The 55,228-nt window shown below is 68.7% G+C and carries 53 protein-coding genes and 1 tRNA gene (2 of these 54 only partly in view); 31 read left to right on the forward strand and 23 right to left on the reverse strand.

What is annotated here, in order from left to right; genetic code table 11:
* The 14 genes from rplF to AVME950_RS19655 all read left to right on the forward strand — a co-directional run.
* Nucleotides 1-48: the 3' portion of a 50S ribosomal protein L6 gene (gene rplF, locus AVME950_RS19590; protein ID WP_284431075.1), read on the forward strand. The gene continues 486 nt to the left of window position 1, outside the view; the window shows 48 of its 534 coding nt (coding positions 487-534); its start codon lies off the left edge, out of view; it ends in the stop codon at nucleotides 46-48.
* A gap of 11 nt (nucleotides 49-59) precedes the next feature.
* On the forward strand, nucleotides 60-425 hold the full coding sequence (rplR, locus tag AVME950_RS19595; RefSeq protein ID WP_272549407.1) for a 50S ribosomal protein L18: 366 nt from the start codon (nucleotides 60-62) through the stop codon (nucleotides 423-425).
* A 17-nt stretch (nucleotides 426-442) separates the two neighbouring features.
* Nucleotides 443-961 (forward strand): 30S ribosomal protein S5, encoded by a 519-nt coding sequence (rpsE, locus tag AVME950_RS19600; RefSeq protein WP_272549406.1) that lies wholly within the window; start codon nucleotides 443-445, stop codon nucleotides 959-961.
* 14 nt (nucleotides 962-975) lie between these two features.
* The gene (gene rpmD, locus AVME950_RS19605) at nucleotides 976-1,158 is read left to right on the forward strand and encodes a 50S ribosomal protein L30 (protein WP_056670941.1); all 183 of its coding nucleotides are present in this window, start codon (nucleotides 976-978) and stop codon (nucleotides 1,156-1,158) included.
* Between the two features lie 10 nt (nucleotides 1,159-1,168).
* Complete coding sequence (gene rplO / locus AVME950_RS19610; RefSeq protein WP_272569571.1) at nucleotides 1,169-1,600, forward strand: 50S ribosomal protein L15; 432 nt, start codon at nucleotides 1,169-1,171, stop codon at nucleotides 1,598-1,600.
* A gap of 23 nt (nucleotides 1,601-1,623) precedes the next feature.
* The gene (gene secY / locus AVME950_RS19615; protein WP_284431076.1) at nucleotides 1,624-2,943 is read left to right on the forward strand and encodes a preprotein translocase subunit SecY; all 1,320 of its coding nucleotides are present in this window, start codon (nucleotides 1,624-1,626) and stop codon (nucleotides 2,941-2,943) included.
* A 149-nt stretch (nucleotides 2,944-3,092) separates the two neighbouring features.
* Entirely contained in the window at nucleotides 3,093-3,206 is a 114-nt protein-coding gene (gene rpmJ, locus AVME950_RS19620) for a 50S ribosomal protein L36 (RefSeq protein ID WP_011793797.1), read from the forward strand.
* Between the two features lie 22 nt (nucleotides 3,207-3,228).
* Complete coding sequence (gene rpsM / locus AVME950_RS19625) at nucleotides 3,229-3,594, forward strand: 30S ribosomal protein S13 (RefSeq protein ID WP_056670935.1); 366 nt, start codon at nucleotides 3,229-3,231, stop codon at nucleotides 3,592-3,594.
* Nucleotides 3,595-3,612: 18 nt separating this feature from the next.
* A complete protein-coding gene (gene rpsK, locus AVME950_RS19630; RefSeq protein WP_011793799.1) occupies nucleotides 3,613-4,017 on the forward strand; it encodes a 30S ribosomal protein S11 in 405 nt (134 codons plus the stop codon).
* A gap of 89 nt (nucleotides 4,018-4,106) precedes the next feature.
* Complete coding sequence (gene rpsD, locus AVME950_RS19635) at nucleotides 4,107-4,730, forward strand: 30S ribosomal protein S4 (protein ID WP_272566916.1); 624 nt, start codon at nucleotides 4,107-4,109, stop codon at nucleotides 4,728-4,730.
* 111 nt (nucleotides 4,731-4,841) lie between these two features.
* Nucleotides 4,842-5,834, forward strand: coding sequence for a DNA-directed RNA polymerase subunit alpha (locus AVME950_RS19640; protein ID WP_272549398.1), 993 nt, complete (start codon nucleotides 4,842-4,844; stop codon nucleotides 5,832-5,834).
* An 89-nt stretch (nucleotides 5,835-5,923) separates the two neighbouring features.
* Nucleotides 5,924-6,322 (forward strand): 50S ribosomal protein L17, encoded by a 399-nt coding sequence (gene rplQ / locus AVME950_RS19645; protein ID WP_284431077.1) that lies wholly within the window; start codon nucleotides 5,924-5,926, stop codon nucleotides 6,320-6,322.
* A 25-nt stretch (nucleotides 6,323-6,347) separates the two neighbouring features.
* Nucleotides 6,348-6,424, forward strand: a tRNA-Met gene (locus AVME950_RS19650).
* A 255-nt stretch (nucleotides 6,425-6,679) separates the two neighbouring features.
* Nucleotides 6,680-7,936 (forward strand): Hsp70 family protein, encoded by a 1,257-nt coding sequence (locus AVME950_RS19655; protein ID WP_284431078.1) that lies wholly within the window; start codon nucleotides 6,680-6,682, stop codon nucleotides 7,934-7,936.
* An 82-nt stretch (nucleotides 7,937-8,018) separates the two neighbouring features.
* On the opposite strand, the gene rsmI is transcribed toward AVME950_RS19655, so the two are convergent.
* Nucleotides 8,019-8,939 carry a 16S rRNA (cytidine(1402)-2'-O)-methyltransferase gene (gene rsmI, locus AVME950_RS19660; protein ID WP_284431079.1) on the reverse strand — a complete coding sequence of 307 codons (921 nt, stop codon included), beginning with the start codon at nucleotides 8,937-8,939 and terminating at the stop codon, nucleotides 8,019-8,021.
* Here rsmI and AVME950_RS19665 point away from each other — a divergent pair.
* From AVME950_RS19665 to AVME950_RS19675, 3 genes are all read left to right on the forward strand, one after another.
* Nucleotides 8,939-9,322: a YraN family protein gene (locus tag AVME950_RS19665; protein ID WP_284431080.1), complete on the forward strand. Its 384-nt coding sequence runs from the start codon at nucleotides 8,939-8,941 to the stop codon at nucleotides 9,320-9,322. The two genes, rsmI and AVME950_RS19665, sit on opposite strands and share 1 nt — an antisense overlap.
* A gap of 103 nt (nucleotides 9,323-9,425) precedes the next feature.
* On the forward strand, nucleotides 9,426-10,022 hold the full coding sequence (locus AVME950_RS19670) for an SIS domain-containing protein (protein ID WP_284431081.1): 597 nt from the start codon (nucleotides 9,426-9,428) through the stop codon (nucleotides 10,020-10,022).
* Complete coding sequence (locus AVME950_RS19675; protein ID WP_372588178.1) at nucleotides 10,019-10,696, forward strand: BON domain-containing protein; 678 nt, start codon at nucleotides 10,019-10,021, stop codon at nucleotides 10,694-10,696. The genes AVME950_RS19670 and AVME950_RS19675 overlap by 4 nt, the downstream gene beginning before the upstream one ends.
* 102 nt (nucleotides 10,697-10,798) lie before the next feature.
* Here AVME950_RS19675 and AVME950_RS19680 read toward each other — a convergent pair whose 3' ends face one another.
* The 4 genes from AVME950_RS19680 to AVME950_RS19695 all read right to left on the reverse strand — a co-directional run bounded on the left by AVME950_RS19680 (nucleotide 10,799) and on the right by AVME950_RS19695 (nucleotide 14,725).
* A complete protein-coding gene (locus AVME950_RS19680) occupies nucleotides 10,799-11,731 on the reverse strand; it encodes an NAD(P)-dependent oxidoreductase (protein ID WP_284431083.1) in 933 nt (310 codons plus the stop codon).
* A 67-nt stretch (nucleotides 11,732-11,798) separates the two neighbouring features.
* Complete coding sequence (locus AVME950_RS19685) at nucleotides 11,799-12,935, reverse strand: PilT/PilU family type 4a pilus ATPase (protein ID WP_272566929.1); 1,137 nt, start codon at nucleotides 12,933-12,935, stop codon at nucleotides 11,799-11,801.
* A gap of 33 nt (nucleotides 12,936-12,968) precedes the next feature.
* Nucleotides 12,969-13,604, reverse strand: coding sequence for a cyclic nucleotide-binding domain-containing protein (locus tag AVME950_RS19690; RefSeq protein ID WP_272566930.1), 636 nt, complete (start codon nucleotides 13,602-13,604; stop codon nucleotides 12,969-12,971).
* A 77-nt stretch (nucleotides 13,605-13,681) separates the two neighbouring features.
* Nucleotides 13,682-14,725: a type IV pilus twitching motility protein PilT gene (locus AVME950_RS19695; protein WP_092744851.1), complete on the reverse strand. Its 1,044-nt coding sequence runs from the start codon at nucleotides 14,723-14,725 to the stop codon at nucleotides 13,682-13,684.
* 39 nt (nucleotides 14,726-14,764) lie between these two features.
* Between AVME950_RS19695 and AVME950_RS19700 the strand changes: the two genes are divergently transcribed.
* Nucleotides 14,765-15,487 carry a YggS family pyridoxal phosphate-dependent enzyme gene (locus tag AVME950_RS19700; RefSeq protein WP_284431084.1) on the forward strand — a complete coding sequence of 241 codons (723 nt, stop codon included), beginning with the start codon at nucleotides 14,765-14,767 and terminating at the stop codon, nucleotides 15,485-15,487.
* A 19-nt stretch (nucleotides 15,488-15,506) separates the two neighbouring features.
* Here AVME950_RS19700 and AVME950_RS19705 read toward each other — a convergent pair whose 3' ends face one another.
* Entirely contained in the window at nucleotides 15,507-17,117 is a 1,611-nt protein-coding gene (locus tag AVME950_RS19705; RefSeq protein WP_284431085.1) for a methyl-accepting chemotaxis protein, read from the reverse strand.
* A gap of 308 nt (nucleotides 17,118-17,425) precedes the next feature.
* Between AVME950_RS19705 and AVME950_RS19710 the strand changes: the two genes are divergently transcribed.
* From AVME950_RS19710 to AVME950_RS19725, 4 genes are read left to right on the forward strand one after another with little or no spacing between them, the layout of a single operon-like run.
* Complete coding sequence (locus AVME950_RS19710; RefSeq protein ID WP_284431086.1) at nucleotides 17,426-18,817, forward strand: TackOD1 domain-containing metal-binding protein; 1,392 nt, start codon at nucleotides 17,426-17,428, stop codon at nucleotides 18,815-18,817.
* Between the two features lie 4 nt (nucleotides 18,818-18,821).
* Nucleotides 18,822-20,147 (forward strand): glycosyltransferase family 2 protein, encoded by a 1,326-nt coding sequence (locus AVME950_RS19715; protein WP_284431087.1) that lies wholly within the window; start codon nucleotides 18,822-18,824, stop codon nucleotides 20,145-20,147.
* Between the two features lies 1 nt (nucleotide 20,148).
* Nucleotides 20,149-22,350: a TolC family protein gene (locus AVME950_RS19720; RefSeq protein WP_284431088.1), complete on the forward strand. Its 2,202-nt coding sequence runs from the start codon at nucleotides 20,149-20,151 to the stop codon at nucleotides 22,348-22,350.
* A complete protein-coding gene (locus AVME950_RS19725) occupies nucleotides 22,347-23,468 on the forward strand; it encodes an HlyD family secretion protein (protein ID WP_284431089.1) in 1,122 nt (373 codons plus the stop codon). Before AVME950_RS19720 ends, AVME950_RS19725 begins: the two co-directional genes overlap by 4 nt.
* Nucleotides 23,469-23,672: 204 nt before the next feature.
* On the opposite strand, the gene ltaE is transcribed toward AVME950_RS19725, so the two are convergent.
* Nucleotides 23,673-24,746, reverse strand: a complete 1,074-nt coding sequence (ltaE, locus tag AVME950_RS19730; RefSeq protein WP_284431090.1) for a low-specificity L-threonine aldolase — start codon at nucleotides 24,744-24,746, stop codon at nucleotides 23,673-23,675.
* A 230-nt stretch (nucleotides 24,747-24,976) separates the two neighbouring features.
* Between ltaE and AVME950_RS19735 the strand changes: the two genes are divergently transcribed.
* Together AVME950_RS19735 and AVME950_RS19740 are read left to right on the forward strand one after the other, a co-directional pair.
* Nucleotides 24,977-26,119, forward strand: coding sequence for an aminotransferase class V-fold PLP-dependent enzyme (locus tag AVME950_RS19735; RefSeq protein WP_284431091.1), 1,143 nt, complete (start codon nucleotides 24,977-24,979; stop codon nucleotides 26,117-26,119).
* A gap of 41 nt (nucleotides 26,120-26,160) precedes the next feature.
* Nucleotides 26,161-27,468 (forward strand): DUF445 domain-containing protein, encoded by a 1,308-nt coding sequence (locus AVME950_RS19740; protein WP_284431092.1) that lies wholly within the window; start codon nucleotides 26,161-26,163, stop codon nucleotides 27,466-27,468.
* 22 nt (nucleotides 27,469-27,490) lie between these two features.
* On the opposite strand, the gene AVME950_RS19745 is transcribed toward AVME950_RS19740, so the two are convergent.
* Together AVME950_RS19745 and AVME950_RS19750 are read right to left on the reverse strand one after the other, a co-directional pair.
* Nucleotides 27,491-27,910: an XRE family transcriptional regulator gene (locus tag AVME950_RS19745; RefSeq protein ID WP_272566942.1), complete on the reverse strand. Its 420-nt coding sequence runs from the start codon at nucleotides 27,908-27,910 to the stop codon at nucleotides 27,491-27,493.
* A gap of 93 nt (nucleotides 27,911-28,003) precedes the next feature.
* Nucleotides 28,004-28,429 (reverse strand): XRE family transcriptional regulator, encoded by a 426-nt coding sequence (locus AVME950_RS19750; RefSeq protein ID WP_284426762.1) that lies wholly within the window; start codon nucleotides 28,427-28,429, stop codon nucleotides 28,004-28,006.
* Nucleotides 28,430-28,570: 141 nt separating this feature from the next.
* On the opposite strand from AVME950_RS19750, the gene AVME950_RS19755 reads away from it, so the two are divergent.
* Entirely contained in the window at nucleotides 28,571-29,245 is a 675-nt protein-coding gene (locus AVME950_RS19755; protein WP_284431093.1) for a hypothetical protein, read from the forward strand.
* The gene (locus AVME950_RS19760; protein WP_284431094.1) at nucleotides 29,242-29,826 is read left to right on the forward strand and encodes a GYF domain-containing protein; all 585 of its coding nucleotides are present in this window, start codon (nucleotides 29,242-29,244) and stop codon (nucleotides 29,824-29,826) included. The genes AVME950_RS19755 and AVME950_RS19760 overlap by 4 nt, the downstream gene beginning before the upstream one ends.
* Before the next feature lie 52 nt (nucleotides 29,827-29,878).
* Here the strand turns inward: AVME950_RS19760 and AVME950_RS19765 are convergent, their stop codons facing one another.
* From AVME950_RS19765 to purU, 8 genes are all read right to left on the reverse strand, one after another.
* Nucleotides 29,879-31,378: an FAD-linked oxidase C-terminal domain-containing protein gene (locus tag AVME950_RS19765; protein ID WP_284431095.1), complete on the reverse strand. Its 1,500-nt coding sequence runs from the start codon at nucleotides 31,376-31,378 to the stop codon at nucleotides 29,879-29,881.
* Nucleotides 31,379-31,426: 48 nt separating this feature from the next.
* A complete protein-coding gene (locus AVME950_RS19770; protein WP_284431096.1) occupies nucleotides 31,427-33,316 on the reverse strand; it encodes a sensor domain-containing phosphodiesterase in 1,890 nt (629 codons plus the stop codon).
* Nucleotides 33,317-33,407: 91 nt separating this feature from the next.
* Complete coding sequence (locus AVME950_RS19775; RefSeq protein ID WP_284431097.1) at nucleotides 33,408-33,803, reverse strand: response regulator; 396 nt, start codon at nucleotides 33,801-33,803, stop codon at nucleotides 33,408-33,410.
* Nucleotides 33,800-34,297, reverse strand: coding sequence for a GAF domain-containing protein (locus tag AVME950_RS19780; protein ID WP_284431098.1), 498 nt, complete (start codon nucleotides 34,295-34,297; stop codon nucleotides 33,800-33,802). The genes AVME950_RS19775 and AVME950_RS19780 overlap by 4 nt, the downstream gene beginning before the upstream one ends.
* A 31-nt stretch (nucleotides 34,298-34,328) precedes the next feature.
* Nucleotides 34,329-35,810, reverse strand: a complete 1,482-nt coding sequence (locus AVME950_RS19785; RefSeq protein ID WP_284431099.1) for a chemotaxis protein CheW — start codon at nucleotides 35,808-35,810, stop codon at nucleotides 34,329-34,331.
* Entirely contained in the window at nucleotides 35,807-37,537 is a 1,731-nt protein-coding gene (locus AVME950_RS19790; protein ID WP_284431100.1) for a methyl-accepting chemotaxis protein, read from the reverse strand. Before AVME950_RS19790 ends, AVME950_RS19785 begins: the two co-directional genes overlap by 4 nt.
* A gap of 270 nt (nucleotides 37,538-37,807) precedes the next feature.
* Nucleotides 37,808-38,725, reverse strand: a complete 918-nt coding sequence (locus tag AVME950_RS19795) for a LysR substrate-binding domain-containing protein (RefSeq protein ID WP_284431130.1) — start codon at nucleotides 38,723-38,725, stop codon at nucleotides 37,808-37,810.
* 73 nt (nucleotides 38,726-38,798) lie between these two features.
* Nucleotides 38,799-39,647, reverse strand: coding sequence for a formyltetrahydrofolate deformylase (gene purU / locus AVME950_RS19800; RefSeq protein ID WP_284431101.1), 849 nt, complete (start codon nucleotides 39,645-39,647; stop codon nucleotides 38,799-38,801).
* A gap of 149 nt (nucleotides 39,648-39,796) precedes the next feature.
* On the opposite strand from purU, the gene AVME950_RS19805 reads away from it, so the two are divergent.
* Entirely contained in the window at nucleotides 39,797-41,776 is a 1,980-nt protein-coding gene (locus AVME950_RS19805) for a putative bifunctional diguanylate cyclase/phosphodiesterase (RefSeq protein WP_284431102.1), read from the forward strand.
* A 124-nt stretch (nucleotides 41,777-41,900) separates the two neighbouring features.
* Here the strand turns inward: AVME950_RS19805 and AVME950_RS19810 are convergent, their stop codons facing one another.
* The 3 genes from AVME950_RS19810 to AVME950_RS19820 all read right to left on the reverse strand — a co-directional run bounded on the left by AVME950_RS19810 (nucleotide 41,901) and on the right by AVME950_RS19820 (nucleotide 45,001).
* On the reverse strand, nucleotides 41,901-42,794 hold the full coding sequence (locus tag AVME950_RS19810; RefSeq protein ID WP_284431103.1) for a ChaN family lipoprotein: 894 nt from the start codon (nucleotides 42,792-42,794) through the stop codon (nucleotides 41,901-41,903).
* Nucleotides 42,795-42,960: 166 nt separating this feature from the next.
* Nucleotides 42,961-44,352, reverse strand: coding sequence for a heavy metal sensor histidine kinase (locus AVME950_RS19815; protein WP_284431104.1), 1,392 nt, complete (start codon nucleotides 44,350-44,352; stop codon nucleotides 42,961-42,963).
* A complete protein-coding gene (locus tag AVME950_RS19820; protein ID WP_284431105.1) occupies nucleotides 44,303-45,001 on the reverse strand; it encodes a heavy metal response regulator transcription factor in 699 nt (232 codons plus the stop codon). Before AVME950_RS19820 ends, AVME950_RS19815 begins: the two co-directional genes overlap by 50 nt.
* Nucleotides 45,002-45,164: 163 nt before the next feature.
* On the opposite strand from AVME950_RS19820, the gene AVME950_RS19825 reads away from it, so the two are divergent.
* The 3 genes from AVME950_RS19825 (at nucleotide 45,165) to AVME950_RS19835 (ending at nucleotide 47,567) form a co-directional block, all read left to right on the forward strand.
* Complete coding sequence (locus AVME950_RS19825) at nucleotides 45,165-45,533, forward strand: aldo-keto reductase family protein (RefSeq protein ID WP_284431106.1); 369 nt, start codon at nucleotides 45,165-45,167, stop codon at nucleotides 45,531-45,533.
* Nucleotides 45,534-45,624: 91 nt separating this feature from the next.
* Nucleotides 45,625-46,815: an aldo/keto reductase gene (locus AVME950_RS19830; RefSeq protein WP_284431107.1), complete on the forward strand. Its 1,191-nt coding sequence runs from the start codon at nucleotides 45,625-45,627 to the stop codon at nucleotides 46,813-46,815.
* Nucleotides 46,816-46,841: 26 nt separating this feature from the next.
* On the forward strand, nucleotides 46,842-47,567 hold the full coding sequence (locus AVME950_RS19835) for a formylglycine-generating enzyme family protein (RefSeq protein ID WP_284431108.1): 726 nt from the start codon (nucleotides 46,842-46,844) through the stop codon (nucleotides 47,565-47,567).
* 347 nt (nucleotides 47,568-47,914) lie between these two features.
* Here AVME950_RS19835 and AVME950_RS19840 read toward each other — a convergent pair whose 3' ends face one another.
* Nucleotides 47,915-48,607, reverse strand: coding sequence for a nitroreductase family protein (locus AVME950_RS19840; RefSeq protein ID WP_284431109.1), 693 nt, complete (start codon nucleotides 48,605-48,607; stop codon nucleotides 47,915-47,917).
* A 332-nt stretch (nucleotides 48,608-48,939) separates the two neighbouring features.
* On the opposite strand from AVME950_RS19840, the gene AVME950_RS19845 reads away from it, so the two are divergent.
* Nucleotides 48,940-52,545, forward strand: a complete 3,606-nt coding sequence (locus AVME950_RS19845) for a ribonucleotide reductase barrel domain-containing protein (protein ID WP_284431110.1) — start codon at nucleotides 48,940-48,942, stop codon at nucleotides 52,543-52,545.
* Nucleotides 52,546-52,597: 52 nt separating this feature from the next.
* Here the strand turns inward: AVME950_RS19845 and AVME950_RS19850 are convergent, their stop codons facing one another.
* Both AVME950_RS19850 and AVME950_RS19855 read right to left on the reverse strand, forming a co-directional pair.
* Nucleotides 52,598-53,974, reverse strand: coding sequence for a sigma-54-dependent transcriptional regulator (locus AVME950_RS19850; protein WP_284431111.1), 1,377 nt, complete (start codon nucleotides 53,972-53,974; stop codon nucleotides 52,598-52,600).
* Nucleotides 53,971-55,228, reverse strand: partial view of a sensor histidine kinase gene (locus AVME950_RS19855; protein ID WP_284431112.1) — the 3' portion only. The gene runs 542 nt beyond the window's last position; the window shows 1,258 of its 1,800 coding nt (coding positions 543-1,800); its start codon lies beyond the right edge, outside the window; it ends in the stop codon at nucleotides 53,971-53,973. Before AVME950_RS19855 ends, AVME950_RS19850 begins: the two co-directional genes overlap by 4 nt.

The raw sequence follows: 55,228 nt of genomic DNA on the forward strand, positions 1-55,228 counted from the left end.
CGTTATTCGGACGAAAAAGTCACGATCAAAGAGACCAAGAAGAAATAAGGAGCTGCAACATGTTGACCAAGAAAGAGCAGCGTCTTCGTCGTTCGCGCCAGACCCGCATTCGCATTGCGCAGCAAGGCGTGGCGCGTTTGACGGTGAACCGCACGAACCTTCACATCTACGCCAGTGTTATCTCCGGCGACGGCAGCAAGGTCCTGGCCAGCGCATCGACGGCAGAAGCCGATGTGCGCAAGTCCCTCGGTGGCTCTGGCAAGGGGGGCAATGCCACCGCTGCCCAGATCATCGGCAAGCGCATCGCTGAAAAGGCGAAGGCGGCCGGCATCGAGAAGGTTGCATTCGATCGTGCAGGTTTTGCCTATCACGGCCGCGTCAAGGCTTTGGCCGACGCTGCACGTGAAGCTGGCCTGCAGTTCTAAGCGGAGCGAAATACAAAATGGCTAAATTTCAACCCAAAGTGCAGAGCGAAGGTCAGGACGACGGTCTGCGCGAAAAAATGATCGCGGTGAACCGCGTGACCAAAGTCGTGAAGGGTGGCCGGATTCTCGGTTTCGCCGCACTGACTGTGGTCGGTGACGGTGATGGCCGCGTCGGCATGGGTAAGGGCAAGTCGAAGGAAGTGCCTGCAGCCGTGCAAAAGGCAATGGAAGAAGCTCGCCGCAATCTGGTGAAGGTGTCGCTCAAGAACGGCACCATTCATCATCAAGTGACGGGCCACCATGGTGCTGCACACGTGATGATGGCTCCCGCCCCCAAGGGTACGGGCATCATTGCGGGCGGCCCGATGCGTGCTGTGTTTGAAGTGTTGGGCATCACCGACATCGTGGCCAAGAGCCACGGTTCGTCGAACCCCTACAACATGGTCCGCGCAACGTTCGATGCGCTGGTGCATTCCACGACCCCGTCGGAAGTGGCAGCCAAGCGCGGCAAGTCGGTCGAAGACATCTTCGCCTGAACGGAGTTGAGCAAATGACTACGCAACAAACCGTCAAGATTCAACTGGTGCGCAGCCCGATTGGCACCAAGGAATCGCACCGTGCCACCGTACGCGGCCTGGGCCTGCGCAAGCTGAACAGCATCAGCGAACTGCAGGACAGCCCTGAAGTGCGCGGCATGATTAACAAGATCAGCTATCTGGTCAAAGTCCTCTGAGAGGTTGATGATGGAACTCAATAGCATCAAGCCTGCAGACGGAGCCAAGCATGCCAAGCGCCGCGTCGGTCGCGGTATCGGTTCTGGTCTGGGCAAGACCGCGGGTCGCGGTCACAAGGGTCAGAAATCGCGTTCTGGCGGTTACCACAAGGTGGGTTTCGAAGGCGGTCAAATGCCTTTGCAGCGTCGCCTGCCCAAGCGCGGCTTCAAGTCCCATCTGCTGAAGTTCAATGCAGAAGTGACCCTGACGGCGCTGGACCAACTGGGTCTTGCTGAAGTTGACCTGCTGGCGCTCAAGAGCGCCGGTTTGGTGGGCCAGCTGATCAAGGTGGTGAAGGTCATCAAGAGTGGCGAACTGAGCAAGTCGGTCAAGTTGACCGGCATCGGTGCAACGGCGGGCGCGAAGGCGGCCATCGAAGCTGCCGGCGGCAGCCTGGCTTGAATACGTTCTGAAGGAACGCATCCGTGGCTACTAGCGCAGCTCAAATTGCGAAAACCGGTAAGTTTGGCGATTTACGTCGCCGGCTGGTTTTTCTGCTGCTGGCGTTGGTCGTGTACCGCATCGGAGCGCACATTCCCGTGCCGGGCATTGATCCGGCGCAGCTGCAACAGCTGTTCAGTGGCCAGCAGGGTGGCATTCTGAACCTGTTCAACATGTTCTCGGGTGGGGCGCTCTCGCGCTTCACGGTTTTCGCTCTGGGGATCATGCCGTATATCTCGGCGTCGATCATCATGCAGCTGATGACCTATGTCGTTCCGACGTTCGAGCAGCTGAAGAAGGAAGGCGAGGCAGGGCGGCGCAAGATCACGCAATACACGCGTTATGGAACGCTGGGTTTGGCCATATTCCAGTCGCTGGGCATCGCTGTGGCACTGGAGAGTTCCGCAGGGCTGGTGCTGAGTCCCGGGTTCGGGTTTCGCATGACGGCCGTGGTGAGCTTGACGGCTGGCACGATGTTCCTCATGTGGTTGGGTGAGCAGATCACAGAGCGTGGCTTGGGCAACGGGATTTCGATCCTGATCTTCGCAGGTATCGCTGCAGGGCTGCCGAGTTCTATCGGTGGATTGCTGGAGCTGGTGCGCACAGGTGCGATGAGCATCCTGGCTGCGATTTTCATCGTGTTGATCGTGGCGGCAGTGACCTATTTCGTCGTGTTTGTCGAAAGAGGCCAGAGAAAGATTCTCGTGAATTACGCGAGGCGCCAGGTGGGCAACAAGGTGTATGGCGGTCAATCGTCGCATCTGCCGTTGAAGCTCAACATGGCTGGGGTGATTCCACCGATCTTTGCTTCGTCGATCATTTTGTTGCCGGCTACGGTGGTGAACTGGTTCAGTGCGGGTGAGTCGATGCGTTGGTTGCGTGACATTTCTGGAGCACTGACCCCAGGTCAGCCGATCTATGTGATGTTCTACGCAGCTGCCATTGTGTTCTTCTGCTTCTTCTACACCGCCTTGGTGTTCAACAGCCGAGAGACTGCAGACAACTTGAAGAAAAGCGGTGCCTTCATTCCTGGGATTCGTCCTGGAGAACAGACGGCTCGCTACATCGACAAGATCCTGGTTCGTTTGACGCTGGCTGGAGCGGTGTACATCACCTTTGTGTGCTTGCTCCCAGAGTTCATGATCTTGAAGTACAACGTGCCGTTCTATTTTGGTGGCACCTCTTTACTGATCATTGTGGTGGTCACCATGGACTTCATGGCCCAGGTGCAGAACTACATGATGTCGCAGCAATACGAGTCCTTGCTTAAGAAGGCCAACTTCAAAGCAACGCCTGGCAGCTGAGTCAGTCACAAGTGGAATCTTGGCAAATGCGCTATAGTGGCGGGTTGGCCTTGGTGGATACGGTTTATTGATGCCTCCGAGTCATCGCGGGCGCAAATTGTGTTCCGCGCAGTGGGCCGGGACGAAAAGACGAGTTTTAGGAGAATGAAATGAGAGTTTCGGCTTCGGTCAAGAAAATCTGCCGCAACTGCAAGATCATCCGCCGCAAAGGTGTGGTGCGCGTGATCTGCACGGACATGCGCCATAAGCAGCGCCAAGGTTGATTGAAAGTATTAGAGGACGCATATGGCACGTATCGCTGGCATTAATATTCCGCCGCATCAGCATGCTGAAATCGGCTTGACCGCCATTTTTGGCATTGGTCGCACCCGCGCTCGCAAGATCTGCGAAGCCTGTGACATCGCTTATTCCAAGAAGATCAAGGATCTGACGGACGGCGATCTCGAAAAAATTCGCGATCAGATCGCGCAGTTCACCATCGAAGGTGATCTGCGTCGCGAAACCACGATGAACATCAAGCGCTTGATGGACATTGGCTGCTACCGCGGCTTCCGCCATCGTCGCGGTCTGCCCATGCGTGGTCAGCGTACGCGCACGAATGCTCGTACCCGTAAGGGTCCGCGCAAGGGTGCTGCAGCGCTGAAGAAGTAAAAAGATTGAAAGATCAACATGGCAAAGTCTCCCGCCAATAACGCTGCACAGCGCGTTCGCAAGAAGGTTCGCAAGAACGTTTCGGACGGTATCGCGCACGTGCATGCTTCGTTCAACAACACCATCATCACGATCACCGATCGCCAAGGCAATGCCTTGTCCTGGGCGTCGTCGGGTGGTCAAGGTTTCAAGGGTTCGCGCAAATCCACGCCATTCGCTGCACAGGTTGCATCCGAAGTCGCGGGTCGTGCTGCCATTGAACAAGGCATCAAGAATCTTGATGTCGAGATCAAGGGCCCAGGTCCTGGTCGTGAATCGTCGGTGCGCGCGCTGGGCGCCCTGGGTATCCGCATCACTTCGATCTCCGACGTGACGCCGGTTCCCCATAACGGCTGCCGTCCGCAAAAGCGCCGTCGCATCTAATTTTTATAAGCCCACCGCCACCTGATTGCTTTGGCAGCAGGTGGCTCCCGCAATGATGTTGCGGAAGATGACAATCCAAGGAAGCTCAAGTGGCACGTTACCTCGGCCCCAAGGCCAAACTCTCCCGCCGTGAAGGCACTGACCTGTTCCTGAAGAGCGCTCGCCGCTCTATCGCGGACAAGGCCAAGTTCGACTCCAAGCCAGGTCAGCACGGCCGCACCTCTGGTGCTCGCACGTCCGACTATGGTCTGCAACTGCGCGAAAAGCAGAAGGTCAAGCGCATGTATGGCGTGCTGGAAAAGCAATTCCGCCGCTATTTCGAAGCCGCTGATCGCCGCAAGGGCAACACGGGTGCCAACCTGCTGTTCCTGCTGGAATCCCGTCTGGATAACGTGGTGTACCGCATGGGCTTCGGTTCCACGCGCGCAGAAGCACGCCAGCTGGTGTCGCACAAGGCTATCACCGTGAACGGCCAGTCTGTCAACATCGCCTCGTACCTCGTCAAGACGGGCGATGTGGTGGCTGTGCGCGAAAAGTCCAAGAAGCAAGGTCGCGTGGTCGAAGCCTTGCAGCTGGCTCAGCAAGTGGGTATGCCAGCGTGGGTGGAAGTGAATGCCGACAAGGCCGAAGGTATCTTCAAGAAGGTTCCGGATCGTGACGAATTCGGCGCTGACATCAACGAATCCCTGATCGTTGAACTCTATTCGCGCTAAGCATTTAGCGCACATTCGAGAAAATTGTTCCTATACCGCGAGGCATCGCGGTATAGGCGCTTCACCAGCCTTACCGGTGTAACGAGCTGGGGGTATTGAGAGGAAGTCTGAATGCAAACCAATTTGCTGAAACCCAAGGCGATCAATGTCGAGCAGCTTGGCCACAATCGTGCCAAGGTCGCGTTGGAGCCCTTTGAGCGCGGTTACGGCCACACTCTGGGCAATGCCATTCGCCGTGTTCTGCTCTCGTCCATGGTGGGTTACGCAGCAACGGAAGTCACGATCGCAGGCGTCTTGCACGAGTATTCATCCATTGATGGTGTTCAGGAAGATGTCGTCAACATCCTGTTGAATCTCAAGGGTGTGGTGTTCAAGCTCCACAACCGCGACGAAGTCACGCTGAGCCTTCGCAAGGACGGTGAAGGGGTGGTCACGGCTCGGGATATCCAGACGCCTCATGACGTAGAAATCGTCAACCCCGATCACGTCATCGCTCATCTGTCGCAGGGCGGCAAGCTGGACATGCAGATCAAGGTAGAAAAAGGCCGTGGCTACGTGCCAGGCAATCTGCGCCGTTATGCCGACGAGTCGACGAAGTCGATTGGCCGCATTGTGCTGGACGCATCTTTTTCCCCGGTCAAGCGCGTGAGCTACACCGTGGAAAGCGCCCGCGTCGAGCAGCGCACCGATCTGGACAAGCTGGTTGTCGAAATCGAGACGAATGGTGCCATCACGGCGGAAGATGCAGTTCGCGCATCCGCCAAGATTTTGGTAGAACAGCTGGCTGTGTTTGCGCAGCTCGAAGGCGGCGAATTGGCGGCATTCGATGCGCCAGCAGGTCCTCGCGGCAGTGCAACGTTCGATCCGATCTTGCTGCGCCCTGTGGACGAGCTGGAATTGACGGTGCGCTCTGCCAATTGCCTGAAGGCCGAGAACATCTACTACATCGGTGACCTGATCCAACGCACCGAGAACGAGTTGCTGAAGACGCCTAATCTTGGACGTAAGTCGCTCAATGAAATCAAGGAAGTCTTGGCTTCCCGTGGTTTGACTCTGGGAATGAAGCTGGAGAACTGGCCACCTGCAGGCCTCGACAAGCGTTAAGTTATAATTTTGGGCTCCCTCGGGGGAGCCAGTGCCTTGGGCAGTACCTGATACGGCTGCCCGATTTAATTACTCATAAGGAAAGCACCATGCGCCACGGACACGGCCTTCGTAAACTCAATCGCACCAGCTCGCACCGACTCGCGATGCTGCAGAACATGATGAACTCGCTCATCGAGCACGAGGCCATCAAGACCACGCTGCCCAAGGCCAAGGAGTTGCGCCGTGTGGTGGAGCCCATGATCACTTTGGCGAAGGAAGACACCCTGGCCAATCGCCGCCTGGCATTCGATCGTCTGCGCGATCGTGACAGCGTGACCAAGCTGTTCAATGTGCTCGGCCCCCGTTTCAAGGCACGTCCAGGCGGCTACACGCGCATCCTGAAGATGGGTTTCCGCGTGGGTGACAATGCACCTATGGCGTATGTCGAACTGGTTGATCGTGCAGAAGAATCTACAGAAACCGCAAATGCTTCCGCAAAAGCATAAAAGTAGGTTATAATTTATCTCTTGCCGCGCGATGGAGCAGTCTGGTAGCTCGTTGGGCTCATAACCCAAAGGTCGGAGGTTCAAATCCTCCTCGCGCAACCAATAAAGCGGAAACGCTCTCAAAAAAGCCCACTAATCAGTGGGCTTTTTTGTTTTTGTCGTTTAACTCACTGGATAAACACTGATGGGAAGCTTTGGCTGGCCTCCAGTCAGTGGGTGACGATCGGCATCTTTTCACATCAGGGCGATTAATGACGACACACTGCAACACTGAAAGGTGCGCGTGCCGACAGCTTCTTGATGGTTTGATGCCGCCCGATCAATCCGGGGGTGATGCCTATCTCTCCTTTGTTCACGATGACATCCTCAGAAGAAACCACGCTTGGCATTGATTTCGGCACCTCCAATTCCGCCATGGCGGTGAGACGGGGCAGGGGCGTGGCCACGTTGCTACCGTTGGAAGGGACTGCAACCACATTGCCGACCGCCCTGTTCTTCAATACGGAAGACCATCAGACACACATCGGGCGCGATGCCGTGGCGCATTACCTCGCGGGCACGGAAGGGCGGCTCATGCGGTCGCTGAAAAGCCTGCTCGGCAGCGCGCTCCTACAGGACAAGACAGCGGTTCACCAGAGCATGGTGAGCTATCAAGACATCATCGCACTGTTTCTGCGCACGTTGGCAGGGCAGGCCCGGCAGGCGCTGGGCGCGATGCCAGACCGCGTTGTCATGGGGCGCCCTGTCCACTTCGTGGATGGCGACGAAGCGCGTGATGCGCAGGCGGAAGACGCCTTGCGACAGGCGGCCTTGGATGCGGGGTTTACCAATGTCTCCTTTCAACTGGAGCCCATTGCAGCGGCGCTGGACCATGAACAGCGGATCACGCATGAATCATTGGTGCTGGTGGTGGATATCGGCGGGGGGACCTCGGATTTCACCGTCGTGCGCCTCGGCCCGGAGCGTGCCTTGCTGGCCGATCGCAGTTCCGACGTGCTGGCCACCTCCGGGGTTCACCTGGGTGGAACCGATTTTGACCAACGACTGAGCCGGGCCCAGGTCATGCCGCTTCTCGGACTGCGCCACATCGGGCCCAGTGGCCGGGAAGTGCCCAGCCGCGTGTTCTTCGATTTATCGACGTGGCACCTGATCCAGTGGCTGTACAGCGCGAAAGCTCTGAGGGACGCGCAGTCCCTCCGGACCGACTATGCAGACCTTCGCTTGCACGACCGATTAATGGAGGTGCTCAACGAACGGTGGGGGCACCGTCTGGCCAATGCGGTGGAACACGCCAAGATCGCGGTGTCGCAAAACAGCGCTGCAGAACCCATCGTGCTGGATTGGCTCGAATCCGATCTGCAATCCTTCATTTCACCCGATGTCCTGGAAGCGCAACTGGAGGGGCCTTTGCAGCAGATTGTGGATTGCGCCCAGGAGTGCCTGCGCAAGGCCGAATTGAACGCCAGTGGCATCGATGCCATTTATCTCACCGGTGGCTCTTCTGCGCTGCGCCCGCTGCGTACCGCGTTGAAGAAGGCCTTCCCACAGGTGACCCAGATGGAAGGTGACCTGTTCGGCGGCGTGGCCTCCGGACTGGCGTACACCGTCGGCTGAGAAAGGGCGGTACCTCACGCGGACCGATGCGTTCACCGCCGCTCAGCAGTTGCAGTGCAGCGCCTGGCATGGGCCGAGCCTGCTAGGCCTGCGTTCCGCCTTCCTGCTTGAGCGCCAGGGCCGACTCATACAGGGCATTGCGCGATGATCCTGTGATCTCGGCCGACAGGCGGACAGCGGTTTTGAGCGGGAGTTCCTGCATCAACAACTTCAGCACACGCAGACCATCGCCATCGTCCTGCGCTGCCTGGATCGGGTGCAACAGCACCACGAACTCGCCCCGCGAGCGTTGTGGTCCGCCGGCCAGCCAGATGGACAGGGCATGGGCAGGCTGGGTGGCAATTTCTTCGAACTGTTTGGTCAGCTCCCGGGCGAGCGTGACCTGCCGGTCTCCCAAGACCGCAAGGGCCTGGGCCAGTTCTGCAATTCGGTGTGGGGCCTCCAGCAGCACCACACAGCGGGTTTCCGTGGCGAGATGTTGCACTGCCGTTGCCCGCTCGCCGCTCTTGGTTGGAAGAAAACCGGCAAAAAGAAAACCTTCGGCCCCCTGGGCGAATGCGCCCGCAGCGCTGAGTGCCGATGTCACGCTGCTCGCTCCTGGCAGTGGCACAGCGCGCAACCCTGCCGCGTGCACGGCAGCGACGATCCGCGCCCCCGGATCGCTGACGCCCGGGGTGCCCGCATCACTGGCGTAGGCCACCCGCTGTCCGTCGCGCAAACGCTCGACCACCGAATGCGATGCCTCGGCCTCGTTGTGCTGGTGCACCGCCAGCAATTGACTGCTGGTTTTCTCTATGCCGTAGGCGCGCAGCAGCGCCTGGGTATGGCGCGTATCTTCGCAGGCGATGGTGTCGGCCAGTTGCAGCACGTGCAGCGCCCGCAGTGTGATGTCGGCCAAGTTACCGATGGGGGTGGCCACGACGTACAGAGCCCCTTGCGGATAATGCTGCGCAGCCGCCGCGTCGCGTGCGGCGTTCAGGGCTGAAGCGAAAGAGGCGCTCAATGGGATTCCTTGGGAAAAAACCGGTAGCCAACACGCGCGTGGTCGGCAATGCTGCCGAAGACCTCGCATTGGCCCACCTGCAAGCCGCTGGACTGCGGCTGGTCGAGCGCAATTATCGAACGCCCGGGCGTGGCGGCGGCGAGATCGACCTGATCGTGCGGGATCGCGACGGCACGGTGGTGTTCGTTGAGGTGCGAAGCCGCGCCAGCAGTGCGTTTGGCGGCGCTGGTGCCAGCATCGGCCGGACCAAGCAGCAGCGGATCGTGTTTGCCGCCCGCTGCTACCTGATGCGCCTGCCTGCACCACCGCCATGCCGCTTCGATGCCGTCCTGGTAGAAGGCGGTTCCGTGCAGTGGCTGCGTGGCGCCTTCGAGGCGCAATAACGTTTCAAGCCCTTGGTTGGAGTCAAAGCGGATGCAGTGTTTTACGCCTGCCGCCCATGGTTGACCCAAACGGCGCCGACCCCACAGGTATCATCTTTGCCTCATGCTAGAGCAACGCATTCAACAGCATTTCATCGATAGCGCCGACCTCAAATACCAGTCCGCGCAGACCCTGAGCCATCCCATCGCTTCCGCTGTGCAGGCCATCCTCGCCTGCGTCACCAGTGGCGGCAAGGTGCTGGCCTGCGGCAGCGGTCCGGCCGCGGCGCAGGCGCAGCAGTTTGCTGCCCTATGCGTGGCCGGGTTCGAACGGGAGCGGCCGGAACTGGCGGCCATGGCACTGGCGCCCGACGCAATCTGGACCCCTGCCGGCCTCGAGGGCCCGGACATCGACGCGCTGGGACGCCAGGTGCGAGCGCTGGGACAGGCGGGCGACGTCCTGCTGGCGCTGTCGGAGTCCGGCAATGACCTGCCGCTGCTGGCCGCATGCGATGCAGCGCATGAAAGAGACATGACCGTCGTCGCCCTTTCGGGTCGCAGCGGTGGCCGGCTGGCCGGCATGCTGCGCGAGACCGACGTCTTGATCGCCGTGCCCCACGACCGCGCCGCACGCGTGCGGGAGGTGCATTCGCTGGTCCTGCACTGCCTGTGCGACGGCGTGGACGCCCAATTACTTGGTGAACAGGAGATACCGCTATGAGCTTCCCGATGACCCGCTTGACCCGATTGACTTGCACCCTGTTGGCCGTGGGCGCCTTGGGGTCGGCCCTCTCGGCATGCGCTCCGCTGGTGGTAGGCGGCGCTGCCGTCATGGGCAGCATGATGGCGTCGGACCGGCGCACGACGGGCACGCAGGTGGAGGACGAAGGCATCGAACTGCGTGCCTCCAACCGCATTCGCGACACCTTCGGCGACCGCGTCCATGTCAATGTGACCAGCTACAACCGGCAAGTGCTGCTGACGGGCGAAGTGCCGACCGCGCAGGACAAGGAAAAACTCGAGCAGACCGCGTTGGCCGTGGAGAACGTGCGCTCGGTCGTCAACGACCTGGCCGTGATGCCCCCCAGTTCTCTCACGCAGCGCTCCAACGACACGCTGATCACCGGCAAGGTGCGCGCGAGCTTCGTCGATGCCAAGGACCTGTTCGCTAGTGCCTACAAGGTGGTCACCGAGCGCGAGACGGTGTACCTCATGGGACGCGTGACGCAGCGCGAGGCGGACCGGGCCTCCGACATCGCCCGGGGCGTGAACGGCGTGCGCAAGGTCGTGCGCGTGTTCGAGATCATCACGCAGCAGGAACTGGAGCGTGGCTTCGCGCAGCAGCGTCCCGCGCCAGTCACCACGGACGCTTCGCCCAACGTGCCGGTCCGCTGAGCGTCGGCGGCTGCCAGCGAATCGGCCAAAGCGGTTCCGGCACCAGGCCACTGGCCACGGCCGCGAGGGATCCCGCGCGGCCAGGCTGAACGATCGGTTCTTTTACCCGTTCGTTTTCTGGCGGCCCAGCCGCGTGATCAGGCTGGAGGTGTCCCAACGGGCGCCGCCGTGCTGCTGCACATCGGCATAGAACTGGTCCACCAGCGCCGTGACCGGCACACGTGCGCCGTTGCGGCGGGATTCGTCGAGGACCAGGCCGAGGTCCTTGCGCATCCAGTCCACGGCAAAGCCGAAGTCGAAGCGGCCTTCCACCATGGTCTTGCCGCGGTTGTCCATCTGCCAGCTTTGCGCGGCCCCTTTGCCGATGACGTCCAGCACCAGCGGCATGTCCAGCCCGGCGTGCTGACCGAAGGCGATCGCCTCCGACAGGCCCTGCACGATACCGGCGATGCAGATCTGGTTGACCATCTTGGCCAGTTGGCCCGATCCGCTGTCGCCCACGCGGGTGAAAGCCCGGGAAAAGGCCAGCGCGGTGGGCTTCACGCTGTCGAAGGTGGCAGCGTCGCCGCCGCACATCACGGTCAGCTGGCCGTTCTGGGCCCCAGCCTGGCCACCGGACACGGGGGCATCGATGAACTGCAGTCCCAGCGTGCGCGCCGCGCCGTACAGTTCGCGAGCGACCTCGGCCGATGCCGTGGTGTGATCCACGAAGACCGCGCCGGGCTGCATGCCCGCGAAGGCGCCATCGGCACCCAGCGTGACGGAACGCAGATCGTCGTCGTTGCCGACACAGCAAAAGACGATGTCCGCCCCCTGGGCGGCTTCGCGTGGCGTGGGGGCGTGCCGGGGTGCGGCGCTGCCCGCGAACTCTTCGCACCAGGCGGCCGATTTGGCCGCGGTGCGGTTGTACACGGTAACGGTATGGCCTGCGAGGGCGAGGTGCCCCGCCATGGGGTAGCCCATGACGCCCAGGCCGAGAAAGGCGACCTTGCGGAAAGGCGTGGCGTCGTAGCTGCGGGGATTCGTGCTGGGCATGGGAGAGGGCTCCATTTCAGAAAAAAGAAAACCCGCCGGGCAAGGGCGGGTGGTGGGGCGGCTGGCGTCAGACGATGGCGAAGTGCTCGGTGCCCGAGGCCAGGTCGGTGGTCTTGGCGCGCTGGCTGCCCAGCTTGATCTGCAAACGCAGGTCGTTCAGTGAGTCGGCATTGCGCAGCGCGTCTTCGTAGGTGATGACGTTGGCCTCGAACAGGTCGAACAGCGATTGGTCGAAGGTCTGCATGCCGAGGTTCCGGCTCTTCTTCATGATCTCCTTGATCTCGGCGACTTCGCCCTTGAAGATCAGGTCGGCGATCAGGGGCGTGTTCAGCATCACCTCGACCGCCGCGGCCCGGCCCTTGCCATCCTGCTTGGGGATGAGGCGCTGGGAGATCATGCCGCGCAGGTTGAGCGACAGGTCCATGAGGAGTTGCGCGCGCCGCTCTTCCGGAAAGAAATTGATGATGCGGTCCAGCGCCTGATTGGCGCTGTTGGCGTGCAGTGTGGCCAGGCACAGGTGGCCTGTTTCGGCGAAGGCGACCGCATGCTCCATGGTTTCGCGGTCGCGGATCTCGCCCATCAGGATGACGTCCGGGGCCTGGCGAAGCGTGTTCTTGAGGGCGGCTTCCCAGCTGTCGGTATCGAGTCCCACTTCGCGCTGGGTGACGACGCAGTTCTTGTGCGGATGCACGAACTCGATGGGGTCTTCCACGGTGATGATGTGGCCGAACGAGTTCTCGTTGCGCCAGTCCACCATTGCCGCCAGCGTGGTCGATTTGCCCGAGCCCGTGGCGCCCACCAGAATGCACAGGCCCCGCTTGGTCATCGTGACTTCCTTGAGCACCTGCGGCACGCCGAGCCCGTCGATGGTCGGCAGCGTGAGCGGAATGGTCCGCAGCACCATGCCGACGCGGCTTTGCTGGATGAACGCGTTCACGCGAAAGCGCCCGATGCCGGCGGGCGAGATGGCGAAGTTGCACTCCTTCGTGCGCTCGAAGTCGGCCACCTGCTTGTCGCTCATGATGGCGCGCGCCAGCGTCAGCGTGTGGGCGGGAGTGAGCGGCTGCGGGGACACCTTGGTGACCTTGCCGTCCACCTTGATCGCGGGCGGAAACTCGGCCGTGATGAACAGGTCGCTGCCACCCCGGCTCACCATGAGCTTGAGCAGATCGTTGATGAATTTACTGGCCTGATCGCGTTCCATCAGCTCTCCCTGGGGTGGTTGCAGCGCGGTGCGTCATTTCTGGCTGTCGGACAGGCGGGCGCTCACGACGCGAAGGCGCAGCGAGAGCTTGCGTGCCAGCAGGGCCACCAGGCTGGCAGCCAGCTGGGGGTCCTTGGTCATCATGTCGTCCATGGCCTCCGCGCTGAGCACCGCGATCTCGCAGTCAGTCAGCGTGGTGCAGGCCGAAAAGCGGATACCGCTGTCCAGCAGCGACATTTCGCCCAGGATATCGCCGGGCCGGGTTTCCGCCAAGCGCAGGTGCTCGCCCCAGGGCTGCACGCGATCGACGGCGATCGTGCCGGTGAGCAGCACCACCATGAAGTTGCCGTACTCGTCCTGGCGGATCACATCGCGGTTGGGCGCGACGGCCGCGAACTCGAAGAAGCGCTCCATGCGCTCAACGGCGTCCCGGTCCAGGTGCGCCATGTATTTGTCCTTGGACCACAGCGCCTGCAGCAGCTTGCCGCCGCGGCTGGCGGCCATGCGCCTGGCACCCACCTCGACGGCGCGGGCTTCCCAGGGCACCAGCATGGCGTCGTCCACACCTTGTCCGGCGAAAGCGGTGGTGAAGAAGACGGAGTCGCCGCCTTCTTCCGCCGCTTTGCCGCCGCGGGTCTTGGCCTTCAACAGGCCGAGGATGCCTTTCATAGGGGGTGCTCCGGTGTGCCGCCTGAAAAAGGCCGCGAATCTCTGGGGTGGGTGGACGGGAGAGGATGCGGTGTGCATCAACCCGGGAAGTTGTCGGGGATCTTCGCCTTGCCCCGCGCCTCGGCCGGGCTGATGACGTTGCGCCGGACGAGGTCGGTCAGGTTCTGGTCGAGGGTCTGCATGCCGGCGCTGCTGCTGGTCTGGATGGTGGAGTACATCTGTGCCACCTTGGCCTCGCGGATCAGGTTGCGGATGGCGCTGGTGCCCAGCATGATCTCGTGCGCCGCGACACGGCCCTGGCCGTCCTTGGTCTTGCACAGCGTCTGCGAAATGACGGCCTGCAGCGACTCGGACAGCATGGCCCGCACCATTTCCTTTTCCTCGGCGGGGAACACGTCGATGATCCGGTCGATGGTCTTGGCGGCGCTGGAGGTGTGCAGCGTGCCGAACACCAAGTGGCCCGTTTCCGCGGCCGTCATGGCCAGGCGGATGGTTTCCAGGTCGCGCATTTCGCCCACCAGGATGGCGTCCGGATCTTCGCGCAGGGCCGACTTGAGGGCGGCCGCGAACGACAGCGTCATCGGCCCGACCTCGCGCTGGTTGATCAAGCACTTCTTGGATTCGTGCACGAACTCGATCGGGTCTTCCACCGTGAGGATGTGGCCGTATTCGCTTTCGTTCAGGAAGTTGACCATGGCCGCCAGCGTGGTGGACTTGCCCGAGCCCGTGGGGCCCGTGACCAGCACCAGGCCGCGCGGTTTCAAGGCCAGTTCGCCGAAGATCTTGGGGGCGTTGAGCTGCTCCAGCGTCAGGATCTTGCTCGGAATGGTCCGGAACACGGCGGCCGCGCCGCGGTTCTGATTGAACGCGTTGACGCGAAAGCGCGCCAGGCCCTCGATCTCGAAGGAAAAGTCCACTTCCAGGAATTCTTCGTACGCCTTGCGCTGCGCATCGCTCATGATGTCGTACACCATGGCGTGGACGGTCTTGTGGTCAAGCGCATCGACGTTGATGCGCCGCACGTCGCCGTGGACCCGGATCATGGGTGGAAGGCCCGCCGACAAGTGCAGGTCAGAAGCCTTGTTCTTCACGCTGAATGCCAGCAGTTGGGTGATGTCCACGGGGTCCCTCGGTCGTTTGGTACGCTCAGAGGAATCATTATGACGACGATTGGTAACAACCTCCAACAGGTTCTTGGGCGCATCGCGCAGGCCTGCGCCGCGGCTGGGCGCGACCCTGCCAGCGTGCGCCTGCTGGCCGTTTCCAAGACCTTCGGCGACGACGCCGTGCGCCGTGCCGCCGAGGCCGGGCAGCGTGCGTTCGGCGAGAACTACATCCAGGAAGGCGTGGCGAAGATCGCCGCGCTGCGAGGCGGCGCCACGCCCTGGGCGCCGCCGCTGCAGTGGCATTGCATCGGTCCCGTGCAGAGCAACAAGACCCGGCAGGTGGCCGAGCATTTCGACTGGGTCCACACCGTGGACCGCGAAAAGATCGCGCAGCGCCTGGCGGAGCAGCGGCCTGCCGGCCTAGCGCCGCTGGATGTGTGCATCCAGGTGAATGTGGACGGCGGCGCGACCAAGGCGGGCGTGCCGCCAACGGAGGCTCTGGCCCTGGCGCGGTCTGTTGCGCGGCTGCCACGGTTGCGGCTGCGGGGCCTGATGAGCATTCCCGATGTGGCCCCCGATTTCGCCGTGCAGCTGGCGGTCCATGCGGCGGCGAAAGCGCTGTTCGACCAGATCCGGGGGGAGGGGGGCGAGGGCTTCGCGGCGTTCGACACGCTGTCGCTGGGCATGACCGCCGACCTGGAGGCGGCCATCCATGCGGGGAGCACCCTGGTGCGGGTCGGCACGGGCGTCTTCGGCACCAGGGCGGCCCCCGCCTGAGGCAGGGGCCGCGCCATGCTCAGGCCCGGCGCGTCCAGCCCAGTTGCGGCGACGGGCCGGCCTCGGCGTTTTCCTGATTCAGCCGGAACACCCCCACGGCCTGCAGCAGGGCGCTGGTGCGGTCCTTCATGCCGCTGGCGGACGCCGCCATCTGCACGACCACGCTGCCGTTTTGCTGGGTGACCTGGTCCATCTGCGACACGGCCTGGCCGACCTGGGCGACGCCCATCGCCTGCTCGTTGCTGGCCGCGCTGATTTCCTGCATGAGGTCCGTCACGCGGCGGATGGACGACACCACCTCCGTCATGGTGGCCCCGGCCTTGTTCACCAGCACGCTGCCCTGCTCGACCCGCTGCACGCTGGTGGAGATCAGGTGCTTGATCTCTCGCGCGGCCTCGGCCGAGCGGCCGGCCAGGCTGCGCACCTCGCTGGCGACCACGGCGAAGCCCCGGCCCTGCTCGCCCGCGCGCGCCGCCTCCACCGCGGCATTGAGGGCGAGGATGTTGGTCTGGAACGCGATGCTGTCGATGACGCCGATGATGTCGGCGATCTTGCGGGAGCTTTCGTGGATGCCCTTCATGGTCTCGACCACCTCGGTCACGACCTCGCCGCCCTGGATGGCCACGGCGCTGGACTGGGTGGCGAACTGGCTGGCCTGGCGGGAGTTGTCGGCGTTCTGGCGCACCGTGGAGCCCAGTTGCTCCATGGACGCCGCGGTCTGCTGCAGGGCGCTGGCATGGTGCTCGGTGCGGCTGGACACGTCATGGGTGCCTTGCGAGATCTCGGTGCTGGATGCCGCCACCGCCTCGGAGGTACGGCGCACGTCGTACAGCACGTTCTGGAAACTGTCGCGCAGCGCCTCCAGCGACTGCAGCAGCTGGCCGGCCTCGTCGGTCTGCCGGGCCTCGACGGCCTGCGTCAGGTCGCCGGTGGCCATGGTCCTGGCAGCCTGCACCGCCCGCTGGATGGGGCGCACGATGCTGCGGGAGATGAGCCAGGCCGTCGCTGCCGCCACCACGATCGCCGTGCCGCTGAGCACCAGCATCAGGATGGAAAAGCCCTGGGCGACGGACCGCGCATTGGCCGATTCGGCCTTGTTCTTTTCTTCCTCGATGTCGATCAGCCGGTTGATGCTGGCCAGCCACTCCACATAGGCGGGCCGGGCCTGCTCCTGCAGAACCTGAATGGCCTTCTCAGGCTGGTGGGCGCCGCTCAGCTCAATGACTTGGCGGGTCAGCGGCAGGGCGCGTGATTCGACCTCCTTGATGCGGTCCAGGGCCTCCCGCTCGCGGGGCTCGATCGGGGTGGAGGCGAACATCTGGTCCAGCGGCGCTGCCGATTGCGCATAGTGGCCCGCGAGCTTCTGGATCAGGTCGATCTCGGCCTGGAGCTGGTCGGGCCGAGTGGCCAGGGTCACGTCGCGCAGCGCGATGGCGCGGTCGTGCACGCTGCCGCGGAAATTGATGGCATAGCGCTGCTTGGCGCTGTTGAAGTCTCCGATGGTGGCCAGGCTGGCGTTGATGTTGGACACCCGGTTCACGCCGATGACCGTCAGGCCGAGCATCAGCAGGATGAGCAGGGAAAATCCCAGCGCCAGTCGGTGGGCGATCTTGATGTTCGAAAGCTTCATGATTTCACCTCAGTTTCATGAGTGGTGTGGATTGGTTTTGTTTGTTTCCTTTTGTAATTTTTGACAGTTGCGTGACAAATTTCAATCGCCAAAAGCGGGGTGTTGGATCGCCGTCCTTTTTGAGAATTGTTGAGGATTGGGCCGCGCCGATCCGGTAGGCGCGAGTGGCGGATTCGCGGCCAGCCGGTGCTTGCAAAGGGTTGCACGCCGCTGGCTTGCGGACGGCCTTGTCCTACCGGGTGCGGGAAGGCCCACTTTTAGAATCCGGCCGGCCATGCTCTATGGCGTAACGCGAATGGATAGTTGTTTTGAATGTTGAAATCACGCCGGCCGTGGCGTTGGAAACGATGGTGGTGCTGCGCCCTTCCGGGCAGTTGGCGGCCGGCGAGTCGAGGGCCAGGGCCTGGAGTGCATGGGAGGCCTTCGCGGACTCTGGCGTGGAGCCCCTGGGGTTCTACCTGGACGGTTGGGAGGGCGATGCCCCCGCCGCGTTGGCGGCCCAATTGCGCGCCAGCGTCTGGTGGGACCGCCCACTGTTCGTGGCGCCCGGCGATGCGGCCCCGCCCTGGCTGGCCGATGGCGCCGCGCCGTATGCCGCCGCCCTGGCCGCCAGCGAGCTGTGCCTGGCCGTGCGGCGCAGCCTGCCGCTCGATCCCGCGGCCCTGCATTTCGACGAGCGGGTGCTGTATTTCCTGTGCCTGCGCGACGGCGCCCAGTTGCAGCCGCAATGCGACCGTGCCAGCCTGGCGCTGTACCGCTACCCGATGGTCGAGGCGCTGGCCCGGCCCGGCGACGATGCCGACGCATGCCTGGCCGGCCTCACGCGGCGCCGGCTGCTGGAGCCGGCCGAGCTGGTGGACCGCACACGGCACTGCCGCACCTGCGGCAGCGCGCACATTCACTACCTGGACGTGTGCCCGCACTGCACCAGCATCCACATCCGCAAGTCGCCCTCGCTGCATTGCTTCGCCTGCGGCCACGTGGCGCCCGAGGCCGACTTCCATGCCGATGGCGCGCTCTCGTGCCCCAAGTGCAACGCCATGCTGCGGCACATCGGCGTGGACTACGACCGGCCGCTCACGCAGTACGCCTGCGGCAGCTGCCACCACGTGTTCGTGGAGACCCAGGTGGTGGCCCGCTGCCTGGACTGCCGCACCACGGCCGAGCCCAGCACGCTGGACGTGCGCGAGATCTCGTCGCTGCGCCTGAGCCCGCAGGGCCGTGCCGCGCTGCGCGCCGGGCAGATCCAGGAATCGTTCGCCGCGCTCGACTCCGCGCACTACGTGCCGCCCGCCGATTTCCGCCGCATGCTCGACTGGGCGCTGGCCACGCATGCGCGCCACGGCGAGATGCGGTTCGCGCTGATGCTAGTGGAGTTCCAGAACGCGGCCGAGGTGATCGAACGCGAAGGCGCCTCGCGCGTGTTCCTGATGCTCGACGAGTTCGCGCGGCGCCTGCACGAACTGCTGCGCACCTCGGACATCACCACGCGCACGCAGGAGGAATGCCTGTGGCTCTTCCTGCCGTTCTCCTCGCCCGAGGGGCTGGCCGCGCGTCTGCAGGCGTCGCTCCAGGGCGCGGGCGGCGGCGCGGCCGCGATGCCGCTGCGCACGCGCATCCGGCACCTGGAGGTGCCGGGCGGCCTGCGCTCCGGCGAGCAGGCCGCGGACCTGATGGCGCGGCTGCGCGACGGGGCCTGAACGCATGTGGGAGCAGGTGGTGTTCGCGTTCGTCACGCTGTTTTCCAGCGCGACGCACCAGTCGTGGGTGGAGCTGGCGCTCAAGTTCTTCCCGTTCGTGGTGCTGCTGGAGGCGCCGTTCTTCCTGCTCGTGTGCGCGGGCATGGTGAAGTACGGCCTGCGCGAGCACCGGCCCTACCTGCAGCGCGAGCGCTATCCGCGCGTGTCCTGCGTCATCACCTGCTACTCCGAGGGCGACGATGTGCGCAAGACCATCCAGTCGCTCGCCCAGCAGATCTACCCGGGCTTCATCGAGATCATCGCCGTGGTGGACGGCGCGGTGCAGAACGAGCCCACGCTGCGTGCGGCCCGCGGCGCGCGCGAACTGCTGGCCGGTGCCCGCCGGCGTGCGCTGGTGGTGCTGCCCAAGTGGCAGCGCGGCGGCCGCGTGTCGTCGCTGAACGCCGGCCTGTCGATCGCCAGCGGCGAGATCGTGATGGCGCTCGATGGCGACACCTCGTTCGACAACGACATGGTGCGCCATGCCACGCGGCACTTCGACGACCCCGGCGTGGTGGGCGTCGCCGGCAGCCTGCGGGTGCGCAACGCCCGCCGCTCGCTGGCCGCGCGCATGCAGGCGCTGGAATACATGCTGTCCATCGGCGCGGGCAAGACGGGGCTGTCGGAGTTCAACATCGTCAACAACATCTCGGGGGCGTTCGGCGTGTTCCGCGCCAGCTTCATCCGCAACCTGGGCGGCTGGGACGCGGGCACGGCCGAGGACCTGGACATGACGATGCGCATCAAGCAGTACTTCGGCCGCCATCCGGGCCTGCGCATCGTGTTCGACCCGCATGCCGTGGGCCACACCGACGCGCCGGACACCTGGCGCGTGTTCTTCCGCCAGCGCCTGCGCTGGGACGGCGACATGTTCTACATCTTCATCCGCAAGTTCCGCCTGAACCTGCGCCCGCGCCTGCTGGGCTGGCGCAATTTCCTCTTCGTGGTGGTGAACGGCCTGGTGATGCAGGTGCTCATGCCCTTTCTCATCGTGGCCTACACCGGCGTGATGCTGCTCACGCTGCCGGTGGGGGCGGTGCTGGGGGTTCTGGGGTTCGTCTACGCGGTGTACCTCGCGGCGCTGCTGTTCTATTTCCTGCTGTACCTCGTGGCCGTGTCCGAGCGGCCCCGGCACGACGCGGCCTACCTGCGGTTCCTGCCGCTGTTTCCGATCTTCGCCTTCGTCAACCGCGTGCACTGCACGTTCTCGATCCTGCAGGAGGTCTTCCTGAAGACCCACCTGGACTCCGCGATGGCCCCCTGGTGGGTGCTGCGCAAAACCAAGTTCTGATATGCCGCATCGCCTGGGGAAACGTCTTTTGCCATGGGCCGCGGTGCTGTGCCTGATGGGGTGGGGCGCGGGCGCGCTGGCGGCCGAGCCGGCCCCGCCGCTGGCGCCCCCCGTGTTGGCGCTGGAGGCGCCGCCCGCACTGCCCGCCGACGTGCTGGCCCAGGCGCCTGCCACCCTGGCGGAGCTGGAAGGCTGGGCCGAGGTGCAGGCCCCGGCCGTGCGGCTGGCGCAGGCCGAGGCCGACGTGGCCGCGCAGCGCACCGGCGCGGCGCGCGCCGGGCAGGGCGCGCGCGTGTTCGGCGGCGCCAGCCTCGGGGGCGTGCGCGAGTCCGTCACCGACACCACCAGCCGCGACTACCAGCGCGGCCAGGCCCAGGTCGGCGTGCGCTGGCCGCTGCTGGGCAGCCGCGAGGCCCAGCAGCGTGGCGTGCGCGAGGCCGAGGGCGCTGAATCGCTGGGCCGGCTGCGGCAGGCCCAGGCACAGCGGAACGTGCGGCTGGCCGTGCGCCAGGCCTATGTGCGGTTCGCGCACAGCCTGCAGCGGCGCCTGCTGGCGCAGGAATTCCTGTCCGTGCGCGCGCCCGTGGAGGCGCAGCTGCTGCACCGGCGCCAGGCCGGCGTGATGCTGGAGGCCGACCGGCTCGACCTGTCGGCGCTGTTCGACGGCGTGCAGGCCGCGCACGATGCCCAGCGCGCCGCGCAGTCCAGCGCGCTGCGCACGCTCGCGCGGCTGGCGGGGCAGCCCGTGGCGCGGGTGGACACGGCCATCCCGGGCTGGCCCGCGCGCTGCATGGACCGCGAGGCGCTGCTCGCGCAGGCGGGCGACGACCCCGCCATCGCCCAGGCCCGCACCGAGCGCGACACCGCCGCCGCGCAGCTGGAGAACGCGCAGCACACGGGCCTGGAGGCCGGCGTGTCGCTGTCGCAGTCGGTGAGCCGCGACATCGGCGGCCAGCCGGGCCGCAGCACCGTCGTCGGCGTGGATTTCTCCATGCCCCTGGAGTGGCGCGCGCAGCGCGACGCGGCCCGGGGCCAATTGCAGAGCGAGCGCGACCGGGCCGATCAGTTGATGGAACTGCGCCTGGGCGAATACCGCTCGGTGCTGGACCAGGCCCTGGCCGACTGGCAATTGCGCGGCGGCGAGATGCCCGGCTTTTTGAACCGGCTGCAGGCGGCCCAGGAGGGCCTGCGCGTGGCGCGCCTGCGGCTCGATGCCTTCGACGGCGACGGCTATTCGCGCCTGCTGATGGCGCGCTACGCCCTCTACCAGGCTTCGCTGCAGGTCATCGACGGCTCGGAGCGCCGGGCGCTGGCCGCGCTCGACGTGCTGGCGCTCGGCAGTCCCTGCCCGCCGCAGCCGGGCGCGGCCGAGCCCCTGCCCGACCTGCTCGCGCCCGCGCTCACCGCCCTGTCCGCGCTGCCGCCGGCGGCGCGGGGCGAGCCGGCCCCGCCAGCCCGCGCGCCGGGCCTGGGGTGGTTCTCCTGGAGCGGGCAGGCGCTGCTGGACCGGCCCGCGCGGCTCGATGCCATGCCCCAGGACAGCCAGCGCGTGCTGCTGTCCTTCACCAGCGCGCAGCTGCGCGCCCTGGCCCGCCCGCCGGGCCGCGCCGCCCTGCGGCGCCTGCTGGAGCACGCGCACGATCGGGACATGGCGGTGGAGCTGGTGCTGGGCGAGCCCAGCTGGGTCCTGCCCGCCGGGCGCGAGGCCCTGCTGGCGCTGCTGGCGCCGCTGCGCCACCTGCCGTTCGACGGGCTCAACCTCGACCTGGAGCGCAGCCAGCTCGACGCCGCCGACCAGCCCGGCTGGGAGGACGGCACCGTGGCCACGCTGCGCGCGGTGCGCGCCGCCACGCCCTGGCCCCTGGCGCTGACCACGCACTACCGCGAGCTGCAGGTGCCCGGCCTCGCGCAGCGCCTGCAGGCCGCCGGCGCCACCGAGGTCGTGGCCATGGTCTACGTGAGCCGGCCCGAGCGCGCGGCCGAACTGGCGCGCCCGCTGGTGCGGCAGGCCGTGCCCGGCCTGCGGGTGGCGGTGGCCCAGAGCATGGAGGACTCGCTCACCCGCGAGGAAAGCAGCCATGGCGTGGGCCGCGCCGCGGCCCTGCAGCGCTGGCGCGCGCTCGCACAGTCCCTGTCCGACCTGCCGGCGTTCGCCGGCGTGGTCGTGCAGGCATGGGAAGATTTTGAAGGGGCCACCCCGTGAAGATCCAGTTCGACATTCCGCCGGGTTCGGCGCAAGAGGCCAACGGCCTGCCGGTGCGCTACGCCGCCGCCAAGCGGCAGGTGCCGCGCTGGCGCTGGTACCTGCTGCTGGCCATGGTGCTCGCCGCGCCGGCCTATCTGCTGATGCGCTTTGCCATCGCCTACTGGTGGGAGACGGCGCCCGGCTTCGTCGTCACCGAGCAGGTGGCCGTGGGCGTGCACACCTCCGGGCGCGTGGCGCGCATCGTGGCCGTGGGCGAGACCGTGCCCGCGGGCCAGCCGGTGATGGTGCTGGAGCCGCCCACGGCCGCAGGGGCGCCGGCCTCCACGGCCCTGGCCGCGCCGCTGGCCGCCGCCACCGATCCGGCCGTGGCCCAGGCCGTGGCGCAGGGCCAGGCCGCGCGCCTGGCCGGGCTGAAGGAGGCCGAGCGCCTGGCGCTGCGGCAGGCGGCCCTGCACCAGGAGCGCGTGCGCACCATGGAAGGCCTGCGCCTGCAGGGCGCGGCCACGCGCCAGGAACTGGATGGCGTGCGCCTGCAGGCGATGCAGGCCCAGGCCAGCGTGGACCGCGCGCGGGCCGAACGGGCCGAGAACGCCGCGCAGGTGGCGCGCGACCGCGCACTTGCCCAGGCAGCGCTGCGCGCCCAGAGCCCCGTGCCGCTCGCGGCCCCGGGGGCGCCGGGCACGAACGCGGGCACGGGGCCGCTGGCCGCCGGCGCGGCGCTGCCGTCGCCCGACGTGGTCGCGCCCTTCGACGCCACCGTGGTGCGCCAGCTCGTTCGCCGCGGCGAGTGGGTGGTGCCCGGCACCGACGTGGCCGTGTTGCAGGGGCGCGGGGCGCCCATGGTCCACGCCTACGTGCTGCCCAACGAGGCGCGCTACGCCCAGGTGGGGCGCCAGGCCAGTCTGCAGTTCATGGACGGCGGGCGCATCCGCGCCGAGGTGGTCGGCGTGGTGGCCGAGGCCGAACGCCTTCCCGCCGAGCGCGTCTCGCCGCTGTCGCCGCGCATGCCGTCGATCGTGGTGCGCCTGCGCCCGCTGGAGCCGCTGCCCGCGGCCTACCGCATCCACCAGTTGCCGCTGGACGTGCGGTTCGACTGGGTGTGGAGCGGTTTTTGAGTCAAAACCCCTTCATGCCCTAGTACTGATTGCCTGTATTGCTATTAAAAATATAGCGTTCGATTGTTTCCTTGAAGGGGTGTGCCTGCACCGGGGAACCTGTGGCGGTGGCCCGAGGGCGGTCCAATCGCCCGGCACCGTTTCAACCCACGCGCCCCTGCGGCGCGACACAGGGACTGCAGCCCCTGCCGACCCCTCAGCGGATCATTGCCCGCGCCCGTCGAACCGGCGCACGCACTCCAGCGTCTGCGCCACGTCCTCGGGGCCCACGTCCAGGTGCGCCACCCAGCGCAGGCGTGCGCCCCGGCCGTAGAGGCCGCTGGTCACCCGCACGCCGTGCCGGGCCAGCCACGCGGTGAAGGCCGGGGCCACGTCGGCCTCCACGTCGGTGAACAGGATGTTGGTGTGGGCCGAGGCCACGGTCAGGCGCCCCTGCAGCACGGGGTGGCTGCGGCCGGCCTCGGCCAGGCCTTCGGCCAGCTGGCGCGCCAGGGCATGGTCGTCGGCCAGGCGGCGCACGTGGTGCTGCAGCGCGTGCAGCCCCGCGGCGGCCAGAAAGCCCGCTTGGCGCATGCCGCCGCCCAGGATCTTGCGCGTGCGCCGCGCCTGGCGGATGAAGTCGTGCGAGCCCAGCAGCAGCGAGCCCACGGGGGCGCCCAGGCCCTTGCTCAGGCACACCGAGGCCGAGTCGAAGTGCGAGCAGATCGCGCGCGCCTCGTCGTACACGTCGGTGCCGTTCTTCTCGGCGTGGGCCGTGGCGGCGTTGAACATGCGCGCGCCATCCAGGTGCATGGCCAGGCCGCGCGAGCGGGCGAGGGCGGCCACGTCGGCGATGTAGCCGGTGGGCAGCGCCTGGCCGCCGGTGGTGTTTTCCAGCACCACGAGGCGGGTGCGGGCGAAGTGCGGGTCGTCGGGCTTGATGGCGGCGGCGATGTCGGCCACGCGCAGCGTGCCGTCGGGCTGGGTCTCCACCGGCTGCGGCTGGATCGAGCCCAGCACCGCCATGCCGCCGGCCTCCCAGCGGTAGGTGTGCCAGCTCTGGCCCACGATGGCTTCGTCGCCGCGCTGGCAGTGGCCCATGAGCGCGATCAGGTTGGTCTGCGTGCCGGAGCACGCGAACAGCGCGGCCTCGAAGCCGAGCAGTTGCGCCGCATGGTCCTGCAGCGCGTTCACGGTGGGATCGTCGCCGAACACGTCGTCGCCAAGGGGGGCCTGGAACATGGCGTCGCGCATGGCCGGCGTGGGTTGGGTGACGGTGTCGCTGCGAAAGTCGGGCATCGGGAGGGGCTCCTGGTGGGGGCTTGGGGTCGAAAAGGGTCGGTCCGGCATCCTAGCGGCGTTGGGCCCGCTGCGTCCATCGCACCGGCGATGCGGGCGGCCGGCCCGCGGAAAGTGCGCGTGCTAAGCTGGCCCGCTCAATTTTTTCCGGCCTTGTCCGCCCCGTCTGCCGGCCAGCGCGGCCTGTGCGGCGTGTGCGGCGCGATGGCCCAGCCCTCACGGAGACAACCATGCCCGGCCTTCTGCCCGATATCGATCCCGACGGTCTGCTCGAATTCTCGGTGGTGTACACCGACCGGGCGCTTAACCACATGTCCCGGCGCTTCACCGGCGTGATGCAGGACATCCTGGCCACGCTCAAGGGCGTCTACCACGCCCACACGGCGGTGCTGGTGCCGGGCAGCGGCACCTTCGGCATGGAGGCGGTGGCGCGCCAGTTCGCCAACCGCGAGAAGGTGCTCATCGTGCGCAACGGCTGGTTCAGCTACCGCTGGAGCCAGATCTTCGACGCGGGCGCTCTGGGCGGCGGCGCGGTGGTGTGCCAGGCCCGCCGCCAGGGCGAGGGCCCGCAGGCCCCGTGGGCGCCGTGCCCGGCCGATGAGGTGGCCGCCGCCATCCGCGCCGAATCGCCCAAGGTGGTGTTCGCGCCCCACGTCGAGACCGCCAGCGGCATCCTGCTGCCCGACGACTACCTGCGCACCGTGAGCGAGGCCGCGCACGACGTGGGCGCGCTCTTCGTGCTGGACTGCGTGGCCTCCGGTGCCGTGTGGGTGGACATGCAGGCCACCGGCGTGGACGTGCTGATCTCGGCCCCGCAAAAAGGCTGGAGCGGCTCGCCCTGCTGCGCCATGGTGATGCTCAGCGAGCGCGCCCGCCAGGCCATCGACGGCACCACGAGCAGCAGCTTCGCCTGCGACCTCAAGAAGTGGATGCAGATCGCCGAGGGCTACGAAAAGGGCCAGCACGCCTACCACACCACCCTGCCCACCGACGCGCTGGTGCAGCTGCGCGACGTGATGGTCGAGACGCGCGACTACGGCTTCGACAAGGTGCGTGCCGAACAGATCGAACTGGGCGCCCGGGTGCGCGCGCTGCTGCGCGAGCGGGGCTTTCCGAGCGTGGCCGCCGAGGGCTACGAGGCCCCGGGCGTGGTCGTGAGCTACACCACCGACCCCGGCATCCAGAACGGCAGGAAGTTCATGGAGGCCGGCCTGCAGACCGCCGCCGGCGTGCCGCTGCAGTGCGGCGAGGGCCCGGACTTCCAGACCTTCCGCATCGGCCTGTTCGGGCTGGAGAAGTGGCACCACGTGGACCGCACCGTGGGCCACCTGGCCGCGGCGCTGGACCAGATCGCCGCCCCGCCAGCGCACTGAAGCGGCCCTGTCCCACAGGGGTCTCGGGCTATCCTTGCGCGATGCAGAGCACCCACGAAGACCAGGCCCGCGCACTGACCCGGGCCAAGTGGCTGGCCACGGGCCTGTTGCTGGCGGTGGCCGCCGTGTTCGCGCTGACCTATGCGCTGCCCCGCAGCCTGGCGGTGGAATGCGTGCGCGCCGTGGCCGAGGCGGCCATGGTGGGCGCCCTGGCCGACTGGTTCGCCGTGTCGGCGCTGTTCCGGCGCATTCCGCTGCCCTTCGTGCAGCGCCACACGGACATCATCGCGCGCAACAAGGCGCGCATCGGCGGCAACCTGGCGTCGTTCGTGCGCGACGAGTTCCTCGATGCGCCTTCGCTGGTCACCATGATCCGCCGCCACGACCCGGCCCACATGCTGGGCCAGTGGCTCACCTCGCCGGGCAACGCCGAGCTGCTGGCGCGGCAGATGTCGCGCCTGGCGCTGTCGGCGCTGGAGACGGTGGAGGACGAGCGCATCCAGCGCTTCATGAACGATGCCGCGCGCACGCTGATCGGGCAGATCGACCTGTCGCGCACCATGGCCATGGCGCTGGAGGCGCTCACCCACAACGGCCGCCACCAGGCGCTGCTCGACGACCTGCTGGCGCGCCTGTCCACCCTGGTGCGCGACCCGCAGACCCGCACCTTCATCGCCGAGACCATCGTGCAGTGGATCAAGCGCGAGCACCCGCTGAAGGAAAAGGTGCTGCCCACCGACTGGCTGAGCGAGAAGGGCGCTGGCGCCATCGCCCAGGCCATCGAGAACCTGCTGGCCGAGGTGGCCGGCAATCCGGCCCACCAGCTGCGCGGCACGCTGGACGGGGCGGTGCAGCGGCTGGTGGAGCGCCTGCAGTCCGACCCGGAGTGGGCCGAGCGCGGCATGGCGATCCGCCACTACCTGCAAAACGACGCCACCCTGGGGCGCTACGTGCAGACGCTGTGGACCAGCCTGCGCGAGCGCCTGCAGCGCGACCTGGCCGACGAGGACTCGGCGGTCTCGCGCAAGGTGGCGGCCATGGGCCAGTGGCTGGGCCTGTCGCTCGCGGGCGATCCGGCGCTGCGGGTGCGGCTGAACGTGCGGCTGGAGCTGTGGGCGGCGCAGTGGGCGCCCGAGCTGTCGCAGTTCGTGGCCGAGCACATCCGCAACACCGTGGACCGCTGGGACGCCCAGGAGCTGGCGCGCCTGGTGGAGCTGCACATCGGCAGCGACCTGCAGTACATCCGCATCAACGGCACGGTGGTGGGAGGCTTCATCGGCCTGCTGCTGTTCGTGCTGTCGCATGCGGACGACCTGGCGCAGGGCGTGGGCGCCCTGTTCGCCGGCTGACGGGCCGTCGGCCGGGAGCCTGTCAGCGGTTGCCGCCGCGCGGGGTCTGTTCGGCGGCCTGGGCCTTGGCGATGGCCAGGATCACCTCGCGCGCCAGGCGGCGCTTGGGCACGGGCAGCTTCAGGTAGGTCTCGAACAGTTCGCGGTCCTCGTACCCCAGGTTCACGTGCCAGCGGGCGGCTTCTTCGCGCGCCTGCGGCGTGGGCGTGCCGAAGGCCAGTTCCTGCACCGGCATGCGCAGCCACTCGGCCAGGGTGATGAGTTTGCGGGCATCGGGCATGGTTTCGCCCAGGAGCCAGCGGCGCACGCCATGCAGGGTCATGGGCTTGCCCCAGTGGCGGGTGTTGAACTCCCGCTCGAGGACGGAGGGCTTGGGTTCGTAGCCGGCAGCCACCATGGCTTGGCGTAATTTCTCGGCAAACAGTTGCTTGGGATCTTGCATGGGCGGCACGCTAGGCACGCCCGTTGGCCGTGGATTGACTCCGTCTTCGAGTTACGCGGCCGCCGTGATTTGGGGTGACGGTTGGTGCCCGCGTCAATGGGGCTTGCCGGCCGGCTTGGGCTGATCGGCCGCGTGGGCCTTGGCGATGGCCAGGATCACCTCGCGCGCCAGGCGCCGCTTGGGCACGGGCAGCTTGAGGTAGGTGTCGAACAGCTCGCGGTCCTCGTAGCCCACGCCGACGTGCCACTGGGCAGGCTGCTCGCGCACTTCGGTACCGTCGGCGACGCCGAACGCCAGTTCCTGCACCGGCATGCCCAGCCATTCGGCCAGGGTGATGAGCTTGCGGGCATCGGGCATGGTCTCGCCCAGGAGCCAGCGGCGCACGCCGTGCAGGGTCATGGGTTTGCCCCAGTGCCGGGTGTTGAACTCCCGCTCGAGGACGGAGGGCTTGGGCTCATAGCCGGCGGCTGTCATGGCTTCTCGTAATTTCTCGGCAAACCGCTGCTTGGGATCGTGCATGGCGGCACGCTAGGCAGACCCGGTGACGGAAGATTGATTTTCGGATAAAGTCACGGCAAGCAATTGATTAAAAATCAACTTTCCGAATTCCGGCAGGTGCCTCGGGGCCTGCCGAGGGGCTCGGCAGGGGAGCAAAAAACGATGCACAAGGGATGGGTGGCGCTGGTGTGCGCCGGGATGGCGCTCGCCGGCTGCGGCGACGGCGCGGTGCGGCAGGTGAAGGGGCTGGAGCGCGGCGACGTGCCGGGCCGGGTGTTGGGCGCGGCGCTCGATGGCCGCGGGGCCTGCGCGTCCGTGCAGTGGCGCTCGTTCCAGGATGCGCGCGGGCGCCGCATCGTCGAATACGCCTGCGAGCACCGGCCGGCCACGGCGCACTATGCGCGGCTCACGCGCGAGGCGCTCGCGGCCCTGCCGCCCGAGCCGGGCGGGGCCGAGGCGCTGTACCTGCTGCGCCAGCGGTCGGTCGATTTCCGGCGGGTGCGCGAGATCACCGAATGGCGCATGGACGCGCCCGCGCCGGTCTGGATCGGCTCGCGCGTGGACACCGAATACGCCAGCCACACCGCGCGCGAGCCGGTGTCGGCCGACTTCGTGTTCGCCGAGGCCGCGCACGACGGCCCGGACCTGTCGCCGGGCTACCAGCACCTGCTGGAGCGGGCATGGCGCGGCTACCGTCCCCTGCCCGCCGCCGGCGCCGTGCACCACCGGCTCGCGGCGGCGCGGCCCGTCACGCGGGTGCCGCCGGCCGATCCCACCGTCCTCCATCCGTCCGAGCGGGCTTCCGCCACCTTGCGCAAAGGGGAGTGGCTGCGATGAATGCCATGGAAGTCGACATCCACCTGGGCGAGGACGCCCGCTGGTTCTACGAGGCGCAGGGCGAGTGCCGCGGCCCGGTGCCCGACGACGAGATCGTGCGCCTGATCGATGCCCGGCGCCTGCCCCCGGGCCAGCGCATCTGGCGCCCGGGCCTGCCGTGCTGGGTGCCGGTGGAGCATTCGGAGTTCCGGCCGCACCTGGGGCCTCACCTGGGCTTGCACGCGCCCGCCGATCCCTGGGCCGGCAGCGTGAACAACACGCTGGCCTGGCTGCTGGCCTGCGCGCCGGTGATGGGCGTGTCGCTGGAGGGTTTCGTGGCCTACCTCGTGTACCGCGATCCGTACGTGTCGCAGCGGGCCGTGCAGTCCGGGGCGTTCTTCTTCCTGACGGTGGCGTTCAACGTGCTGCTGGCCTTCGTGGACGAGCGCTGGCTGTGGCGCGCCGGGCACGACACCGCGGGCTTTCGCGCCTGGGTGTGGCTGGCGCCCGCTTACCTCTACCGGCGCGCGCGGCGGCTGGGGCAGGGCCTTGCGCCCCTGGCGGCCTGGGTGGTGTGCTTGCTCGTGGTGCTGATGCTCTGAGCGCGGGAGTGGGCAGCGGCCGGCCCGCGCCGGCACCCCGGCCGGGCGGCGTTCAGAACCGCGGCAGGTCCGGGTGGGCGATCCGGCCGCCGCGCACCAGCATCTTTCCGTACTCCGCGCAGCGGTTGAGCGTGGGGATCACCTTGCCCGGGTTGAGCAGGCCCGCCGGATCGAAGGCGGCCTTGAGCGCGAACATCTGCGCGTTCTCCTCGGTGGTGAACTGGGTGCACATGGAGTTGAGCTTTTCCACCCCCACGCCGTGCTCGCCCGTCACCGTGCCGCCCATGGCGACACTGGTCTCCAGGATGTCGGCGCCGAACAGCTCGCAGCGGTGTAGCTGGTCGGGGTCGTTGGCATCGAACAGGATCAGCGGGTGCAGGTTGCCGTCGCCCGCGTGGAACACGTTGGCGCAGCGCAGCCCGTACTTCTTTTCCATCTCGGCAATGGCCAGCAGGATGTCGGCCAGCCGCTTGCGCGGGATGGTCGAGTCCATGCACATGTAGTCGGGGCTGATGCGGCCGCTGGCCGGAAAGGCGTTCTTGCGGCCGCTCCAAAAGCGCAGGCGTTCGGCCTCGTCCTGGCTCACGGTGAGGGCGGTGGCGCCGGCCGCGCGCAGCACCTCGCTCATGCGGCCGATCTCCTCCTCGACCTCCTCGGGCGTGCCGTCGCTCTCGCACAGCAGGATGGCCTCGGCGGTGAGGTCGTAGCCGGCGCAGACGAAGTCCTCCACCGCGGCGGTCATGGGCTTGTCCATCATTTCGAGGCCCGCCGGAATGATGCCGGCCGCGATGATGGCCGCCACCGCATCGCCGGCCCGGCGCACGTCGTCGAAGCTGGCCATGATGCAGCGCGCCAGCTGCGGCTTGGGGATGAGGCGCACCGTGACCTCGGTGGCCACGGCCAGCATGCCCTCGCTGCCGATCACCGCGGCCAGCAGGTCGTAGCCGGGCGCATCCAGCGCCTCGCTGCCGAAGGTGACGGGATCGCCCTCCATGGTGAAGCCGCGCACGCGCAGCACGTTGTGCACCGTGAGGCCGTACTTCAGGCAGTGCACGCCGCCGGAGTTCTCGGCGATGTTGCCGCCGATGGTGCAGGCGATCTGGCTGCTCGGGTCGGGCGCGTAGTACAGCCCGTGGGGTGCGGCGGCCTCGCTGATGGCCAGGTTGCGCACGCCGCACTGCACGACGGCGGTGCGCGACACCGGGTCCATGCGCAGGATGCGGTTGAACTTGGCGAGCGACAGCGTCACCCCGAGGGCGTGCGGCATGGCCCCGCCCGACAGCCCGGTGCCGGCCCCGCGCGCCACCACGGGCACCGACAGCGCATGGCAGGCGCGCAGCACGCCCTGCACCTGCTCCTCGGTCTCGGGCAGGGCCACGGCCAGCGGGCGCTGGCGGTAGGCGGTGAGCCCGTCGCATTCGTAGGGCGTGGTGTCCTCGGCCTGCCACAGCAGCGCATGCGCGGGCAGCACGGCCTGCAGCGCGGGGATCAGCCGCGCGCGGATGGCGGCGGCGGGGGACGGTGAGGGGGAAGGGGCGTTGGCGATCGTCATGGGGTGCCGCGGGGCCCCCGGCGGGCACCGCTGAAGGGGCACTCTACGTCAATCCAGCCGCCAAACGGGTGGCTGCGCGGCCGCGCTCGCGTGAAGTTCTTTCGCGTCGGCCGTGAAAAGCTTTCCCGGTGCCGCCGCCGCCCGCGCGGCGAAGAAGGGCGCGACCTCGCCGGCCTCCATGGGGTAGGCCAGGAAATAGCCCTGCACCAGGTCGCAGCCCGCCTCGGAGACCATGTCCAGGATCTCCTGGGTTTCCACGCCTTCGGCCACGAGCTGGTAGCCCAGGCGCTGGCCCAGCGAGATGATGGTGCGCAGCAGCGTCCAGGCCTGCATGTCGTGGGCGATGGGCATCACGAGCGACTGGTCGAGCTTGAGCATTTCCGCCGGCAGCCCGCGCAGGCACGACAGGTTGCAGTAGCCGATGCCGAAGTCGTCCAGCGACACCTTCAGGCCCATGGCGCGGATCTCCTCCAGCACGCGCTGCGTGGCCCGGCCGGTCAGGGCGACGTTCTCGGTACATTCGATGTGCAGCTGCTGCGCCGCCACGCCGTGCAGCGCGATGGCATTGCGCAGCACCAGGGCGAAGTCCGGATGCTCCAGGTTGCGGGCGGACACGTTGATCGCCATGGTCAGCTGCAGGCCCTGGCGGTTCCATTCCGCCAGCTGGGCCAGTGACGTGTGCAGCACCCATTCGGTGAGCAGATGGATCAGCGCCGTCTGCTCCACCTGCTCGATGAACTCGGCGGGCGAGACATTGCCGTGGCGCGGGTGGCGCCAGCGGATCAGCGCCTCCACGCCGGAAAAGCGCTGCTGGCGCACCTCGAACTGGGGCTGGTACACCAGGCGGAACTCGCCCTCCGCCAGGCCTTGCGTCAGGCCGCGCAGCAGCGCGAAGGCGCGGCGGTGGGCGGTGTCGGACTCGGGGGCATACCAGACCAAGGCGCGGTTCAGCTCGTCCGCCTGGTGCAGGGCCGAGGTCGCGCGGCGCAGCACGTCGCCCGCGGATTCGGCGTCGAGCGTGAAGCGCGCCAGGCCCGCCACCAGGTACAGCTCCAGCACGACGCGGCTGATGCGGAACGCTTCCTGCAGGTGGCGCTGCACCCGCAGCACGGCTTGCTCCTGCTCCTGCGGCTGCGCGCCGTCCTCGGGGAGCAGGTAGGCAAACCGGGTTTCGGAGGCGTGGTACAGCTGCACCCCCGGGCCCAGGGCCTGGGCCAGGTGCAGCGCTACGTCGCGCAGGCCGGCCTCCAGCGGGGCGATGCCGATGGCGCGCACGGCCTGCTGCAGGTCGCGGTCGCGGATCACGTCCAGCAGCACGAGCGTGCGCGTCTCGCCCGGCGTCTGGGTGCACTGGCTCATCAGGTCCTGCACGAGCTGGGCCCGGTTGTACAGGCTGGTGATCTCGTTGATGCGCCCGGCCGTGCGTTGCAGCGCGATCTCGTTCATGGCGAGCGCAGCCAGGTCCTGGAGCTGCCGGCACTGCGCGGCATCGAAGGTGCGCGGGTGCTGGTCCAGGATGCAGAGCGCGCCCAGCGCCTGGCCGCCGGGCAGCACCAGCGGGGCGCCCGCATAAAAGCGCACGCCCAGCTCGCCGGTCACCAGCGGGTTGTGGACGAAGCGTTCGTCCAGCAGGGTGTCCTCGACCACCATGACGTCGGCGGACTGGATAGTGTGGTGGCAAAAGGCCACCGAGCGCGGCAGCTCGCGCGCGGAAAGGCCCACGCGCGACTTGTGCCATTGGCGCTCGATGTCCACCAGCGTCACCAGCGCGATGGGGGCACCGAACAGGGCGCTTGCCAGCCGCGTGATGCGGTCGAAGCCGTCGCTGTCCGGCGTCTCCAGCAGGCCGGTGGTCTGCAGGGCGCAGATGCGTTGGCGTTCCCGTTCGAGCGCCTGGTCTGTGTCTTCGGGGCGGGGGATCGAACTCAGCGGTGGCACGGGCGGCAGTCTCCCAGCGGGTCGATGAAGGTGGGCGCGGCGCCGGCGCCTGCCCGGGACGCGCGCACCACCACGCAGGGGGGCCGCGCGGTCATGGCCTGCGCCCCGCCATGGTTTGCACCGATTCGAGCAGTGCCCCGATCTTGAAGGGCTTGCGCAGCGTGCCCGTGACGCCGATGGCGGCGCGCCAGGCATCGCGTTCCGGGTCGGGCAGCGAGGACATGGCCAGCACCGGCACGTCGGCCGCGCAGGCGAACGCTCCGCCGCGCAGTCGCGCCAGCAGGTCGGTGGAGGCGGCGGCATCGTCGCAATCGAGCACCAGGCCGAAAAAGGGCTGGGACGCCAGCATGGGCAGGGCCCGCGCCACGCTGGTGGCTTCGTGAAAGTCCACCAGGCCGAGGTCGCGCGCCACCGAGACGATCGTGCGGCGCAGCACGAATTGCGGCTCCACCAGCAAGAGGAGGGGCAGGGGGGGAGGACGGGTCATGCGTCTTGGTCTTTGCCGGCAATGGTTTCGTTGGCCAGGGTGCCCAGCGCCCGCAGCACGGCCCGCTCGGTGGCGGTGAGGCTGCGGGGCTTGGTGTCGATGATGCAGAGCGTACCCAGGCGCTCGCCGGTCGGCGCGCACAGCGGGGCGCCGGCGTAGAAGCGGATGTTCGGGGCCTGGGTCACCATGGGATTGTCGGCAAAGCGCGCGTCGAGGTTCGCATCCTCCACCACGAACAGGTCCGGCTGCAGGATGGCGTGGGCGCAGAACGACACGTCGCGGCTGGTCTGCGGCACGGCGAGCCCGACGCGCGACTTGAACCATTGCCGCTGGCCGTCGATGAGGCTCATCAGGGCGATCGGGGCGTCCAGCTGTTCGGCCGCGAACCGCACGAATCGGTCGAAGCGCTCCTCCGGGGGCGTGTCGAGCAGCATCAGCGCCTGCAGCGCCCGCAGGCGCTGCGCTTCGTTCTCGGGGGGCCTGGCTGGGGTCATGGGAGGTCCTTGGGGAGAAGGGTTGGGGGCGTCAGCCGAGCAGGTAGGCCAACTGGCCCAGGTCGACCACGACCATGCTGGCGCTGGCGCCATCGTGCTGGTGCGTGACCATGCGGAACTCGCCCACCGAGCCGAGCCGCATTTCGCGCACATCGGCGCGGTGGGCCGGCAGCCAGTCGCACAGCCGGGCAATGGCGATGCCCACGGTGGCGTGTTCAGCCGGGTCGGGCTGCAGCAGGATGGCCATGCGCGGCGGCTCGGCGCCGGGCCGGCCGTTGAGCGAGGGCAGGCTGACCACCTTGAGCGTCTTGCCGCGCCACGGCATCACGGCGGTCCGGCCGCGCACCAGTTCGTCGATGGTGGGCTGCGGCAGCTCGACCACGCCGACCACGCTGTCCACCGGCGAGGCATAGAGCGCATCGGCCTCGAACACCAGAAAGTGGCCGCCGGCCTGGCCCGCGTCGGCCTGGGCACCCGTCGGCGCGCCGACGGCGCCCTCGGTGCCGTCGGCCTGCGTCGGCGCCGGCGCCACGTCGCTCACGGCCGCCTCGGGCACGGCCTCGAACAGCTTGCCGATGTCCAGCACCCGCAGCGTGCCCAGCCCGGGCACCAGGGCCAGGCCCTTGAGCAGCGGATCGCCGGGGGTGGGCGCCCGGTCGGGTTCGGACAGATCGACCAGTTGCCGGCAGGTGTCCGCCGTGAGGCCGACCCACTGCCCCTGGCTCTCCAGCACGGCCACCCAGGGGCGCAGCGCGGCACCGGCGCGGGCCGGATCGGCGGCCACGTCCACCAGCGGCAGCTTGCGGCCCCGCAGCGTGCTGATGGCCACCGTGAGGTGGCCGGGGGGCATGTTCAGTTCGACGTGCGGCACGGGCACCACCGTGTGGATGGCGCTGGCCGGCACGGCCCACAGGTCGTCGCCCACGGCGAAGACCGCATGCCGTTCGGTGGGGACCTGGTCCGGGGCGCGTGCCGCAGGCGCCGGGTCCTTTGGCGCTGCAACGTCCTCGCACCAGACCTGGCACAGGGCCATCAGGCGGTCGACCTCGAGCACCGACAGGATCGGCGCGCCGGCCGAGGCGGGCACGACCGACTGGAACCATTCCTCCTGGCCGCCGTCGTGGTGCACGCGCACGATGGCCTGCGGATCGACGGGCTTCACGCCCAGGACCTCGTCCACCCGCAACCCGATCCGCGCCGGCCCCGCGTGCAGCACCAGCACCCGCTGTAGAGCGCCGCCCGCAGGCGAGGCCTGGATGGGCAGCCAGCGCTCCAGCGACACCACCGGCACGGCACGGCCGTCCAGGTCGATCATGCCGGTCAGGGCGCCCTGGCGGCGGGGAAGGGCCGCCAGGCCCTGCGGCGGGATGGCGATCGCGCGCTCCACATGCTCCGCCGCGATGGCGATGTGGCAGTCGCCCACGCGCACCCGCACATGCGCCTGGGCGCGGGCAGGGGCTTCGGCGTCGGCGTCGGCCGCCGCTGGCGTGGAGGGGCTGCCCGGCTCGGTCATGCGCCCGTGCGTCCGGAACTGGCGCCTTGCAGCTTGTCCAGCAGCACGACGACGTCCTGGGTGGACGTTTCCTGGGCCAGCATGGCGTTGCGGATCTCGCCGATGGACTGGCTGGTGCTGTCCACCGCGGCCAGGATGCGGCTGAAGGCCGCGCCCACTTCTTCCGACAGGCGCCCGCCTTCGGCCACGCGGGCCACGCTGCTGCCCACGAGCTTGGAGATTTCCTGCGCGGCGAGCGCCGACTTTTCCGCCAGCTTGCGCACCTCGTCGGCCACCACGGAAAAGCCGATGCCGTGCGGCCCGGCGCGCGCCGCCTCGATGGCGGCATTGAAGGCCAGCAGATGCGTCTGGCTGGAGATTTCGCCGATGGTGGCCACGATGTCGCGGATGTCGGCGGACGACTGCTCGATGGCGGCGATGGCCTCGCGCGAGCGCGCCAGCACCTGGTGGCCCTGGCCGGCCTCGCGCTGGGTCTGGGTGGCCAGGTCGGCCGAGCGCTCGGAGTTGCGCGCCACCTGCTGGATCGAGTCCGAGATGGTGCGCAGCACGGCGCCGATGTCCCGCACCTTCTGCGACACGGCGGTCTCGCGTTCGACCTGCTCGGTCACGTTGACCGCGAACTTCACCACCTTGTACACGCGGCCTTCCACGTCGAAGATGGGGTTGTAGGTGGCCTGGATCCAGATACCGGCGTCGTGCTTGCCGATGCGCCGGTAGCGCGCGCTCTGGAACTTGCCCTCGCCCAGGTCCGCCCAGAAGTCGCGGTAGGTCTGCGTCTTCACGAAATCGGGGTCGCAGAACATGCTGTGGTGCTTGCCCCGGATCTCATCGAGCGTGTAGCCCATGGTGCGCAGGAAGTTCGGGTTGGCGGTGAGGATGCGGCCATCCACGCTGAACTCGATCACCGCCTGCGACAGGCCGATGGCATCGAGCTTGCCCTTGGTCTCCGCGGCCTGGCGCGTTTCCTCGGTGATGTCGGTGGCGAACTTCACCACCTTGTAGGGCTTGCCGGAGGAGTCGAGGATGGGGTTGTACGACGCCTGGATCCACACGTCCGAGCCGTCCTTGGCCACGCGGCGGTAGCGCCCGGCATCGAATTCGCCGCGGGCCAGCCGCTCCCACAGCCGCGCGTATTCCGCTGAGCGCACCACTTCCGGGGTGCAGAACATCCGGTGGTGCTGGCCGACGACCTCGTCCTCGGTGTAGCCGAACACCTTCAGGAAATTGGGGTTGGCGTGCAGCACCTTGCCGCGCAGATCGAACTCGATCATGGCCTGCACCCGGTCCATCGCGGCGATCTTGCCCTCGAAGTCGGCCTGGGCCTGGCGCGCCTGGGTCACGTCGGTGGCCAGTTTGACCACGCCCACCGGGCGCCCGGCACTGTCGAAGATGGGGTTGTAGGAGGCCTGCAGCCACACCGGCTCGGCGTTCCTGGTCAGGCGCTGGAACACGCCTTCGACGATCTCGCCGGCGGCCAGGCGCTCCCACATGGCACCGTAGGCCGCGCTGGCCGCCACGTCGGGCGGGCAGAAGATGCGGTGGTGCTGCCCGACGATGTCCTCGAGGGCGTAGCCCATGCGGGCCAGGAACAGGGGGTTGGCGTGCTGGACCTTGCCGGCCAGGTCGAATTCGATGGTGCATTGCACCCGTTCCAGCGCGGCCAGCAGGCCCGTGGTGCGTGCGCGTTCCAGCTCGGACGCGGCAAGGGGTTCTGTGAAGGCGTTCATGGTCGCAAGGTCCTGGTGGGCGGCATCTAGGGGTTATCGGCCACTGCAGCCCAGGCTTGAATGCCGGGCCTGCTGGAAAACCGGCGAGGCGTAATGTGATGGTTTGAAGCCGCGCCCGCCGCCAGCGTCACAATAGACCCGCGCCGCGCAGGGCCTTTGGGAATCTTGACGGCCCTGTGCGCGTCGCGCAAGCCCATGCCGGCCGAAACCGGGGTTTTTTGCCCGCCATCGCCGCCCGGCGCGGGGGCACGGGGTGCCGCTCCCCCCGTTTCACGCCATGGTGCGGCGCAGCCAGTCGGTGAAGGCCGCGCATTCCCAGCGGTCCATGGTACCGGTGCGCCAGCACAGGTAGTGGGCGTGCGGGCTGGGTGCCTCGCCGGGAAAGAGCCGCACCAGGGTGCCGTTTTCCAGCCAGGGCGCGCCCAGCTTGAGCCGCACCAGCGCCACGCCCATGCCGGCCGCGGCGGCATCGCACATCAGGCCGATGTCGTTGAACTGCGAGCCCTCGGTGGGCTCGGCCCAGTCCAGGCCGCTGGCGCCGAACCAGGTGCGCCAGGGCTCCAGCGGGCTGCGCAGCAAGGCCACCCCTTCCAGGTCCCCGGGCCGTTCGAAAGGGCCGTGCTCGCGCACGAAGGCGGGCGAGGCGAGCGGCGTGACCCGGTCGCGCGCCAGCTCCACGTGCTCCAGGTCGGCGTAGTGCCCCGGGCCGAAGCGCACGATCAGGTCGGCGTCCTCGGCGACCACGTCCAGCAGCGGAATGGACACCTGCAGCGCCAGATCGATCTCGGGATAGGCCTCGGTGAACTGGCGCAGGCGCGGGATCAGGATGGCGCGGGCGAAGGTCGGGGTCACCGCCAGCTTGAGCCGCCGCTTGCCCGGCGCCGTGGCCGCGCCCGGAAAGCGCTGCAGAGCGCCCAGGCCCTCGCGCACATGGGCCAGGTAGGCGCTGCCTTCGGTGGTGAGCGAGAAGTCGGCGCGGCCGAACAGCCGCACGCCCAGGATCTGCTCGAGCTGGCGCACGCGGTGGCTGACGGCGCTGGGCGTCACGCACAGCTCGTCGGCGGTCTGCGTCACGCTGCGCAGGCGGGCCAGGGCCTCGAAGGTCAGCAGGCACTGGATGGGCGGGATGCGCCGGCCGGTCGCCCCCGGCCCGTCCCCGCCGGCGGCTTCCGGGTCGGCCGCGCGCACCGCGCCGCGTGGCCGGTCGAACGGGCGGGCCGTGGTCACCGGGCTCCCTCGATGCGCCGCACCCGGGGCGCCTTCAGCGGAAGATCACCGTCTTGTGGCCGTTGAGCAGCACGCGGTGCTCGGTGTGCCACTTGACGGCGCGGGCCAGCACCTGGCTTTCGGTGTCTCGGCCCATGGCGGTGAGGTCTTCCACCGTCTTGCTGTGGTCCGCGCGGGCCACATCCTGCTCGATGATCGGGCCCTCGTCCAGGTCGGCCGTCACGTAGTGGGCGGTGGCGCCGATCAGCTTCACGCCGCGGTCGTGCGCCTGATAGTAGGGCTTGGCGCCCTTGAAGCTGGGCAGGAAGCTGTGGTGGATGTTGATGGCCCGGCCTTCCAGCTTGCGGCACAGGTCGTCCGACAGCACCTGCATGTAGCGCGCCAGCACCACCAGTTCGGCCCCCTCGGATTCGATGATCTCGAACTGCCGCGCCTCGGCCTGCGCCTTGGTGGCGGCCGTGACGGGGATGTGGTGGAACGGCACGTTGTAGCTGGCCGCGAGCTGGTAGAAATCGCGGTGGTTGCTGATGATGGCCGCGATGTGCACCGGCAGCAGGCCGGACTTCCAGCGAAACAGCAGGTCGTTCAGGCAATGGCCTTCGCGGCTGACCATGATGACCGTCTTCATCGGCTCGGACACCGGGTGCAGCTGCCAGTGCATGCCGTGCGGTCCGGCGAAGGCGGCCAGCTGCGTCTTGAGCGCGGCGTGGTCGTGCGCTGCGCAGGCGAACTGCACGCGCATGAAAAACAGCCCGGTGGCGTGGTCGTTGTATTGGGCGGCCTCTTCGATGTTGCCGCCATGCTCCAGCAGGAAGCCGGACACCGCATGCACCAGCCCGAGCTTGTCGGGACAGGACAGGGTAAGGATATAGGCTTGGTTCATAGCGGGGCGATTGTCGCAGCAAGGCCAGGGGCCGTGCCGCGCCGATCGCTCTGGAGCGCCCCGGCTGGCGCGAGAATACGGTCCCATTGGAGGCCGCCTGGAAAGCGCGGTGCGCCCGGCGGGCGAGGCAAAACACAACAAGGACGTTCATGGATGAAGAGGAGGGCCCGGCCCTGACGCGGGTGCCCGGCTGGGCGTGGGCCGCCTACGTGGCGGCGGGCGTGGCGTGGGTGGCGGGCGGCGACGCACTGCTGGCCTGGCTGCTGGGCACGGACGCCGGTGGCGGCACCCGCGCCGGCCTGTGGGGCAGCGCCAAGGACATCGCCTTCGTGCTGGTCTCCGCCGCCCTGGCGGTGGCCGGGCTGCGCCGGCTGCAGGCGGCCGATGCCGCCGCGCTGGTGCGCCGGGGCCGCGCCTGGGCGCGGATGGCGCGCGGCGCCGAGCAGCGCCAGCGCCTGGCGACCACGGTGGTGGACAACGCCATCGAGGGCATGGTGGTGACCGATGCGAACAACCGCATCCTCTCGGTGAACGCGGCCTTCACGCGGCTGATGGGCTACACCGAGGCCGAGCTGCTCGGCCAGACGCCGCGCCTGTTCAAGTCCGGCCGGCACGACCGGGCCTTCTACGAGGCCCTGTGGACCGAGCTGTCGCGCACCGGCCGCTGGCAGGGCGAGATCTGGAACCGGCGCAAGAACGGCGAGGTGTTTCCCGAGCGCATGTCGCTCAGCACCGTGCGCGACGGCGCGGGCGTGGTGACGCACTACGTGTGCCTGTTCACCGACATCTCCCAGGAGCACACCCAGCGCCAGCGCCTGGCGTTCCTCGCCCACAACGACCCGCTCACCGGCCTGCCCAACCGCACCTGGTTCGCCCAGCGGCTGGAGGAGGCCACGGCCCAGGCCCGCGGCAGCGGCGAGTCCATGGCCGTGCTGCTGCTCAACCTGGACCGCTTCAAGGACGTGAACGACAGCTACGGCCACGCCGTGGGCGACGAGGTGCTGCGGCACATCGCCCGCCGGCTGGAATCGGCCCTGCGCCCGGGCGATCTGGCCGGGCGCCTGGCGGGCGACGAGGTCGGCGTGCTCGTGCGCCACGCCGCGAGCGAGGAGGAGGCCGCCGCCATCGCCCGCACGCTGATCGCCGCCGTGGCCGAGCCCTGGCGCTCGCCCGAGGGCTTCGAGGTGGTGGCCGGCGCGAGCGTGGGCATCAGCCTGTTCCCGCGCCACGGCGACAGCGCCCAGGCCCTGCTGCAGGGCGCCCACGCCGCCGTCTATGGCGCCAAGGAGCGCGGGCGCGGCGCCTGGTGTTTTTTCAGCGAAGACATGACGCGGGCCGCGCGCGAGCGCCTCGCCCTCGAATCGCGCCTGCGCGCGGCGCTGGCGCTCGGCCACCTGCAGCTGCACTACCAGCCTCAGGTGGACATCGCCACCGGCCGGGTGATCGGCGCCGAGGCGCTGGTGCGCTGGATGGACCCGCAGGAGGGCATGATCTCCCCCGCGCGCTTCATCCCTGTGGCCGAGCACTCCGGCGTGATCGGCCCGCTGGGCGAATGGGTCATGCACGAGGCCTGCCGCCAGGCCCAGGCATGGCGCGCGGCCGGGCTGCCCGCCCTGACCATGGCCGTGAACGTGTCGCCGCGCCAGTTCCACCTGACCGACCTGGCCGGCTGCGCGGCGTCGGCCCTGTCCGCCTCGGGCTACCCGCCCACGCAGCTGGAGCTGGAGATCACCGAAGGCGCGCTCGCCGAGCGCCCCGAGGAGGCCCGCCAGGTGCTGCTGCGCCTGCGCGGCCTGGGCCTGCGCATGGCCATCGACGACTTCGGCACGGGCTATTCGTCGCTCGCCCACCTCAAGCGCTTTCCCATTGACGTGCTCAAGATCGACCAGGGCTTCATCCGCGACCTGCCGCAAAACAGCGACGACATGGCCATCTGCACGGCCATCATCGCCATGGGCCACAGCCTGGGTCTGGCGGTGCTGGCCGAAGGCGTGGAAACGCCCGAGCAACTGGCCTTCCTGCGCGAGCGCGGGTGCGACCGCTACCAGGGCTACCTGTGCCAGCGCCCGCTGCCGGCCGAGGCGTTCACGGCGCTGCTGCGCGGACAGGCGGGCGGGGCCGTCCACTGAGCCGGCACGGGCGGCGGACGGGCGTGCGGATCGATTGCTATAAAAATAATAGCTATATGCCCTAGTGGATCATGTGCTGGAGGCCGTTTTGGCTTGAATCCCCCACCGGGTTCGCCATGGCGCCTCAGGGCCTGGCGCCCTGCGAGCGGCGCAGCTCGGCGCAAGGGTCGCGCGACGGCAGGGCCGGGGTGGCCTGCACCGCGTCGGTGTCGCCCGCTTGCGGGTCGGGCGCCCCGCCGGCCTGCGCCAGCGCCACCTTGGCCGTGAGGCCGGGGAACCAGTGCGTGGGCACGCCCACGCCGCGCAGCACGTGGCCACCGCCGGCCACCAGCACCACCACCTGCCCGGGGCGCCGCGCCGCCGCGGCCACCGCCGCCATGCGGGCGTCGCGGGCGATCTGGATGCGGGCCATGCCGGGGATCTGCGACTCGGGCAGCAGGCCGCAGTGCCCCTCGCGCAGGGCGGTGTGCTGGCGCGCCAGCGCCGCGGCGTCCAGGTGCCGGTCCCAGCGCTCGTCCCGCATCGCCTCGCGCAGGTCCGCCCGCGGCAGGTTGCCGCCGCGCACCGGCACGCCGGCCCGCACCGCGGCCATGGCCACCGGGCCGTACTGCGCCCACGGCCAGGCCGCCGCGTTCCAGCCGAGCGCCTGCTGCACCTGGCCTTCAGTCGCGTCGCGGGGCAGTCCGTCGGTGGCCCGCCCGCTGTCGGCCATCTCCATCACCAGCGCCGCCAGCTGTCCGCGCGCGGCGAGCCACTGCACGGCCTCGCGCTCCAGCGCCTGGTGTTCGGGGGCATCGTGCTGCTCGCCGATCAGCAGCACATCGGCGGGCAGCAGGGCCTGGACCTGGGCGAGCCAGGGGGTGGGGGCGGCAGGGTCCGGGGGCGCATGCGCGCAGCCGGCGAGCAGGGCCAGCAGCAGGGTGGCAGCGAGGCGGGGGCCTCTCGGCCACGGCGCGGGGCCGAGTCGATGGGCTGCATGCCGGGAAGGCGATCGGGAGGGAAACAGGGTGCCGTGCATGGGCGCATGCTAAAGCCATGCCCTGTCGACCCGCGCCTTCCCGCGGCGCGACCCGGTGATGCACCGGATCAGCGGCGGGGGTGGGTGGGATGGCTGAGACCGTGCGCCCGGGACGGTTGCGACGACGGCACGCAGCGCGGGCACGTGCGCAGATGCGGAGAGGTCGTCAGCCGACCGGCGCCGTCCCGAACCGCATGCCGACCTCGGTGCCGTCGGCCGCCGAGCGCGCCCAGACATCGCCGCCGTGCATGCGGGCGATGGCCGCCACGATGGACAGTCCCAGGCCCGCGTGCATGCCCTCGCGGTGCCGGGCCGAGTCGCCGCGATAGAAGCGGTCGAACAGGCGAGGCAATGCGGCCTCGGGAATCGGTGGCCCCTCGTTGGCCACTGACACGCCGGGGCCGTCCGCACCGCCCGCAGCCAGCTTCACGCGGACGGTGCTGCCTGGCGCGGCATAGCGGCACGCGTTGCTGAGCAGGTTGGAGACGCCGCGCTGCACCAACCGTTCGTCCACCGGCAGAATGAGCTCGCCTTCCAGGGCTAGCCGCAGGCCCCGCTCAGCGGCGTCGGCCTCGTGGTACTCGAACAGTTCGGTGATGAGCGGACCCAGATTGCGTGGCGCATCCACACGCGCGCGCAGCCCTCCGTCGGCGCGCGCCAGGAACAACATATCGTTCACCACCGAGGCCATGCGCCCCAGATCTTCCAGGTTGGACGCCAGCGTTCGCGCCAACTCGGGCGCCGCACGCGGTCGCGACAGCGCCAGCTCGGTCTTGCCGATGAGCGCGGTGAGCGGCGTTCTCAGCTCATGCGCCACGTCGGCATTGAAAGCCTCCAGTTGCGCGCGGCCCGCTTCGAGCCGGTCGATGAGTTCGTTGAACTGGTCTACCAGCGGCGCCAGCTCGGCACTGCGCGCCGACAGTTGCAGATGCGCGAGTCGCCGGCCTGCAGACATCGCCTGGGTCTGCCGGGCCAGTTGGCTCAGCGGGCGCAGGCCATGCCGCACTACGGCGAATCCGAGTCCTGCGCTCACCAGCGCCCCGGCCGCGGTGGCCAGGGCCAGCAGGCGCGCCAGGGTCTGCTGTCGCTGCTCGTCCTCTGCGATATCGACATCGAAGCGGCCCCGCAGCGACCGCTGTCCGTCAGCCGACCGCAGCTCGAAGCTGCGTGAACGCACCTGCGGCGACAGCGTGTGTGCTTCGTCGTGGGGATCGAGGTAGAACGCCGAGCCGTCGGGGTGCAGCAGCTGCAGCCGCGAGCCCTGGCGCTTGACGGCGTTGGTCTGCAGCAGGTGCAGAAAGTCCTGGTTCTCGGGTCGCCACATCGCGCTGGAGGTTTCCACCAGCTTCTGGACCTTGATGCCCAAGATGCGCGACTGGGCCTGCTCCTGCAGCGTCTGCACCCCCAGGTATACGACGACGGAAATCGCACCCAGCAACAGCGCCACGCCCAGGCCCAACTGCAGCGCCAGGCGGCGCACCACGGAATGCGGCGCCCGCCGGCGGGGCTCATGCGTCGCCATCTGCACCCCCGCGGAACTCCAGGATGTAGCCCACACCGCGCACCGTGTGGATCAACTTGTGGCGGAATGCGTCGTCCACCTTGGCGCGCAGGCGCCGCACCGCGACTTCCACCATGTTGGTGTCGGAGTCGAAATGGATGTTCCAGACGCGTTCGGCCAACGTGGTGCGGGTCAGCACCTGTCCCTTGCGGCGCAGCAGCAAGGACAGCAGCTGGAATTCCTTGGTAGACAGCTCAATACGGCGGCCTTCGCGGCGCACATTGTGCGCTGCCAGGTCCAGTTCCAGATCGGCGACGCGCAGCACGGTCTGCTCCTGAATGCTGGCATGGCCCCGGCGAATCAGCGCCTCGACCCGTGCCCGCAGTTCGGAAAAGGCGAACGGCTTGACGAGGTAGTCGTCCGCACCCGCATTCAGGCCCAGTACCTTGTCGTCCAGCCGGTCGCGTGCCGTCAGCATCAGCACGGGCTGCCCGCCCTTGCCCCGAATGGCGCGCAGCACCTCGAAGCCGTCGCATCCCGGCAGCATGACGTCCAGCAGCACCAGCGCATAGTTGCCACCCAGTGCCAGCGCCCGCCCGCTGGGGCCGTCGTGCGCCACATCGACGCGGTAGCCGCACTCGGACAGCCCCTGGTGCAGATAGTCGGCCACGCCGCGGTCGTCCTCGATCACCAGCACTTTGTGCACCTGTTTCACCTCCGGGCCGATTGTGCCTGCACCCCCTGCGCGTTGGATTACCAATCTGTAATCCGTTCGAGCGGCATCGGTCAGCTGCGTGCGGACCATGGGGCCCTGCGCGGCGCGTGGGGCGACCGCGCACCCCGCCCACCGCTTTTTTTGGAGTGCATCCATGGCCATCGTGACTCACCGCATGTCCACCCGCCGCACGTTCCCGCGCGGCAGCCTGGGCCCGGCCACGTTCCTGACGTTCGATCGATTGCCTGGCGCGCCCCGCTCCGATCTGTACGACGTCATCGGCCAGTACGTCAGCGCTGGTGCCAAGGTTGTGGACACCTCACCGCTCTACGGCAGTGCGCAGGTCACCGTCGGCGACGCGGGACTGCTGCCTGACGCGTCGCAGCGCGGGCACACGGCGCGCTACGTTGAAGCGCTGGCCGGCTTCGGCAAGGTGCAGTCGCTGCCCTGGTATCCCGACAAGCAGAACCAGTATCAGGGGCTGGTCCGCCGGGCCCAGGCGGCATTGCGAGCGCGGCGGTGAGCGCGCCGCGTCATCACTCCCCCCGGCTTTCGCGTCCGACCTCGAGTCGTCGCTGTTCGGACTTCGTCATTTCACCAAGGATCAAAACATCATGGACCGCCGCAACTTCCTGCATGCCGCAACCACTACCGCCGCCACGTTCGCCGGCCTGGCCGCCTCGCCCCTGGCGCGGGCTCAGGCGCCCGGCCTGTCTGCCGCGCTCACCGAGCGGGGCAGCGTCCTGGCTACGCGGGGGCCGATGACCGACCGGGCGCTGCCCCGCAATGCAGCGGCTGCTCCCGGGCAACGTTATCGGCCCGCATTCCGCTTCGGCCTGGGCGGCACGCAGATCGGCAACATCTTCGCCGCCCTCAGCGACGCGCAAGCGCAGGCTGTGTTGCAGGCCGCATGGGACGCGGGCGTGCGCCACTTCGATACCTCTCCGTTCTACGGCTACGGCCTGAGCGAATACCGGCTGGGCCACTTCCTGCGCGGCAAGCATCCCGACGACTACGTCGTGTCCACCAAGGTCGGGCGCATGCTTCAGGCCAGCCGCGGGCCGCTGCCCAATGCCGCGCTGTGGGTGCAGCCCGCGCCCATGGCGTATCGCTACGACTTCACGGCGGCCGGTGCGCGCCGCTCGGTGGAGGACAGCCTGCAACGGCTGGGCCTGCCCAAGATCGACATCGTCTACATCCACGACCTGTCGCCCGACAACAGCGAACTGCCAGGCACGTGGCGCGACCACTTCGCCGTTGCGGCGGGCACCGGCGGTGCCATGGGTGAGCTGGCCCGCATGCGCGATCAGGGGATGATTGGTGGCTGGGGTTTCGGCATCAACACGCCCGACGCCGCCGTGCTGGCCGCTGAATCGGACGTGCCGACGCCCGATGTGGTGCTGCTGGCCTGCCAGTACTCCATCCTCGACCACGAGGTGGCGCTCTCGCGCACCTTCCCGGCACTGCAGCGCAAGGGCATATCCGTGGTCGTCGGCACGCCGCTCAACGACGGCTTCCTGGGCGGGCGCAACCGGTATCACTTCAGCGACCAGATCCCCGCGGGCGCGGCCGACAAGCGCGCGCGGCTGGCGGTGGTGGCCGACCGGCACGGCATTGATATCCGCACGGCGGCGCTGCAGTTCGCGGCGGCACCGGCGGTGGTTTCGGCGATTATTCCCGGTGCCCGCGCGCCCGGCCAGGTCCAGGCCAACGTGGCGTCGATGCGTGTGACCATTCCCGCATCGTTCTGGGAGTCGCTGCGGCGCGAGGGGCTGATCTCGCGCCAGGCGCCGGTTCCCGCCTGACACCACGCCGGCCCAGGAGTGAACGGATGACAACACCGAAGGCAATCCTGCACGGCACGGCCTGCGCACTCTTTGCGGTGGCCGCACAAGGTCAGGACCGGGTGTCCGTTGGCGACTTCGCCATTGATCGACACGAAACCACCATCGCCCGGTTTGCCGAGTTCGCGCAAGCCACCGGCCGTGTCACCACGGCGGAACGGGAGGGCGGCGGCCACGAATGGGGCCGCGGCTGGGAGCGCCGCGCTGGCTGGAACTTCCGCCGCCCCTTCGGCGTGCCGCCGGTCAGCCCGCAATGGCCCGCCGTGCACGTCAACTGGCACGAGGCGCGTGACTTCTGCGCCTGGGCGCAAGGCCGCCTACCCACCCGCGCCCAATGGACGCTGGCGGCTTACACCGAGCAGGGCGCAGGGACTCGTGCCGGCTTCGTGCGGGGCCGCACCTACCCGTACCCGACCGGCGATTCGCCTGAAGGCGCCAACACCAGCGGCGCCGACGCCTGGCCGCGGCTGGCACCGGCCGGTGCCACGCGCGGTGGCGTCAACGCGCTGCACGACATGGGCGGCAACGCCTGGGAATGGCTGGCCGACCGGCAGGGCGATACCGCACTCACCGCCGGCGGCTCCTGGTGGTATGGCGCGGCGCAGATGCAGGCCGCGTCCATGCAATGGAAGCCGGCCGACTTTGACGTGGTGTATGTGGGGTTCCGCTGTGTCTACGATGCGCCCGTGCAGGGCGGTGCAAAGGCGCCCTGACAGGGCGGCGGCAGGCCGTTGCGATGCCATGCTGCCCCTGTGGCCGCACGGCAGCTTCAGTGCCTTCCAGAAATGACCCTTTCCTCGGCGCCTGCCAGGTCGCCCTTGGGGTCGACATGTGGCCTGATGGGGGCTCCTGGCGTGGAGAACCTGGTGTTGTAGACGCTCCAAGTGTTATGCACCCGGAGCACCTTGTGCGCTGCGCCTTTGAAGTCCACACCGGCCTTTGGCGGGCCAGGGACATGCCCTCGGCGGATTCCAGGGTCGATGATCGGCTGGCATGCGCGGGGCCTCGGGGGCCTGCGATGCCGGTGCCGCGCTGCCGGGCCCAGGCGCGCGGCTGCGCCTTACACCTCGGTGACGAACTGCTCGCGCGGACGGCGCACCTTGGCCAGCGGGGCCAGCCAGTCCTGCTCGGCCTGGCGGTAGCCCAGCGGCAGGATCGCCACGCTGCGCAGCCCGCGGGCGCGCAGGTTCAGGATGCCATCCAGCGCGTCGGGATCGAATCCCTCCATGGGCGTGCTGTCCACCGCTTCGTAGGCCGCGGCCATCAGCGCGGCGGACAGGGCGATGTAGGCCTGCCGGGCCGCGTGCTGGAAGTTCACCTCGGCGCCGCGCTGCGGGTAGGTCCCCAGCAGCATGTTGCGGTAGTTCTCCCAGCCTTCGTTCTTGAAGCCGCGCACCGCGTTGGTGTAGTCGAACATGGCGTTGATGCGTTCGGGCGTGTAGTCGTCCCACGCGGCGAACACCAGCAGGTGCGAGCCTTCGGTGATTTGGGCCTGGTTCCACGCGATGGCCTGGATGCGCTGGCGCACCTCGGGCTGGGTGACGAGCAGCACCTCGAACGGCTGCAGCCCGCTGGAGGTGGGCGCGAGCCGCGCGGCTTCGAGGATGCGCTCGACCTTCTCCTGGGGCACCTGGCGGGCCGGGTCCATCTTCTTCGTGGCGTAGCGCCACTGCAGGCGCTCGATCAGCGGGGTGGCATCGGGCCCGTGGATGGCGGTTTCGAGTTCGGCGGCCAGTTCGGCGGTGGGGGACATGGTGGATTCCTGAAAAGGAAGGGTGGGATGAAGGGATGGGCAGGCGTGCCACCGGGAACCGGGAGCACCTTGCCTGGAATATGGCGCCAACGGCCAGGGCGCATAAGCCCCGGCGCGGGAATCACAGCGTTTCGATCCAGGAAACAAAAAAACGCGGCAGCGCGCGTGCCGGCTGCCCAGGAGGGGCCGCCATCGCGCAGCCCTGCCGTGCATACACCCAGGCGCTTTCACCCTCTGAAAAACCCTCGCCGTCCTCGTTGACATTGGGCAAGCCGGGCGGCGGGCCACCGGAGTAAAACGGGGGCCTTGTGCACCGTGGAAGCCCCAGCGACATGCAACGCGACCCCTTCATCCCCGTGGCGTCCGACGCCACCCCCGTGCAGCCCATCAGCCTGGACGTGCTGCGCGAAAAGTACCTCAAGCCCGGTGAGACGGAGGTGCAGGACCTCTACCGCCGCGTGGCGCGGGCCCTGGCCTCGGTGGAGCCCGCCGCCGAGCGCGCGGCGCACGAGGCGCGCTTTCTCGCCAACCTGCGTGCGGGGGCCATCGGGGCGGGCCGCATCATGAGCGCCGCCGGCACCGACATCCAGGCGACGCTCATCAACTGCTTCGTGCAGCCCGTGGGCGACTGCATCCAGGGCATGGACGACGGCGGCTACCCCGGCATCTACGAGGCCCTGCGCGAGGCCGCCGAGACCATGCGGCGCGGCGGCGGCGTGGGCTACGACTTCTCGCGCATCCGGCCCAAGGGCGCGCAGGTCAAGGGCACGGCCTCGCTGGCCTCGGGGCCGTGCAGCTACATCAACGTGTTCGACCAGTCGTGCTCCACGGTGGAGAGCGCCGGCGCGCGGCGCGGCGCGCAGATGGGCGTGCTGCGCATCGACCACCCCGACGTGCTCGAGTTCATCACCGCCAAGCGCACCCCCGGGCGGTGGAACAACTTCAACGTGTCGGTCGGCGTGACCGATGCCTTCGTGCAGGCCGTGGCCGATGGCCAGCCGTGGGACCTGGTGCACCCCGCGCGCCCCGGCGCCGCGCTGCTGGCGCAGGGCGCGGTGCAGCGCACCGACGGCCAGTGGGTCTACCGCACCGTGCCGGCCCGCGATCTGTGGGACACCATCATGCGGTCGGCCTACGACTTCGCCGAGCCGGGCATCCTGTTCCTCGATGCGATCAACCGCGACAACAACCTGCATTACTGCGAGGCGATCGCGGCGACGAATCCCTGCGTCACGGCCGACACCTGGGTGCTGACGGCGGACGGCCCGGCGCAGGTGGCCGGCCTCATCGGGCGGCGGTTCGGCGCGGTGGTGGACGGCCGGGTCTTCTGCACGGAAAGCGAAGGATTTTTCAAGACCGGCCACAAGCCCGTGATCGCCCTGCGCACGCGCGAAGGCCACACGCTGCGCCTCACGCCCGACCACCGCGTGCGCCGCGTGGCGCGGCAGACCCGCTACGCCCAGTCCCTGGAGTGGACGGCGGCCGGCGACCTGCAGCCGGGCGACCAGATCGTGCTGCACGACCACCGCGCGCTCGGCGGATGGGACGGTGCGGGCACCGAGGCCGAGGGCTACCTGCTCGGCCTGCTCGTGGGCGACGGCACCTTGAAGGCCGACAAGGCGGTGATCTCGGTCTGGGCACCCGAATTGCGGCAGGTGGGCAACGGCACCGTGGCCTATGCCGCCACCGGCGCGGCAGGCATCGTGCAGGAGGCCGAAGCTGCCGCGGCCACGTTGCCCCACCGGTCTGATTTCAGCGGCTTCCAGCGCCCCGTCGGCACGCGCGGGGAGGCCCGCATGGCCAGCGAGGCGCTGTGGCGACTGGCGCACGCCATGGGCCTGCGGCCTGACCACAAGACGATCACGCCGGCCATGGAATGCGGCTCCTCCGCCTTCGCCGCCGGCCTGCTGCGTGGTTTGTTCGATGCCGACGGTTCGGTGCAGGGCGCCCAGGACAAGGGCGTGAGCGTGCGCCTGTCGCAAAGCGATGCCGATCTGCTGCGCACCGTGCAGCGCATGCTGCTGCGCTTCGGGATCGCCTCCACGCTGTACACCGGCCGCCGCCCCGCGCAGCACTCTGTGCTGCCCGACGGGCGTGGCGGCACCCGGGCCTACCCCACGCAGGCGCAGCACGAACTGGTGGTGTCCGGCGATAACCTGCAGGTGTACGCCGATCGCATCGGCTTTGCCGACACCGCCAAGGCCGCTCGCCTGGAAGCCGCCCTGGCGGGCGACCAGCGCCGGCTGAACCGCGAGCGCTTCACCGCCACCGTGGATTCCATCGCGGCCGATGGGTGCGAGGACGTGTACGACGTCACCGTGGCCGACTGCCACGCCTTCGACGCGAATGGCCTGTATGTGCACAACTGCGGCGAGCAGCCGCTGCCGCCCTACGGCTGCTGCGACCTGGGGCCCATCATCCTCACGCGCTTCGTGCGCAACCCGTTCGGGCTGGCGGGCGCGCCGGCCTTCGATTTCGAGGCCTTCGAGCAGAGCGTCGCCACGCAGGTGCGCGCGCTCGACAACGTGCTGGACGTGACCTTCTGGCCGCTGGAGGCGCAGCGCGCCGAGTCGGCCGCCAAGCGGCGCATCGGCGTGGGTTTTACCGGCATGGGCAACGCGCTGGCCATGCTGTGCCTGCGCTACGACCGCGAAGCGGGCCGCGCCATGGCCGCGCAGATCGCCGAGCGGCTGCGCGATGCGGCCTATGCCGCATCGGTGGCGCTGGCGCGCGAGAAAGGGGCATTCCCGAAGTTCGATGCGGCCGGCTACCTGGCGCCCGGCACCTTCGCCAGCCGGCTGCCGCAGGCGCTGCAGGCGCAGATCCGCGAGCACGGCATCCGCAACAGCCACCTGCTGTCGATCGCGCCCACGGGCACGGTGAGCCTGGCCTTCGCCGACAACGCCTCCAACGGCATCGAGCCGCCGTTTTCGTGGACCTACAAGCGCAGGAAGCGCGAGGGCGACGGCCGCATGAGCGAATACGCCGTGGAAGACCACGCCTGGCGGCTGTACCGCGAGCTGGGCGGCGATGTGAATGCCCTGCCCGACTACTTCGTGAGCGCGCTGTCCATGCCTGCCGCCGACCACATCGCCATGATGGAGGCGGTGCAGCCCTTCGTGGACACGGCGATCTCCAAGACGGTGAACGTGCCGGCCGACTACCCGTACGAGGACTTCAAGGGCCTGTACCTCGCCGCCTGGCGCGCGCGGCTCAAGGGGCTGGCCACCTACCGGCCCAACACCATCCTGGGCGCCGTGCTGGAAACGCATGCGCCCGAGACCGAGCCGGCGCCGGCCGCACCCGCATCGGCAGCGGCCGCAGCGACGACAACGTCCTCCGCCCCCATCGATCCGATGCGCACCGTGATCGAAAGCCGGCCCAAGGGCGCCCTGCCGGCCGTCGCCGAGAAGGTGGAGTACTGGACGCAGGAGGGCCACAAGACGCTGTACCTGGTGGTGTCGTTCCTGCCGGTGCCGAATGCCGGCGGCACGGGCACGGTGGACCGCGCCATCGAGTTCTTCATGCCCGTGGGGCAAAGCGGCGAATCGCAGCAGTGGATCACCTCCAGCATGCGCATGCTCTCGCTGGCCGCGCGCGGCGGCTTCCTGGAGCGCGCCCTGAGCGACATGCGCAAGGTGGCGTGGGACCGCGGCCCCGTGCGCCTGGGCACGCGCCAGCGCGAAGACGGCACGCGCGTGCCGCTGTGGCACGACTCCGAAGTGGCCGCCATGGCCTATGCCATCCAGAACATCCTGGCCAGCCGCGTGCCGGACCCGGTGCAGCAGGTGCTGCCGCTGGACGAGCCCGAGGCGCCCATGGGCATGCCGCCCGCAATGGCCGGCAAGAAGTGCCCCGAGTGCGGCGCGCACGCGGTGATCCGCAAGGACGGCTGCGACTACTGCACGCAGTGCGGGCACCTGGGCACGTGCGGTTGAGGGGCGGCTAAGGGGCGGCTAAGGGGCGGGCAGGGCCGGGGGCCGGCGCGCGCTAGCGCAGGCCCAGCCGGGTGAGCTTCTTGATCAGCCCGGCGCGCGAGATGCCCAGGCGGCGCGCGGCCTCCGACTGGTTGCCCTGGGTGGCCTCCATCGCTTCCCGCACCATGCGGGTTTCCAGCTCGAAGATGGCCGCATCCAGCGCGCCGACGGGGGCGGCCGCTGCCGCATCGGCCGGGCCCGCATCCGGCAGGTGCGCCAGGTCGCCGCTGGCGAACCGCAACAGGTCGAGGTCGATGCGCAGGTGGCCCGGGGCGATGAGCGCACCGGCCGACTCCACCAGGGCCCGGAGCTGGCGCACGTTGCCCGGCCAGGGCTGCGTGGCGAGCCAGGCCTGGGCGTCGGGCGCGAACAGGGCCTGCGGCGCCACGCGGCGCAGAAAGTGCGCGGCCAGCAGCGGCACGTCCATGCCCCGCTCGGCCAGGGGCGGGATGCGCATCACCACGCCCTTGAGGCGGTAAAAGAGGTCCTCGCGAAAGCTGCCATCCTGGATCATGCCCTCCAGGTCGCGGTGCGTCGCCGACACCACGCGCACGTCGGCCTTCTTCATCTCGCGCCCGCCCACGGGCAGGAAGGTGCCCTCTTGCAGGAAGCGCAGCAGCTTGACCTGCATGGCGGGCGGCATTTCGCCCACTTCGTCCAGGAAGAGCGTGCCGCCGTGCGCGGTTTCCACCAGGCCCGGCTGGTCGCGGTGGGCGCCGGTGAAGCTGCCTTTCAGGTGGCCGAAAAGCTCGCTCTCCAGCAGCTCGCTGGACAGGGCGCCGCAATGGATGATCGCGAAAGGGCCCTGCCGGCGAGCGCTGCATTGGTGCAGGGCGCGGGCCACCAGCTCCTTGCCCGTGCCGGTGGGCCCGAGCACCATCACGCTCACCGAGGTGCCGGCCACGCGGCGCACCATGGCGCGCAGCTGCTGCGCGGCAGGCGACTGGCCGACGATGCCCAGGTCTTCGCTGCCCTCGCGTGCGCGCAGCTCCCGCAGCTCTTCGTCCAGGCGGGGTTTGTGCATGGCGCGCGAGACGACGAAGCGCAGCATGTCCGGGTCGATGGGCTTGGTGAGGAAGTCCCACGCGCCCTTCTCGGCGGCGCGCAGGGCGAGTTCCCGGTCTCCGTGGCCGCTCAGGACCACCACGACCGAGCCCGCGAACTGCCCGATCAGCTCCAGGCCCGCTTCGGGGTCCATGCTGGGCGGCATGGCGAGGTCGAGCAGCACCACGTGGGCGCGGTCCTGTCCGAAGGCCCAGGCCGCCTCTTCGCCGCTGCCGGCCACGGTGACCCGGTGGCCCAGTTCGCGCAGGAAGGAGCTGCCCAGCCGTTGGTAGGCGGGCTCGTCGTCCACCAGCAGGATGTGGCCCAGGGAGGGGGAAGGGGTCATGGTCGGTGGGGAGGAAAGGTCAGGGTGAAGCAGGTGCGCCAGGGCGGGCGCTCGGTCAGTGCGGCCGTGCCGCCGTGCGCGGCCATGATGCGTGCGACGATGGCCAGGCCCAGCCCGGTGCCGCCCGGGCTGCGCGAGGCGAAGGGCTGGAACAGCCGCTCGCGCAGCTCGGCGGGAATGCCGGGCCCGTCGTCGCAGACATGCAGCCGCAGGCCGTCCTCGCCCGGCTCGGCATCCACGTGCACCCGCCGCTGGCCTGCGGCGGCCTGGGCGTTGGTGAGGAGGTTGGCCAGCACCTGGTCCAGCCGCGCGGGGTCGGCGTGCACGGGGCAGGGCTTGTCCAGCCCGGGCCCCAGTTCCACGGATGGGGCGTGGCGGATCGCCTGGCGCACCTGCTGCGACAGGTCGATGGCCCGCGGCTCGATCTGCCAGGGCTTGGCGTAGTCCAGCAGGTCCTCCGCCAGGCGCGAGATGCGGGCGATCTGCTCCTGCACGTCCTTGCGGACCTCGGCCGGGGTAAAGGCCGTGGCCATGGCGATCACGTTCAGCGGGTTGCGCAGGTCGTGCGCGACCGTGGCCGCGAGCGAGCCCAGTTCGGCCAGGCGGGCCTGCAGCTGCCGCTCGCGCTCGCGCTGCTCTGCGGCCGCGGCGTTTTCCACCTGGCCCGCCGCCTGCACGAGCACGGTGCCGAACAGCTCCGCCAGGTGCCGCTGCCCGGGCGGCGCCTGCTCGAAGCCGTGCAGATGGGCTTGCCACTGGGCGCCGTCCTTGCGGCAATGCACCGTGGGGGTGTGCGGATCGGGGGCGAGCGAGGGGCCCGTGACGACCCGCACGGCCACGCCCATGCGCTGGGACAGCAGCGAGGCGGCGATGGACGAGAGTTCGCCGAGCGATTGGGCCGTGGACAGCGCGCCGCGCCAGGTGTCCAGGTCGTGCGCCGTGGGGGTGCCGCCGGGGTAGACCAGGCGCTCGGCCAGCCGGCGCACCGGCCCGCTCCAGGCCAGGCAGGTGGCGGCCACCACGGCGGAGGTGAGCCAGCGCGACTCCACCGGCAGCAGCAAGGTCAGCGGCACGGCCAGCAGGCCCAGAAACAGCACGATCGCCCAGGCCAGGGCCCGCCGCGCCCAGGCGTTGGCCATGAAGACCCGGTAGCGCAGGATGCCGTAGACCAGGATCAGCGGGTACGCGGGGAAAGCCAGCACCTGCCAGGGGTACTGGGGAATGCGCAGGGCCGCGAACGCGTAGCCCGAGATG

Origin of the sequence: Acidovorax sp. SUPP950, assembly GCF_030158935.1 — a bacterium.
GTDB lineage: Bacteria > Pseudomonadota > Gammaproteobacteria > Burkholderiales > Burkholderiaceae_C > Paracidovorax.

What these genes read in the sequence shown, in the direction of transcription:
- rpsE (WP_272549406.1), top strand. Translation starts at nt 443, where the DNA reads ATGGCTAAATTTCAACCCAAAGTGCAGAGCGAAGGTCAGGACGACGGT.
- rpsM (WP_056670935.1), top strand. Translation starts at nt 3,229, where the DNA reads ATGGCACGTATCGCTGGCATTAATATTCCGCCGCATCAGCATGCTGAA.
- rpsK (WP_011793799.1), top strand. Translation starts at nt 3,613, where the DNA reads ATGGCAAAGTCTCCCGCCAATAACGCTGCACAGCGCGTTCGCAAGAAG.
- AVME950_RS19790 (WP_284431100.1), bottom strand. Translation starts at nt 37,537, where the DNA reads ATGAACGCCTTCACAGAACCCCTTGCCGCGTCCGAGCTGGAACGCGCA.
- AVME950_RS19705 (WP_284431085.1), bottom strand. Translation starts at nt 17,117, where the DNA reads ATGAAGCTTTCGAACATCAAGATCGCCCACCGACTGGCGCTGGGATTT.
- AVME950_RS19755 (WP_284431093.1), top strand. Translation starts at nt 28,571, where the DNA reads ATGCACAAGGGATGGGTGGCGCTGGTGTGCGCCGGGATGGCGCTCGCC.
- AVME950_RS19780 (WP_284431098.1), bottom strand. Translation starts at nt 34,297, where the DNA reads ATGACCCCAGCCAGGCCCCCCGAGAACGAAGCGCAGCGCCTGCGGGCG.
- AVME950_RS19670 (WP_284431081.1), top strand. Translation starts at nt 9,426, where the DNA reads ATGCTAGAGCAACGCATTCAACAGCATTTCATCGATAGCGCCGACCTC.
- AVME950_RS19760 (WP_284431094.1), top strand. Translation starts at nt 29,242, where the DNA reads ATGAATGCCATGGAAGTCGACATCCACCTGGGCGAGGACGCCCGCTGG.
- AVME950_RS19835 (WP_284431108.1), top strand. Translation starts at nt 46,842, where the DNA reads ATGACAACACCGAAGGCAATCCTGCACGGCACGGCCTGCGCACTCTTT.
- AVME950_RS19685 (WP_272566929.1), bottom strand. Translation starts at nt 12,935, where the DNA reads ATGGAACGCGATCAGGCCAGTAAATTCATCAACGATCTGCTCAAGCTC.
- rplR (WP_272549407.1), top strand. Translation starts at nt 60, where the DNA reads ATGTTGACCAAGAAAGAGCAGCGTCTTCGTCGTTCGCGCCAGACCCGC.
- AVME950_RS19840 (WP_284431109.1), bottom strand. Translation starts at nt 48,607, where the DNA reads ATGTCCCCCACCGCCGAACTGGCCGCCGAACTCGAAACCGCCATCCAC.
- rpmD (WP_056670941.1), top strand. Translation starts at nt 976, where the DNA reads ATGACTACGCAACAAACCGTCAAGATTCAACTGGTGCGCAGCCCGATT.
- AVME950_RS19775 (WP_284431097.1), bottom strand. Translation starts at nt 33,803, where the DNA reads ATGACCCGTCCTCCCCCCCTGCCCCTCCTCTTGCTGGTGGAGCCGCAA.
- AVME950_RS19845 (WP_284431110.1), top strand. Translation starts at nt 48,940, where the DNA reads ATGCAACGCGACCCCTTCATCCCCGTGGCGTCCGACGCCACCCCCGTG.
- ltaE (WP_284431090.1), bottom strand. Translation starts at nt 24,746, where the DNA reads ATGCCCGACTTTCGCAGCGACACCGTCACCCAACCCACGCCGGCCATG.
- AVME950_RS19655 (WP_284431078.1), top strand. Translation starts at nt 6,680, where the DNA reads ATGACATCCTCAGAAGAAACCACGCTTGGCATTGATTTCGGCACCTCC.
- AVME950_RS19740 (WP_284431092.1), top strand. Translation starts at nt 26,161, where the DNA reads ATGCAGAGCACCCACGAAGACCAGGCCCGCGCACTGACCCGGGCCAAG.
- AVME950_RS19665 (WP_284431080.1), top strand. Translation starts at nt 8,939, where the DNA reads ATGGGATTCCTTGGGAAAAAACCGGTAGCCAACACGCGCGTGGTCGGC.
- rplQ (WP_284431077.1), top strand. Translation starts at nt 5,924, where the DNA reads ATGCGCCACGGACACGGCCTTCGTAAACTCAATCGCACCAGCTCGCAC.
- purU (WP_284431101.1), bottom strand. Translation starts at nt 39,647, where the DNA reads ATGAACCAAGCCTATATCCTTACCCTGTCCTGTCCCGACAAGCTCGGG.
- AVME950_RS19785 (WP_284431099.1), bottom strand. Translation starts at nt 35,810, where the DNA reads ATGACCGAGCCGGGCAGCCCCTCCACGCCAGCGGCGGCCGACGCCGAC.
- AVME950_RS19735 (WP_284431091.1), top strand. Translation starts at nt 24,977, where the DNA reads ATGCCCGGCCTTCTGCCCGATATCGATCCCGACGGTCTGCTCGAATTC.
- AVME950_RS19745 (WP_272566942.1), bottom strand. Translation starts at nt 27,910, where the DNA reads ATGCAAGATCCCAAGCAACTGTTTGCCGAGAAATTACGCCAAGCCATG.
- AVME950_RS19750 (WP_284426762.1), bottom strand. Translation starts at nt 28,429, where the DNA reads ATGCACGATCCCAAGCAGCGGTTTGCCGAGAAATTACGAGAAGCCATG.
- AVME950_RS19765 (WP_284431095.1), bottom strand. Translation starts at nt 31,378, where the DNA reads ATGACGATCGCCAACGCCCCTTCCCCCTCACCGTCCCCCGCCGCCGCC.
- AVME950_RS19850 (WP_284431111.1), bottom strand. Translation starts at nt 53,974, where the DNA reads ATGACCCCTTCCCCCTCCCTGGGCCACATCCTGCTGGTGGACGACGAG.
- AVME950_RS19690 (WP_272566930.1), bottom strand. Translation starts at nt 13,604, where the DNA reads ATGAAAGGCATCCTCGGCCTGTTGAAGGCCAAGACCCGCGGCGGCAAA.
- AVME950_RS19810 (WP_284431103.1), bottom strand. Translation starts at nt 42,794, where the DNA reads ATGCACGGCACCCTGTTTCCCTCCCGATCGCCTTCCCGGCATGCAGCC.
- AVME950_RS19830 (WP_284431107.1), top strand. Translation starts at nt 45,625, where the DNA reads ATGGACCGCCGCAACTTCCTGCATGCCGCAACCACTACCGCCGCCACG.
- rpmJ (WP_011793797.1), top strand. Translation starts at nt 3,093, where the DNA reads ATGAGAGTTTCGGCTTCGGTCAAGAAAATCTGCCGCAACTGCAAGATC.
- AVME950_RS19640 (WP_272549398.1), top strand. Translation starts at nt 4,842, where the DNA reads ATGCAAACCAATTTGCTGAAACCCAAGGCGATCAATGTCGAGCAGCTT.
- AVME950_RS19700 (WP_284431084.1), top strand. Translation starts at nt 14,765, where the DNA reads ATGACGACGATTGGTAACAACCTCCAACAGGTTCTTGGGCGCATCGCG.
- AVME950_RS19720 (WP_284431088.1), top strand. Translation starts at nt 20,149, where the DNA reads ATGCCGCATCGCCTGGGGAAACGTCTTTTGCCATGGGCCGCGGTGCTG.
- AVME950_RS19805 (WP_284431102.1), top strand. Translation starts at nt 39,797, where the DNA reads ATGGATGAAGAGGAGGGCCCGGCCCTGACGCGGGTGCCCGGCTGGGCG.
- AVME950_RS19680 (WP_284431083.1), bottom strand. Translation starts at nt 11,731, where the DNA reads ATGCCCAGCACGAATCCCCGCAGCTACGACGCCACGCCTTTCCGCAAG.
- AVME950_RS19675 (WP_372588178.1), top strand. Translation starts at nt 10,019, where the DNA reads ATGAGCTTCCCGATGACCCGCTTGACCCGATTGACTTGCACCCTGTTG.
- rplO (WP_272569571.1), top strand. Translation starts at nt 1,169, where the DNA reads ATGGAACTCAATAGCATCAAGCCTGCAGACGGAGCCAAGCATGCCAAG.
- AVME950_RS19825 (WP_284431106.1), top strand. Translation starts at nt 45,165, where the DNA reads ATGGCCATCGTGACTCACCGCATGTCCACCCGCCGCACGTTCCCGCGC.
- AVME950_RS19715 (WP_284431087.1), top strand. Translation starts at nt 18,822, where the DNA reads ATGTGGGAGCAGGTGGTGTTCGCGTTCGTCACGCTGTTTTCCAGCGCG.